Origin of the sequence: Pyrobaculum sp. (assembly GCF_049971835.1) — an archaeon.
Taxonomy (GTDB): domain Archaea; phylum Thermoproteota; class Thermoprotei; order Thermoproteales; family Thermoproteaceae; genus Pyrobaculum.
Genome location: NZ_JBMFKV010000002.1, coordinates 1 through 43,386, shown reverse-complemented (window position 1 = coordinate 43,386; position 43,386 = coordinate 1). Strand labels below are relative to the sequence as shown.

Annotated in this window: 55 protein-coding genes; 32 read left to right on the top strand and 23 right to left on the bottom strand. The window is 50.8% G+C overall.

The window, feature by feature from the left end; translation table 11 throughout:
* From ACP5J3_RS00580 to ACP5J3_RS00555, 6 genes are all read left to right on the top strand, one after another.
* A partial coding sequence (locus ACP5J3_RS00580; protein WP_428493857.1) for an ORC1-type DNA replication protein occupies positions 1 to 1,113 on the top strand: 1,113 nt, incomplete at its 5' end.
* Entirely contained in the window at positions 1,110 to 1,412 is a 303-nt protein-coding gene (locus ACP5J3_RS00575) for an ArsR/SmtB family transcription factor (protein ID WP_263245977.1), read from the top strand. The genes ACP5J3_RS00580 and ACP5J3_RS00575, both read left to right, overlap by 4 nt.
* Before the next feature lie 320 nt (positions 1,413 to 1,732).
* Positions 1,733 to 2,317, top strand: a complete 585-nt coding sequence (locus tag ACP5J3_RS00570; protein WP_263245970.1) for an endonuclease — start codon at positions 1,733 to 1,735, stop codon at positions 2,315 to 2,317.
* Positions 2,318 to 2,353: 36 nt separating this feature from the next.
* Positions 2,354 to 3,454 carry an S-methyl-5-thioribose-1-phosphate isomerase gene (locus tag ACP5J3_RS00565; protein ID WP_428493854.1) on the top strand — a complete coding sequence of 367 codons (1,101 nt, stop codon included), beginning with the start codon at positions 2,354 to 2,356 and terminating at the stop codon, positions 3,452 to 3,454.
* 105 nt (positions 3,455 to 3,559) lie between these two features.
* Entirely contained in the window at positions 3,560 to 3,877 is a 318-nt protein-coding gene (locus ACP5J3_RS00560; protein ID WP_263245967.1) for a hypothetical protein, read from the top strand.
* The gene (locus ACP5J3_RS00555; RefSeq protein WP_428493852.1) at positions 3,878 to 5,017 is read left to right on the top strand and encodes a PUA domain-containing protein; all 1,140 of its coding nucleotides are present in this window, start codon (positions 3,878 to 3,880) and stop codon (positions 5,015 to 5,017) included.
* Here the strand turns inward: ACP5J3_RS00555 and ACP5J3_RS00550 are convergent.
* Entirely contained in the window at positions 5,001 to 5,228 is a 228-nt protein-coding gene (locus tag ACP5J3_RS00550; RefSeq protein ID WP_014289456.1) for a hypothetical protein, read from the bottom strand. The two genes, ACP5J3_RS00555 and ACP5J3_RS00550, sit on opposite strands and share 17 nt — an antisense overlap.
* Positions 5,229 to 5,272: 44 nt before the next feature.
* Here ACP5J3_RS00550 and ACP5J3_RS00545 point away from each other — a divergent pair, with 44 nt between their 5' ends.
* Positions 5,273 to 5,938 (top strand): TIGR00296 family protein, encoded by a 666-nt coding sequence (locus ACP5J3_RS00545; protein WP_428493851.1) that lies wholly within the window; start codon positions 5,273 to 5,275, stop codon positions 5,936 to 5,938.
* Here the strand turns inward: ACP5J3_RS00545 and ACP5J3_RS00540 are convergent.
* The 4 genes from ACP5J3_RS00540 to ACP5J3_RS00525 all read right to left on the bottom strand — a co-directional run bounded on the left by ACP5J3_RS00540 (position 5,898) and on the right by ACP5J3_RS00525 (position 8,817).
* Positions 5,898 to 6,374: a hypothetical protein gene (locus ACP5J3_RS00540; RefSeq protein ID WP_428493850.1), complete on the bottom strand. Its 477-nt coding sequence runs from the start codon at positions 6,372 to 6,374 to the stop codon at positions 5,898 to 5,900. The genes ACP5J3_RS00545 and ACP5J3_RS00540 overlap by 41 nt on opposite strands.
* Positions 6,375 to 6,503: 129 nt before the next feature.
* Positions 6,504 to 6,671: a hypothetical protein gene (locus ACP5J3_RS00535; protein WP_263245955.1), complete on the bottom strand. Its 168-nt coding sequence runs from the start codon at positions 6,669 to 6,671 to the stop codon at positions 6,504 to 6,506.
* 71 nt (positions 6,672 to 6,742) lie between these two features.
* Positions 6,743 to 8,032 carry an NfeD family protein gene (locus tag ACP5J3_RS00530; RefSeq protein WP_428493849.1) on the bottom strand — a complete coding sequence of 430 codons (1,290 nt, stop codon included), beginning with the start codon at positions 8,030 to 8,032 and terminating at the stop codon, positions 6,743 to 6,745.
* Entirely contained in the window at positions 8,029 to 8,817 is a 789-nt protein-coding gene (locus ACP5J3_RS00525; RefSeq protein ID WP_428493848.1) for a slipin family protein, read from the bottom strand. Before ACP5J3_RS00525 ends, ACP5J3_RS00530 begins: the two co-directional genes overlap by 4 nt.
* A 213-nt stretch (positions 8,818 to 9,030) precedes the next feature.
* Here ACP5J3_RS00525 and ACP5J3_RS00520 point away from each other — a divergent pair, with 213 nt between their 5' ends.
* Together ACP5J3_RS00520 and ACP5J3_RS00515 are read left to right on the top strand one after the other, a co-directional pair.
* Positions 9,031 to 9,348, top strand: coding sequence for a hypothetical protein (locus ACP5J3_RS00520; RefSeq protein WP_428493847.1), 318 nt, complete (start codon positions 9,031 to 9,033; stop codon positions 9,346 to 9,348).
* Positions 9,345 to 10,373, top strand: a complete 1,029-nt coding sequence (locus ACP5J3_RS00515) for a V-type ATPase subunit (RefSeq protein WP_428493846.1) — start codon at positions 9,345 to 9,347, stop codon at positions 10,371 to 10,373. Before ACP5J3_RS00520 ends, ACP5J3_RS00515 begins: the two co-directional genes overlap by 4 nt.
* Before the next feature lie 5 nt (positions 10,374 to 10,378).
* On the opposite strand, the gene ACP5J3_RS00510 is transcribed toward ACP5J3_RS00515, so the two are convergent.
* Positions 10,379 to 10,642 (bottom strand): ATP synthase subunit C, encoded by a 264-nt coding sequence (locus ACP5J3_RS00510; RefSeq protein WP_428493845.1) that lies wholly within the window; start codon positions 10,640 to 10,642, stop codon positions 10,379 to 10,381.
* 187 nt (positions 10,643 to 10,829) lie between these two features.
* Positions 10,830 to 11,429 carry a V-type ATP synthase subunit D gene (locus ACP5J3_RS00505; RefSeq protein WP_428493844.1) on the bottom strand — a complete coding sequence of 200 codons (600 nt, stop codon included), beginning with the start codon at positions 11,427 to 11,429 and terminating at the stop codon, positions 10,830 to 10,832.
* Between the two features lie 28 nt (positions 11,430 to 11,457).
* On the opposite strand from ACP5J3_RS00505, the gene ACP5J3_RS00500 reads away from it, so the two are divergent.
* Both ACP5J3_RS00500 and ACP5J3_RS00495 read left to right on the top strand, forming a co-directional pair.
* Complete coding sequence (locus ACP5J3_RS00500) at positions 11,458 to 12,252, top strand: GTPase (RefSeq protein WP_428493858.1); 795 nt, start codon at positions 11,458 to 11,460, stop codon at positions 12,250 to 12,252.
* 22 nt (positions 12,253 to 12,274) lie between these two features.
* Positions 12,275 to 12,748 carry a hypothetical protein gene (locus tag ACP5J3_RS00495; RefSeq protein WP_428493843.1) on the top strand — a complete coding sequence of 158 codons (474 nt, stop codon included), beginning with the start codon at positions 12,275 to 12,277 and terminating at the stop codon, positions 12,746 to 12,748.
* 101 nt (positions 12,749 to 12,849) lie between these two features.
* Here ACP5J3_RS00495 and ACP5J3_RS00490 read toward each other — a convergent pair whose 3' ends face one another.
* Positions 12,850 to 13,401: a restriction endonuclease gene (locus ACP5J3_RS00490; protein WP_428493842.1), complete on the bottom strand. Its 552-nt coding sequence runs from the start codon at positions 13,399 to 13,401 to the stop codon at positions 12,850 to 12,852.
* A gap of 119 nt (positions 13,402 to 13,520) precedes the next feature.
* On the opposite strand from ACP5J3_RS00490, the gene ACP5J3_RS00485 reads away from it, so the two are divergent.
* Positions 13,521 to 14,930: an FAD-dependent oxidoreductase gene (locus ACP5J3_RS00485; RefSeq protein ID WP_428493840.1), complete on the top strand. Its 1,410-nt coding sequence runs from the start codon at positions 13,521 to 13,523 to the stop codon at positions 14,928 to 14,930.
* Here the strand turns inward: ACP5J3_RS00485 and ACP5J3_RS00480 are convergent.
* Entirely contained in the window at positions 14,912 to 16,201 is a 1,290-nt protein-coding gene (locus ACP5J3_RS00480; RefSeq protein ID WP_428493839.1) for a phosphomannomutase/phosphoglucomutase, read from the bottom strand. The genes ACP5J3_RS00485 and ACP5J3_RS00480 overlap by 19 nt on opposite strands.
* Before the next feature lie 110 nt (positions 16,202 to 16,311).
* Here ACP5J3_RS00480 and ACP5J3_RS00475 point away from each other — a divergent pair, with 110 nt between their 5' ends.
* On the top strand, positions 16,312 to 17,424 hold the full coding sequence (locus ACP5J3_RS00475) for a DUF763 domain-containing protein (RefSeq protein WP_428493838.1): 1,113 nt from the start codon (positions 16,312 to 16,314) through the stop codon (positions 17,422 to 17,424).
* Here the strand turns inward: ACP5J3_RS00475 and ACP5J3_RS00470 are convergent.
* Positions 17,421 to 18,020, bottom strand: a complete 600-nt coding sequence (locus ACP5J3_RS00470; RefSeq protein WP_428493837.1) for an orotidine 5'-phosphate decarboxylase / HUMPS family protein — start codon at positions 18,018 to 18,020, stop codon at positions 17,421 to 17,423. The genes ACP5J3_RS00475 and ACP5J3_RS00470 overlap by 4 nt on opposite strands.
* A gap of 41 nt (positions 18,021 to 18,061) precedes the next feature.
* Here ACP5J3_RS00470 and pyrB point away from each other — a divergent pair, with 41 nt between their 5' ends.
* The 6 genes from pyrB to tgtA all read left to right on the top strand — a co-directional run bounded on the left by pyrB (position 18,062) and on the right by tgtA (position 24,780).
* On the top strand, positions 18,062 to 18,979 hold the full coding sequence (pyrB, locus tag ACP5J3_RS00465) for an aspartate carbamoyltransferase (protein WP_263245918.1): 918 nt from the start codon (positions 18,062 to 18,064) through the stop codon (positions 18,977 to 18,979).
* Positions 18,976 to 19,506 (top strand): ribosomal protein S18-alanine N-acetyltransferase, encoded by a 531-nt coding sequence (gene rimI, locus ACP5J3_RS00460; RefSeq protein WP_428493836.1) that lies wholly within the window; start codon positions 18,976 to 18,978, stop codon positions 19,504 to 19,506. The genes pyrB and rimI overlap by 4 nt, the downstream gene beginning before the upstream one ends.
* 44 nt (positions 19,507 to 19,550) lie before the next feature.
* Complete coding sequence (locus ACP5J3_RS00455) at positions 19,551 to 21,074, top strand: type II secretion system F family protein (protein WP_428493835.1); 1,524 nt, start codon at positions 19,551 to 19,553, stop codon at positions 21,072 to 21,074.
* Positions 21,075 to 21,077: 3 nt separating this feature from the next.
* Positions 21,078 to 22,562 (top strand): type II/IV secretion system ATPase subunit, encoded by a 1,485-nt coding sequence (locus ACP5J3_RS00450; RefSeq protein ID WP_428493834.1) that lies wholly within the window; start codon positions 21,078 to 21,080, stop codon positions 22,560 to 22,562.
* Between the two features lie 186 nt (positions 22,563 to 22,748).
* The gene (locus ACP5J3_RS00445; protein WP_428493833.1) at positions 22,749 to 23,258 is read left to right on the top strand and encodes a hypothetical protein; all 510 of its coding nucleotides are present in this window, start codon (positions 22,749 to 22,751) and stop codon (positions 23,256 to 23,258) included.
* A 37-nt stretch (positions 23,259 to 23,295) separates the two neighbouring features.
* Entirely contained in the window at positions 23,296 to 24,780 is a 1,485-nt protein-coding gene (tgtA, locus tag ACP5J3_RS00440) for a tRNA guanosine(15) transglycosylase TgtA (RefSeq protein WP_428493832.1), read from the top strand.
* Here the strand turns inward: tgtA and ACP5J3_RS00435 are convergent.
* From ACP5J3_RS00435 to ACP5J3_RS00420, 4 genes are read right to left on the bottom strand one after another with little or no spacing between them, the layout of a single operon-like run.
* The gene (locus ACP5J3_RS00435; protein ID WP_428493831.1) at positions 24,769 to 25,485 is read right to left on the bottom strand and encodes a proteasome assembly chaperone family protein; all 717 of its coding nucleotides are present in this window, start codon (positions 25,483 to 25,485) and stop codon (positions 24,769 to 24,771) included. The genes tgtA and ACP5J3_RS00435 overlap by 12 nt on opposite strands.
* Positions 25,482 to 25,994: a transcription factor gene (locus ACP5J3_RS00430; protein ID WP_428493830.1), complete on the bottom strand. Its 513-nt coding sequence runs from the start codon at positions 25,992 to 25,994 to the stop codon at positions 25,482 to 25,484. The genes ACP5J3_RS00435 and ACP5J3_RS00430 overlap by 4 nt, the downstream gene beginning before the upstream one ends.
* 41 nt (positions 25,995 to 26,035) lie before the next feature.
* Entirely contained in the window at positions 26,036 to 27,196 is a 1,161-nt protein-coding gene (gene hflX / locus ACP5J3_RS00425; protein ID WP_428493829.1) for a GTPase HflX, read from the bottom strand.
* Entirely contained in the window at positions 27,186 to 27,671 is a 486-nt protein-coding gene (locus ACP5J3_RS00420; protein WP_428493828.1) for a multiprotein bridging factor aMBF1, read from the bottom strand. The genes hflX and ACP5J3_RS00420 overlap by 11 nt, the downstream gene beginning before the upstream one ends.
* A gap of 46 nt (positions 27,672 to 27,717) precedes the next feature.
* On the opposite strand from ACP5J3_RS00420, the gene ACP5J3_RS00415 reads away from it, so the two are divergent.
* Positions 27,718 to 28,176 (top strand): PUA domain-containing protein, encoded by a 459-nt coding sequence (locus ACP5J3_RS00415; RefSeq protein WP_428493827.1) that lies wholly within the window; start codon positions 27,718 to 27,720, stop codon positions 28,174 to 28,176.
* Here ACP5J3_RS00415 and ACP5J3_RS00410 read toward each other — a convergent pair.
* Together ACP5J3_RS00410 and ACP5J3_RS00405 are read right to left on the bottom strand one after the other, a co-directional pair.
* Positions 28,148 to 28,423 carry a hypothetical protein gene (locus ACP5J3_RS00410; protein WP_428493826.1) on the bottom strand — a complete coding sequence of 92 codons (276 nt, stop codon included), beginning with the start codon at positions 28,421 to 28,423 and terminating at the stop codon, positions 28,148 to 28,150. The genes ACP5J3_RS00415 and ACP5J3_RS00410 overlap by 29 nt on opposite strands.
* Positions 28,407 to 28,700 (bottom strand): tRNA-intron endonuclease family protein, encoded by a 294-nt coding sequence (locus ACP5J3_RS00405; protein ID WP_428493825.1) that lies wholly within the window; start codon positions 28,698 to 28,700, stop codon positions 28,407 to 28,409. Before ACP5J3_RS00405 ends, ACP5J3_RS00410 begins: the two co-directional genes overlap by 17 nt.
* Positions 28,701 to 28,778: 78 nt before the next feature.
* Here ACP5J3_RS00405 and ACP5J3_RS00400 point away from each other — a divergent pair, with 78 nt between their 5' ends.
* The 4 genes from ACP5J3_RS00400 (at position 28,779) to ACP5J3_RS00385 (ending at position 30,809) form a co-directional block, all read left to right on the top strand.
* On the top strand, positions 28,779 to 29,021 hold the full coding sequence (locus ACP5J3_RS00400; protein WP_428493824.1) for an LSm family protein: 243 nt from the start codon (positions 28,779 to 28,781) through the stop codon (positions 29,019 to 29,021).
* Positions 29,018 to 29,176, top strand: a complete 159-nt coding sequence (locus ACP5J3_RS00395) for a 50S ribosomal protein L37e (protein WP_148682984.1) — start codon at positions 29,018 to 29,020, stop codon at positions 29,174 to 29,176. Before ACP5J3_RS00400 ends, ACP5J3_RS00395 begins: the two co-directional genes overlap by 4 nt.
* A gap of 82 nt (positions 29,177 to 29,258) precedes the next feature.
* Positions 29,259 to 29,840 (top strand): MarC family protein, encoded by a 582-nt coding sequence (locus ACP5J3_RS00390; RefSeq protein WP_428493823.1) that lies wholly within the window; start codon positions 29,259 to 29,261, stop codon positions 29,838 to 29,840.
* Positions 29,841 to 29,882: 42 nt separating this feature from the next.
* The gene (locus ACP5J3_RS00385; protein WP_428493822.1) at positions 29,883 to 30,809 is read left to right on the top strand and encodes an Mrp/NBP35 family ATP-binding protein; all 927 of its coding nucleotides are present in this window, start codon (positions 29,883 to 29,885) and stop codon (positions 30,807 to 30,809) included.
* On the opposite strand, the gene ACP5J3_RS00380 is transcribed toward ACP5J3_RS00385, so the two are convergent.
* On the bottom strand, positions 30,806 to 31,192 hold the full coding sequence (locus ACP5J3_RS00380; RefSeq protein ID WP_428493821.1) for a cytidine deaminase: 387 nt from the start codon (positions 31,190 to 31,192) through the stop codon (positions 30,806 to 30,808). The two genes, ACP5J3_RS00385 and ACP5J3_RS00380, sit on opposite strands and share 4 nt — an antisense overlap.
* Before the next feature lie 37 nt (positions 31,193 to 31,229).
* On the opposite strand from ACP5J3_RS00380, the gene ACP5J3_RS00375 reads away from it, so the two are divergent.
* Together ACP5J3_RS00375 and ACP5J3_RS00370 are read left to right on the top strand one after the other, a co-directional pair.
* Positions 31,230 to 32,168, top strand: coding sequence for a hypothetical protein (locus tag ACP5J3_RS00375; RefSeq protein ID WP_428493820.1), 939 nt, complete (start codon positions 31,230 to 31,232; stop codon positions 32,166 to 32,168).
* A gap of 26 nt (positions 32,169 to 32,194) precedes the next feature.
* The gene (locus ACP5J3_RS00370; protein WP_428493819.1) at positions 32,195 to 32,977 is read left to right on the top strand and encodes an SDR family oxidoreductase; all 783 of its coding nucleotides are present in this window, start codon (positions 32,195 to 32,197) and stop codon (positions 32,975 to 32,977) included.
* On the opposite strand, the gene glyA is transcribed toward ACP5J3_RS00370, so the two are convergent.
* The 5 genes from glyA to ACP5J3_RS00345 are packed head-to-tail and all read right to left on the bottom strand — an operon-like array spanning position 32,966 to position 37,185.
* On the bottom strand, positions 32,966 to 34,258 hold the full coding sequence (gene glyA, locus ACP5J3_RS00365; RefSeq protein ID WP_428493818.1) for a serine hydroxymethyltransferase: 1,293 nt from the start codon (positions 34,256 to 34,258) through the stop codon (positions 32,966 to 32,968). The two genes, ACP5J3_RS00370 and glyA, sit on opposite strands and share 12 nt — an antisense overlap.
* Before the next feature lie 40 nt (positions 34,259 to 34,298).
* Complete coding sequence (locus tag ACP5J3_RS00360; RefSeq protein WP_428493817.1) at positions 34,299 to 35,030, bottom strand: cyclic pyranopterin monophosphate synthase MoaC; 732 nt, start codon at positions 35,028 to 35,030, stop codon at positions 34,299 to 34,301.
* Positions 35,027 to 35,356, bottom strand: coding sequence for a TFIIB-type zinc ribbon-containing protein (locus tag ACP5J3_RS00355; RefSeq protein WP_428493816.1), 330 nt, complete (start codon positions 35,354 to 35,356; stop codon positions 35,027 to 35,029). The genes ACP5J3_RS00360 and ACP5J3_RS00355 overlap by 4 nt, the downstream gene beginning before the upstream one ends.
* 30 nt (positions 35,357 to 35,386) lie before the next feature.
* On the bottom strand, positions 35,387 to 36,445 hold the full coding sequence (gene fni, locus ACP5J3_RS00350; protein ID WP_428493815.1) for a type 2 isopentenyl-diphosphate Delta-isomerase: 1,059 nt from the start codon (positions 36,443 to 36,445) through the stop codon (positions 35,387 to 35,389).
* Positions 36,445 to 37,185 (bottom strand): 50S ribosomal protein L2, encoded by a 741-nt coding sequence (locus tag ACP5J3_RS00345; protein WP_428493814.1) that lies wholly within the window; start codon positions 37,183 to 37,185, stop codon positions 36,445 to 36,447. Before ACP5J3_RS00345 ends, fni begins: the two co-directional genes overlap by 1 nt.
* A gap of 132 nt (positions 37,186 to 37,317) precedes the next feature.
* On the opposite strand from ACP5J3_RS00345, the gene ACP5J3_RS00340 reads away from it, so the two are divergent.
* From ACP5J3_RS00340 to ACP5J3_RS00320, 5 genes are read left to right on the top strand one after another with little or no spacing between them, the layout of a single operon-like run.
* The gene (locus ACP5J3_RS00340) at positions 37,318 to 37,533 is read left to right on the top strand and encodes a 30S ribosomal protein S17e (RefSeq protein ID WP_148682987.1); all 216 of its coding nucleotides are present in this window, start codon (positions 37,318 to 37,320) and stop codon (positions 37,531 to 37,533) included.
* 2 nt (positions 37,534 to 37,535) lie between these two features.
* Positions 37,536 to 38,225 (top strand): peptidylprolyl isomerase, encoded by a 690-nt coding sequence (locus ACP5J3_RS00335; protein WP_428493813.1) that lies wholly within the window; start codon positions 37,536 to 37,538, stop codon positions 38,223 to 38,225.
* A 36-nt stretch (positions 38,226 to 38,261) separates the two neighbouring features.
* Positions 38,262 to 38,867 (top strand): proteasome subunit beta, encoded by a 606-nt coding sequence (locus tag ACP5J3_RS00330; protein WP_014289499.1) that lies wholly within the window; start codon positions 38,262 to 38,264, stop codon positions 38,865 to 38,867.
* Positions 38,868 to 38,888: 21 nt separating this feature from the next.
* Positions 38,889 to 40,145, top strand: coding sequence for a phosphopyruvate hydratase (eno, locus tag ACP5J3_RS00325; RefSeq protein ID WP_428493812.1), 1,257 nt, complete (start codon positions 38,889 to 38,891; stop codon positions 40,143 to 40,145).
* A 30-nt stretch (positions 40,146 to 40,175) separates the two neighbouring features.
* Positions 40,176 to 40,586, top strand: coding sequence for a winged helix-turn-helix domain-containing protein (locus ACP5J3_RS00320; protein WP_263245864.1), 411 nt, complete (start codon positions 40,176 to 40,178; stop codon positions 40,584 to 40,586).
* Here the strand turns inward: ACP5J3_RS00320 and moaA are convergent.
* Positions 40,571 to 41,503 carry a GTP 3',8-cyclase MoaA gene (gene moaA / locus ACP5J3_RS00315; protein WP_428493810.1) on the bottom strand — a complete coding sequence of 311 codons (933 nt, stop codon included), beginning with the start codon at positions 41,501 to 41,503 and terminating at the stop codon, positions 40,571 to 40,573. The genes ACP5J3_RS00320 and moaA overlap by 16 nt on opposite strands.
* 87 nt (positions 41,504 to 41,590) lie before the next feature.
* On the opposite strand from moaA, the gene ACP5J3_RS00310 reads away from it, so the two are divergent.
* On the top strand, positions 41,591 to 43,048 hold the full coding sequence (locus ACP5J3_RS00310) for a serine/threonine-protein kinase (protein ID WP_428493809.1): 1,458 nt from the start codon (positions 41,591 to 41,593) through the stop codon (positions 43,046 to 43,048).
* Positions 43,049 to 43,386 lie beyond the last annotated feature (338 nt).

Below are 43,386 nucleotides of genomic sequence, written 5' to 3'. Positions count from 1 at the left end.
CCGCACAGAGAGCAACAGCTCAAGAGTATTGATATGTTGCTCAGTAGCTGGCTACAGGAGCCGGGGCATCACTACCCCAGGGCGACTCTATTAGGCAGGCCAGGCACTGGCAAAACTGTTACGATACGAAAACTCTGGGAGATATATAAAGAGAGATCTAAAGCGCGTTTTGTTTACATAAATGGATTTATCTACAGAAACTTCACTACTATAGTAGGCGAGATAGCGAGATCGCTGGAAATTCCGTTTCCGCGCCGTGGCTTAAGTAGAGACGAATTCCTAGCCCTCTTAATTGAACATCTACGTGAACGAGATCTCTACATGTTCCTAGTCCTAGACGACGCCTTTAACCTAGCCCCCGACATATTATCCACATTCATTAGGCTGGGACAGGAGGTTGATAAATTGGGCGCGTTTAGAATAGCTCTCATCGTCGTGGGGCACAACGACACTGTTCTCAACAACCTAGATCCATCGACTCGTGGAATAATGGGGAAGTACGTAATACGCTTCCCCCCATACACTAAGGAACAAATCTTCAGCATATTACTTGACAGAGCCAGGGCGGGTCTCGCAGAGGGTTCCTACAGCGAAGACATCCTCCAGATGATAGCCGACATCACAGGCGCCCAGAGTCCGCTTGATACAAATAGAGGCGACGCCAGACTTGCCATAGACATCCTCTACAGAGCTGCATACGCCGCGCAACAGAACGGAAGGAGACAAATAACACCAGAAGACGTCAGAAGATCGTCGAAAGAGGTGCTCTTTGGCATATCCGAAGAGGTGCTCGTCGGCCTGCCTCTCCATGAAAAACTTTTCCTACTTGCCATAGTTAGGTCGCTAAAAATCTCTCATATGCCATATGTAACATTTGGCGAAGCAGAGGAGGCCTATAAAATAGCCTGCGAGGAATATGGAGAGAAGCCAAGAGTACACAGCCAGCTTTGGACCTACCTCAATGATCTAAGAGAAAAAGGTATAATTGAAACTAGGCAAAATAAGAGGGGAGAGGGCGTGCGGGGGCGCACAACGCTCATATCAATAGGAACCGAGCCGCTCGATACGCTTGAGTCGGTGCTCGCCAAACTAATAAGAGAGGAACTTAGATGATCGAGGAGGTCCTAGGCGCGCCGCTACGCATACGTATACTCCTGGCGCTCTGGAAGTGGGGTGAGGTAAACATGACCGAACTCGCCCACATTCTAAACACCAACTACAACCAGCTAGCCCTCCACTTGAAACTCCTCGTCGACTACGGATTAGTTGAGGAGAAGCGCATCGGACGCGCTAGACTAGTAAAGCTACGAGACGCAGAACCCATCCACTCTCTACTCCAAGCACTGGCATTAGCAGACGAAGAACTCACAAAAAAGACAAATATAGAGAGTTCAGAAAAGCCGCCAAATTGATGGATGTGTCAAGCGATTTACGTTTGGCAAACACGTCGTGAGACATGATACCTCCTCAAGCGTCCCCGGGGCTCGGGGCCCGAGGCGCCTTCGGTCCCACAGGGCAGGTCGCCAGGTGACTTGACATCGCCCTTTCTGCAGATGCGTATTAGGCACAGCAACTGCTCCCAGAGCCCCCGCGGGGGCAAGGGCGCCTGCATAGCCTCCCTTTTCTCTGTTAAGCTTGTATATGTCTTGGTGTTTAGGCTACTCCGCGTAGGCTTTTGGAGGTAGCATACTGAGCACAAAATGTTATATTTGTATTGTGGAGAGAACACGGCGTGGGGGCCCGTTTCGAGCGTTACGTGTTAGATCTACTACCCGCGATTGGGCTGATTCCCAAAGCTACGCGTTTTAAGGTGTATCGAGAGGGGGTGGAGGTAGGCGAGGTGGACATAATCGCCGTCGACGAGAAGGGCAATACCTACGCCATTGAGGTAAAGGCCGGGAGGGTAGACATCAGCGGGATAAGACAGGCGTATGTGAACGCCAAAATACTCGGCGCCAGGCCCTTGGTGATAGCCAGGGGCTACGCAGATGACGGAGCTAGACAGCTAGCAAAAGAACTCGGCGTCGAGGTAGTCCTACTGCCTGACTACATATTTTTATCAATTGACGACTTGTACACAGCCCTCACAAGCGCGTTGGCTAGGTTCATAGCGACAATCCTGGCGGTGTACATAACCCTAGGGGAGAAGGAAATCGAAGCCATTAAAGAGTGTAGAGATCTACAATGTATATGCGAAAAAGTAGACTGCGAATCTCTATTTCAGAAACTGCCCAGAGAGGCTAAGAACGCCGAGGTGATTTTGCTGGCTATTGAGCTTCGTAGGTGGCTACCAATTCTATGCTCGGCACCCAAATAAAGAGGAATAGATATTTAGGAGACGCGACACACGTCCATGGAGCCGCTAGTGTCAGAAATTAGACAAAAATTCCAGCCTAGGCTAAAGCCAATTGAATGGAGGGGGGATAGGCTGGTGCTCCTAGACCAGAGAATACTACCCTTCGAGACTAGGTACATAGAGGCAAAGACCGTGGAGGATGTAGCTCACGCGATCCGCGACATGGCTGTTAGAGGCGCGCCGGCCATTGGCATAACAGCGGCCTTCGGCATGGTCTTAGCCCTGGTAGAGAAGACACCCAGTAATACGCAAGAGGCGTTAAAGATCTTGGCGGCGGCTAGGGAAATCTTATCTAAAACCAGGCCCACCGCGGTGAACCTCTTCTGGGCACTTGACAGGATGTATAACAAGGCTGTGGAACTCACATCGTCCACGTCCTCGGTTAGGGAGCTCAGAGATGGGCTAGAAAAAGAGGCTGTGAAGATATTTGAAGAAGAGCTTGAGGCCGAGATAAGAATGGGGTTGTACGGAGCCGAGCTCTTAGAAGACGGCGACACAGTCTTGACTATATGTAACGCAGGGGGCCTCGCGACGGGCACAGGCCTAGGCACGGCGACGGCGCCTATATACATCGCGTCGATGCTTGGGAAGAGGGTATCTGTCATCGCCCCCGAGACAAGGCCGTGGCAACAAGGCGCGAGGCTGACAGTGTACGAACTCACGCAGAACGGGATACGCACCACCTTAATTGCAGATACAGCGGTGGGGCTTGTGATGTATAGACGACTAGTGGACATAGTAATGGTGGGCGCAGATCGGATACTACTAGATGGCCACGTGTTTAACAAAATAGGCACACTTAACGAGGCTGTCCTTGCTCACGAATTCGGCATCCCCTTCTACGTCTTAGCGCCGACCAGCACAATAGATACACGGAGCAGAGTTGAGGATGTTAAGATAGAGGAGAGGAGCCCCGACGAAGTCCGCACCGTAAGGACCGCTCAAGGCAGTGTATATGTCACTCTAAAAGAGGTCGCAGTCTACAACCCCGTGTTTGACGTCACGCCCCCAAAATACATAACTGGAATAATCACCGAGAAGGGCGTAGCGACACACCCACTGTCCATAAACTTACGCAAATTGCTAAACAAGACATAGCCAGTAGACTTAACTATACGTCTAATATATTTATAAGTAGAATGTCCCATAAGTGTTCTAGACAAAGATGAAAAATTTAAAAAACATGTGATTTCAAGATTTCGGATGCGGTTAGAAATCATAGAAAGAAAACTTGTCGAAGCTTTAATTATACTATTAATAAATGCAAAAGGAAAAGTAGTCAGTATAAGGGCGACATCGCTGGCAAAAATAGCTGGTTTTGGGAACGACCACAGTGCCATACTAAAAGCCGCGAGGTTTCTACAAAAACTTTCAAAATACCAATTCATCAGAGTCGCTACTGAAACTAAGCGCAACAAGACCTACCGCTACTTAGTTAAAACAGACGACGAGCTGTGGCAACTAGTGCGCAAAGATCCCGAAAGAGCAAAAGAGATCATAATAAAACTCATTTCAAAATAGATGAATTTTTATGGAATTGAAATTGACGAACTTTTATATAAACACTTCCTAGAATTCCTCAGCGACTCTGAAATAGATGCGCTCTTCCGCTCTATTACAACTCCACCACCACGCTACTATATACGTGTAAACACGCATATAACCACTCCCCAAGAACTGATAAAGAGACTTAACTCACGTGGGCTCGTCGCCTATAGAGACGAGCACTTCCACGACGCAATCTGGCTCCCGGTAGAGGGGCCCTTTAAGATCCCCCCAGCGAGGAAGATTGTAGTAGTCGACAAGAAAGCCGCGGAGAGCATTATGCTAGGCGCAGATCTCTACGCCCCGGCCATAGTAAAAACAGACCGCGTACTAAAAGGAGACGAGGTGAATATAGTCTCCGACAACGGCGTTGTGGTAGCCTTTGGCTCCGCAGTAGTTGACAGCGACGAAGCGCTGAGGACAAGGAGGGGGCTCTACATCAAGGTGGAGAAATCGCTGTACCGCACGCCGAAGCTTAGAAATCTCCCCGAATACGACGGCGGGCTTTTCTACAGCCAGAGCCTTCCTGCCATAGCTGTTGGCCACGTGGCACGCAGATTTGCCCGCCTAGACGCCGCTGATCTAAACGCGGCCCCCGGCGGAAAAGCAACACACCTAGCACAGAGCGGTCTCAGAGTGGTGGCTGTAGATAGATCTCAACCAAAGATAGCTAGGTTAAAAAACGAGATATCGAGATTGAAACTAGATTTCTTTATCGACGTAGTGATGCACGATAGTAGGTACCTAGATAGAGACTTTCCAAGACTTAAGACAAGCATAGCGTTGGTAGATCCGCCTTGTAGCGACATAGGTGTACGCCCAAAAATATACCACAGAGTTACCTACAGCGCTGTGAAAAACCTGGCTAGGTACCAGATACAGTTCTTGAAAACAGCGTTGAAAATCGCCCCCTTTGTAATATACTCAACATGCACACTAACCTACCTAGAAAATGAGGGGGTGGTTATGAGGGCAGGCGGCGAAGTTGTAGACGCTGAGCTTAATATAGGCGCCCCGGGGTGGGGTTGCCCCAGTTGCCGTCGATTTCTACCGCATATACACAACACGCCCGGGTTCTTCATAGCGCTACTGAAAAGCCCTAGGAGAGAGCCTTAAGCGTCTTTGACACATAGACATCGCACTGCTTCTTAAAAGAGCAGAAGTTACACGCAGAGGGGCTTTCCCCCCTCAGTCTCTTCTCAACAACCTTACATAAATTCTTTACATAATACTGAGGAAAGCAGTCTTTGCATATAAATATATTTCCATATATGTATGCAATATTTTTAAAATTAACTTCTCGCCCACATACAGTACAGAACGGCATGGAGATACCTAATCAAGCATTTAAAAGCATGATCTAGTGTATTAGTGTTCCGCCCCTACTCCATATACGAAGGCACATACCTAGTTAAACTAGCCAGAAAGGCCGTAGACACGTTTCTCACAACTGGTAGAGTCGAAATACCAAATGACCCCCCGCCTAAGCTTCTCGGCGACAACTATGGAGTATTCACAACAATAGAAACTATCCATGGCGAGAAATATGAACTCCGGGGCTGTATAGGCTATCCAGAGGGGTATAGAAACACGCTGTACGCCACGATATACAGCGCCATCGGAGCCTGTTGCCAAGATCCTAGATTCCCAGCCATGAAGAGAGAAGAGCTTGGCTCTGTAATTTTCGAGATTAGTATTCTAAGCCCATTGACGTACGTCGAGGCGGATCCCCGGAAACTACCTGAAGTGGTGCAGGTGGGGCGCCACGGCCTAGTAGTGAAGAGAGGCCCCTACTCAGGCCTCCTACTCCCACAAGTGGCGGTAGAGGAGTGCTGGAGCCCGGAGGAGTTTTTGATACACACATGCATCAAGGCTTGGCTCTCCGGCGACTGCTGGCTCGACAGAAAGACAAAACTCTACATATACGAGGCACAGATATTCCGCGAGAGAGCCCCCGGCGGAGAGGTTTATGAACGTGACTTAGTGGCCGAGGCGGCTAGGTGTAGTCAAGAAACTCGCCCAGGAAACGTAACGTGAGATAGTCCAGATGCTGGGTCCCAGCCGCCACTAGCTTTTTCCCGCCCCTCTTCACTACATATATATACAAATCGCCATGTTTTGCCTGCAGAAGCTCCACGTCCAGATCCTCATACCTATTGACAAACACAGGCTTCTCTCCCAGCTCCTTTTCACCAAGCTTTACATAGGTAAACCCCAACAAGTCCTTAAGCTCCTCAAGTGAGGACGGAATATATCCAACTCTGCCATATGGAGGTATCACCTTATCCAGCCTCTCCTTCAACTCCCCCAACTGCTTAACTATCTCCTGTTCGCCCGGGGTGAACCTCATCCCCTCGTACCTCACCCCCTCTGGAGGGGGCGGGGGCTGTCTTCTAGCCAGGAAGAATATAATAAACGCAAGCACACCTACCGCCGCAACCAGAAGTGAAACTTCTACCAACTGGAGGTACATACCACATTGGTGTCTGCAGATATATAATAGTTACAATTATTTTTGCCGCGATCCGTAAGGGCATCTCTTCACACGTCAGAAGACCCTTAGCTCTTCACCCGGCTCAACTCAAGCAACCCCTTATTTATTTTACGTCTCTAAAGAGTGTTTCTTTGTCTTAATAATAGCCCTACCAAGTCTGTGCAAGTTACCTAGGAAGATCATAACTAGTCCAAGAGCCACTAGCTCAGGCTCGTTGCCTACGACCCCCATCGCTAGGACAAAACCGCCATATATCGCCAGCATCAATATAAACATAACCTACGCTTTACACAACAATATAAAACCTATAAATAGGCTTGCGCATTTACGTACACGTCTAGGATCTTTTAGCACTGAACCGGCTCCACCTTCAGAGTATCTCCTAGAATCTCGACAACACGTATCCGGCACCCTCTTCTCACTGGTACGCCGGAGACGGCCTTCCAATATTCGCCAAAAACCTTCACAAACCCGGGGCTGTCAGGTCCCAAGTCGTCAATAGCGACGCCCTCGACTCCTTTAAGACTAGTTAAAATTTCGGAAGGAGGTCTCTGTCTATGCACAGCTACAACCTTATAAACTATAAACACTATAAATCCAACAAGTATTGCTATGTTTATGTAGAGGCCTATCTGGATAAGCCACCAATCTCTAATATGGATTAACTCGCCGCTGAATAAATTAGCTGGATACGCCGAGAGAAAGCCAATTATTAGGAGCACGGCGCCTACCCCAGCCACCGCCCCGTGTGCCGACATACCCATCAACACCTCCGCCATTATCAATACCGCGCCCATGATAATCAAGGCTAGGCCCAGCCAGGCGGTGGGGAGGAAGGAAAACATAGAGATCACAAGTAGAATAATTGCAGCCGCCACCGCTATTGGGTGGCCTGTCAAGAAGGCGGCTAGCAACAACAGGAACGCCAGTAGAGACAAGACGCTGGACACAACGGGGTCGCTAATCCACATCTGCAGGGACTCCGTAAGCGTGGGTTTGACATACCTCAATTCGGCGCCAGCTATCACCAGCTCGGTTTTTTGATTCCGCAGAAGCACCGCGCTTCCATTAATCTTCTTCAGCAAGTCGCCTATATCCACTGCCACTACGTCAATTACCCTGTATTTCAAAGCATCCTCAGCGCCTAGATTCACGTTCCGAGTTATGCACAACCTGGCGAAAGTCCCATTTCTGCCATATGACTTAGACACAGTCTCTAGATATCCTATCAAGGCGTTGAGAGTCTTCGACTCGTTAATAGGCGTGCCGCCGGCTATAGGCTGACAAGATCCAATAACGGTGTGGGGCGCCATGGCGGCTATATGCGTCGACATAAGGATGTAGGTCCCCGCAGACCAGGCATAGCTGTAATCTGGATATACATAGCCAACGACGGGGACAGGGGAGTTCCCAATCTCCTTCATAATCTGAAGCGTGGGATCCGCCAAGCCGCCCGGCGTAGATAATAGGAGAAGCACCAGCCCGTTGTGTTGCGTCGCTAGGGATATCGCCCTCTGTATCTGCGAAAGAGTATAGGGCCCTATGACGTTGTTAATCTCAACTACATATACGGACGACGCCACGTAGGCCTGCGAGAAGACAACTAGTAAGAGGAGGAAGAGGGCCCCTTTCCTCATTTCTGTTCTTTTTTACCAAGCGCAAGCGGCAGGGCGACGTACTCCATAGTCGGCGGCGTTACAATTATCAGGTTGTGCTCCCGGGCTATTTCGATTAGCGCATCTATCATCCTTAGTTGCACGGCCGTGGGGTTTTGAGAGTATCTCTCGGCGGCTTCTAGGTATATCTTGCTCGCCTCATACTCGGCAGATGCAAGCGTAATTTTCGCACGCCTCACCCTCTCCGCCTCCGCCTGGCTTGCCATTGCACGGAGCAACACCTCGGGCAACTTAATGTCCTTAATAGCGACAGCCGTCACTTTAATACCCCACGGAGTGACGTGTTCATCTACAATAGACGCTATTCTCTTGGCGATCTCGTCTCTATGCGTGAGAAGTGTGTCGAGATCCACCATACCCACGACGTCGCGTAGAGTCGACGCGGCGAAGATAGCCACTGCAGGTATGTGATTTCGCACTGTTAGGGCTGTTTTTAACGCGTCGATGACCCTGAGATATATTGCGGCGTCTATAGTAACCTCTACGTTATCTTTCGTCAAGGCTTTCTGCGAAGGGACATCAACTACCTCAATTCTCAAATCGTAACGTATAATATTTTCAATTATGGGAATTATGAAGACGAGACCGGGCCCCACCACCCCCACCACGCGGCCAAGTCTAAACTTCACCGCCCTTTGGTATTCCGGGATTATTCTAATAGCAGATGAGAGAATGGCGACCAGGACTATAATAGCAAAGAGGACTAGTATTGCAAAAGCAACTTGTTCCACAACTTGAAGTATCATAGTCATGCATACGAACCGAGTATAAAAGTTTAGGTCTAATCAATAAAACTTTTTAAACCACTCTCCCATCTGGTGTTTGATGAGGTGTTAACGGGGACGGGCTGAGTATGATGTCAATTCCGCGCTACCGAATTCAGATGCGAGAAGTCTCTTCATCAAATCCGCCAGTCCTGGAGTCATCAACTTTATATAAGATCCTATACAGAGGATTTTATGCTAAAATTCGACGAGATTTTAAAAAAGCTCGAAGAAGTAGATAGGGTTATAAAAGATGTAGATAATATAAAAAAAGAAATACTACAAAGTATAGATATAATCTCCAGAAAATATTCTGAGGAAGTAACAAAAAAAATCGAGGGAATTGTTACAAATACAGTATCAGAGTATAGGGCGAGGGCACTTGACGAGGCGAAAAAAGAGGCGGAGAAAATAAATCGCGAAGCCGAGGAGAAGGCTAGAATTGTTGAGTCTAGATATAGGGATAGAAAAGAGATTATAGTCAAACGCGCTCTTGAAATTCTCAATATATGAGTGAGGTCATTAGGAGACCCTACCTGGGGCCTAGGGTACGGGGGTTGCGTACAAGAGAGCTTCCAAGAGACAAACTTATTTCATTGATCTATGCAAATACCTTAGATGAATTTCTAAATATACTAAAAACAACTACGTATAATATAACACTAGATAAGCTTAGTCGTGATAACTTAATCGATTTTCGGAGAGCTTTAGTAAGGACATATCTAGAGAAGGTGAAGTCGATCTTTTTAGGATCTGGAAGCGATGCCAAGTCTGTTATTCTCTCCTCGTTGAAGTTTTTCGAATACGAGAACATTAGAAACCTTGCCATCGCTGTGAAGGCCGGAAAGAATCCCGAAGACTTCATACTCTGGGAACCACTGGAATTTACTAGGAGACGTTACGTAGTTGCTAGTCTTCTTGGCGCCAGAGGCATAGAAGAAATTGGGGAGAGGTTAAGGCAGATAAGACACCCGGCTTATAAAGCTTTTGAATTGGCGGCGAAATACGGCGAGGATAAGCTAAGTATTTTCCTAGATAGGCAGTGGGTTGAGGATTTCTCAACATCTCACATAGCAGAGAAAGACAAAACGTTAAACGCATTTACGACGGATTTAAAAGAGTACATCAATACACTAATAGCGTTGAGAGCCAGGCTGTGGGGGCTGACAGAGGAGTTAGGCGAATTACTGATAGGGAAGCCGTCTCCCATAGTTCAATCAGCTGTAAGAGATCCACCTACACGTTTCCTAGATATTGCAAATACAGCGCCCTGGGGGAAGATACTAGTCGACATGGTGGCCGAGGCGCCCACACTTGAGAACATCGTGATAGCAATGGACAATATATACCCCGCTTATGTCAAGCAACTGTCGAATATATACACTGCAAAGTTCTCTGAGTTTTCTCTAGGCGCCCTCGCGGCGCATATTGAATACTTGAGAGCAGAAGTTATGACATTGATTAGAGTAGCGTCTTTATTGGCTGAGGGGGTACCCGCAGAAAAAAGACGAAAAATTTTTGAGCCATTAACAAGATAGTTAACTTATACTAGCAGTAAGCTAATCAATAGCCCGTAGATCGCTATTGCCTCTGCCAGCGCCACGAATATCAGATACCATACCCTCTCCTGTGGCCTCTCTACTAAAGCAGAAATGGCAGCGGCGCCGGCAATGCCCACTCCTATACCAGCGCCAAGCCCCGCCAGTCCAACGGCAATGCCTGCTCCTATGTACCTCTCACCACCTGTAGCTTGTGCAGATACCAACGTTGCGATTAACATAAGCGCTATAGCCGCTTTGGGTTTCATAGGCGATTAACTTTTTAGGTTTTTAAATATTGATGTAACTCCTCTATCTTTTTATCGATGGTAAGTATTAGATCTTTCGTATCTTCCTTTACTCTATTAATAATAATCTCTATTTCTTTATCTATAAGTTCTCTAATAATAACATTGAGATCTTTTATGGACATGATGTTTCTAAACTAACGGGTTTTTAAGTATATGCTACAATTATCTTTCTCCTTATGAACTCCTCTCTCTCTCCCTCTTCCAAGGCTAGCCGTATGTATTGCATATTGTCCTTAATCCGCGGAATTATTACATAATCAATAGCATTAATCATTCTTTGATACTCTCTAACTCTGTTTAAAAGAGTGTAGAAGAGAGTTTCTTTTTCTGCAAATTCTATTAATTTCTGTAAAAGTTCGCGCATATTGACTAAAGCAACGTCCAGCTCGGCGGCTTCTGTTGCTATGCTGTACGTTGGGTAGGCTACATAGTCGCTGACCTGTAGCCCTATGTGCGTGCCTCTGTTCACCAACTCGACCTTCACAGTCTTGGGAGTTAACTCGGCGATGCTCTCTATTCTGTCAATCCCAGACTTCGCCACGGCGATTTTAAAATTATCCGCAACCTCGACAAACGCCTCAGCTATCTCGCGCCTAAGTCTCTCGAGGTCAAGCACAAGTGCCCTAATTCTCTGGACAGTGGAATTCCTCGCGTCTTCTAGCGTCTTTTTCATGCGCTGAAATAGGGCGAGTTGCCTCCTCAACCTTATCAACTCGAGTCTTGAGGGGGGAGGCCTAAACGACACGTCACGTTGCCTGTTACGTTTTTTAAGTATTGTAGCGCCGCCAGGTGTGAAAGAGACGTGGCGGCTGGTAAGGAGGGTAATTGAGGATGGAGATGTGGTGTTGGAAGTTGTAGATGCCAGAGATCCCGAGGCTACTAGGAGCAAAGAGGCTGAGGCGTTGGCGGAGAGGCTCGGCAAGAGGCTGTTGGTAGTGTTGAACAAGGCAGATCTTGTAAGTAGGGAGTTTTTGGAAAAGTGGAAGGCTTTTTTTGAGAATGCGGGGATGCGTGTTGTCTACATCAGTGCCAAATATAGGCGCGGCACACGAAAGCTGTTGGTAGCCATAAGAGAGCTGGCTCCTAGAATACCTGTCACGGTGGTTGTCGTCGGTTATCCCAACGTGGGTAAATCCACAATTATAAACTACCTAAAGGGGCGCTACGTGGCTCCCACTAGCCCCAAGCCTGGGTGGACCAGAGGCGAGCAGTTGGTCAGGGCAAAGAGTTGGCTGGTTGTGCTTGATACGCCCGGTATTGTAAAGACGCCGTCAACTGGCGACTTGGCGCTGGACGTAATTAGGGGGCTTGTTGACCCGGGCACAGTGGACGACCCAGTCCCCTACGCCTACGCCTTGCTTAAACGGGTATTGACGTACAACCCAAATGCTCTTAGGGAGACCTACGGCGTTGTCAGCGACGTAGAAAACGCGCTCGAGGAAATTGGGAGGGCGAAACACAAGTTGCTTAAAGGCGGGAGGGTGAATATAGACGAGGTAGCTCGTATAGTGCTGAGGGACTGGGTCACGGGGAAGCTGAGGTACTCACATCCGCCTCCTAATGTATAAATAGGGGGAGGTGGGGCGGAATGTGTTATTGATACTCGTCGCCGTTATCCTCAGCGCGCTGGTCGTGTTTTTAGAACCGGGGGCAACTCCTATCTACGCCACAGCCCCAGTAGATGTGAAAGACTATACGATTATAGTAAATAACATACCTGACAGATTTATTCAATTACCCCAATTATTATATATAATTATTTCGCTTATTTTATTATTAGTAACTTTTTATCTTGAATTTTTACTAAAAATATATATCGGTAGGTTGCCGAAAATAGTCGCAGTACTCTCGTTGCTGTATGCTATTCCTATTCCCTATATATACCTTGTGGGCTTTAAAGATGTGGTAATCGTGGTGAGTAACTACGCAAAGACCTTCTCGCTTCCAACTTATGGACTGGCCCTGCTCATAGCCGCGACGGAAAATTTGACAACTCCGAGAAAAAGGGCTAGAGTAATTGCGGATCTCTCGGTAACTGAAGAAAAGACTGAGAGGGGGGCGTGATTTACTGCTTCTTCTGTGGGAGGCCTCTGAATGTCTACAACATAGTTAAGATAAGGAGCGAATTATCGCTGGATTTATACGTCTACGCATGTGATGAGTGTCTATCTAAATACAGCGACTTGATCCTTGAAGTCGTTAAAAGAGGCGAGAAAACTCCCTATCTTCCAGGCGGGAATAACCGCTACGCCGCTAGAAATAAGACTGGCGTCGGTCGAGGTAACTACAATAGGCACGATAGATGGAGAAAAAGCAAGTAGCTTGTCTACGCATTTCGCAACTTTATTCAAGTGTCTCTGGGCCACCTCGGCCCATCTGCCGCCCCATTTCCACTTCTTCGCCTCTATGACAAAAGCCACTTCCCTACTCCACGCAATAATGTCGAACTCCGCGCCGCCGTCGCACTCCAGTCTCACATTTGAAGACGTGTTAAAGCCATATTCCGAGAAGACGTACCTTATGTATTCCTCGAATTCGTACCAGTTAAGCTTCTTGATGTAGCTAGACACAGGTATTCCCATTTTCAACGCCTTGTACAGTACATAGCTTCTGGTAAGTGGCTCGCCTCTGTCTAGGATGCCAAGCGCGGTTAGGCACTCGGCAGATGACTTGTCTCCTTCAAGAAAGCTCTTGACGGCGATCTCGCGTATACACATATATTAAGACAATGCGTTTGGTTAAAAAGTGATGAGGAGCGTCTATTGACGCCGGATGAAAGAGGTCCAAAGCGCTGATCTCGGCGCCATAATTTATATAGTGTCTTCGTGACGTAGCTGTGAACTGCCCCTCTGTACTCTACTGTGAACCCGAGGCAACGCGCGAGGAGGAGTTAAGCACAGATATCTTGGTGGTGGGCGGCGGCCTGGGCGGCTTGGCGGTTGCCCTCGAGTTAAAAAAGTACGGATACGAGCCTAGGGTAGTCTACGTAGGGCGCCTCGGCGGTCACCACATCCTAGGCGACGCCCCGCGTTTCTCAGATGACGTAGACGTAGAGACCTTCATAAACAAAGCCGGCAGTCTCGACGTATCCCAGGGGTTTTTCGATGGGATGTATCTATACAGCGGAGGGGTTAGGTACAGAATACGATATAGGCATCTAGTACTAGCCACCGGGGGCGTAGACGTGCCCATCACCTTTCCCGGTGGCCATAAGGCTCCTCAAAAAACTGCAGAGGAAGTCCTCACAGAGCCTCCCACTGGGCGTAGAATAGTTGTGTGGGGAACCACCGAGTGGGGGCTACGCACGGCCTTGACTCTGCGAAACCGTGGAAACGACGTAGTGGTGCTAGACAACTCGGCGACGCTGAGAGATACAAAATATTTTGAGAAGGTGAGGGGGAAGATAGATTTTCCAATAATAACGGCTGTAAAGGTCAGGGAGTTTCAGAAAGGCGCCTTGGTGCTTGAGGTGGTGACTGGGAAGAAGGAGAACGAGGTGAAGCGTCTAGAGGCGGACCTGATAGTTTCCGCGGTGAGGTTAGTGAACCCCTATGTCCCGGTTAAGCTGGGGTTCAAGGTTTACTACAGCTTTGAGCTGAGCTCTCTCGTGCCGAGGCGTAGTAACTACGGCGAGTTGTTAATAGTGGACGACAGAGGCAAGGCGGTGGGCGGTAGCAACGTATACGCCACGGGGCACCTCTACGGCGCCGTTCGGGAGCGCCACATCGTAGAGCATGCAAAACTTTTGGCCAAGTACATAGTTGCCAAGGACGGGGTGGAGTCGTTGGACAATGTTAAAGACGCGCTTGATAAGTTTCTCGTGATGTTGACAGTGGAGGCAAACTGGCTTTATAACCTCAGCAACAGGCTGGAGCGCGGCACCGATGGGACTGGGCGTTACGTCGAGCCTAATGTAATAGATGTGCCGTTCTGGGCCTCCTACTGGCCCCAGATAGAAGAAGCCGGGGAGGTGATCGTTTGCCCATGCGACAATACTCCTATAGAGAGGGTGTTGAGAGAGATAAAGCAATTAAACAAGCTGAAAGAGTTGAAGGTCAAGATTACTCACGAGGAGACGGATTTGTTGCGTCAAATGAAGCTCCCGAGGCTTTCTTTTGGAGAGGGCGTCTGCGCCGAGAGTGTGTGTCTGACATATGCGTCGATTATGTTGGGGGCTTTGCTGAGCCAAAAGCCGTCGTACTTCCTCTATGGAAAGCCGGAGATGCTCTACGGCGAGGTGAGCTGAGAGAGGAGCGACTTGAGCTTTTCAAGCCCCTCCTTTGACTCTGACTCTACCTTGACTCTAACCACAGGCTCCGTGTTGCTGGGCCTTATGAGCAGTCTCCCCTCCTTGGTTCTTATGTCGAGCCCGTCGATTTCGTAATACTCCATGTTGGCCACCCTCCGCTTAACATCCCCAACGACTTTCCTTGGGTCGGCCGCCTTTATATCAAGACGCTCTTCGTATATCTTTGGCGCTGTGTCAAGAACCTTGTCTAGAGATACCCCAGCCTCGCCGAGGGTCGACAGAAGCTTTAATGCAGCGTAGATCCCGTCGTCGAAGTAGTTGTGGTCTCTGAAGCCTACGTGGCCGCTGTATTCGGCCCAGAACAGCGCGTTGTGCCTCACCGCGGTCGGCTTCTGGAAGCTGTGCCCCACCCTCTGTCTAACTATTTTAACCCCGCGTTCCTCAGCCACCTTCTCCAGGTAGAGCGGCATCGTGACGTCCAGCACAACCACGTCCCCCGGCTTTGCGTAGTAGTTCAACAGGGCGTACACCATCTTCTCGGGTCTGAAAATCTCCCCCCTACCTGTGACTATCCCCACTCTGTCGCAGTCTCCATCAAGCGCGATGCCCACATCCAGCTTATTACTCACCACCAAGCTACGTAGCTGCTGTAGGTTCTCTGCCTTCTCCGGATCTGGGAGATGCGCCGGGAAGCGCCCATCGGGGAAGTCGTTTATCGCCACGAGCCTGTGGAAGACTTGGCTAAGTAGCGGCTTTAGTATAACACCAGCTGCGTTAGCTGGGTCAAAACCCACCGCCAGATTTAACCTACCAAATTTCCTTGCTATGTATTCCGAGTACCTAGCCAACGCGTCGTATGTGTAAACTACTCCACGCCTAGCGGCGGGGGGAGTCTCTAGCAGATTTGCCAGTTGCTGAATTTCATGGCTTTCTAGATCTAGACCCCCGCTCTTCATGATCTTAAACCCGTTGTACTCAGGCGGGTTGTGGGAGGCCGTTATCATGACGGCGGGCTTCTGGAGAACGTAGGATGCGAAGTGGGTTATCGGCGTGGTCGATGTTCCGATAAACACAATACTGCCACCAGCCAGGAGGCCTCTCGACAGAGCCTCTGCAATTCTAAAAGAATGCGTCCGCACGTCCATCCCCACCACGACGTCCTCCCCGTTGAAAAACTTCGATATAGCGTAGCCAATTTTCTCAACGAGTTCGGTCGTCAACTCGCTATCCACTAACCCCCTTATATCATAGGCCTTGAACACGGTCATGACTCGCCAGTTTTCTGTAGAATATATATTTCATTGCGTCCACGTCGCGGTTCAAAACCTCCGGTTGCCACGTAGCAATTAGGTATATAACCTAACCCACGAGTTTAGATGTGAGGCTTTCGGGCGTGGCTGACCTCCCGCTTCACGGAGGCCACGTGCCGTATTGGCTACTCGCTCGTATGAGGAAGCTCTCCTTCCTTATTCTACAAGTGATGAATGATTTATATGGGCCAGATGGCGTCGTAGAGAGGTTCGCCAACCCCCTCTTTTTCCAAGCCTTTAACAACATAATAGGTATGGACTGGGACAGCTCGGGTAGCACCACCGTCACGACGGCCGTGGTTAAAGAGGCGTTGAGGAGCTCACACATACCCGTCAGGGTGGCTGGCGGCAAGGGGAGACATGCTTTGAATACGCCTAACGAGCTCAGCGAAATATCGCGGCTCTTCGGCCTAGACGCCGATGTTTTAATAACTGCGTCGAGGCTGGTGGCAAAGGTGGACAACGCGTTGGTGCAGGACGGATACGAGCTGTACCACCACGCCTTCTTCGTCTCCGAGACGGGGAAGTGGGGCGTGGTCCAGCAGGGGCTAAGCCAAGAGTTGAGAATGGCCCGGCGATATCACTGGATTGCGACGGTAGACTTCTTCAACAGTCCTCACGCCGGCGTCGTGGGGGTCCGCCACGACGGCGTCCTCAACCTAGCTTCTAGAAACAGCAGAGAGAACAGGGGAGTTATATTAGAACTTGTTAACGAGGGGCCGTCTAGGGTGGCTAGATATCTAAACCTCCTGCGTGGACAGGCGACTTTGTTCGACGTCCCGCGCTACCACCCCTACGCCAAGGTGGACTTTGATGTCAATGCGGTTGTGAAGAATCTGCCGCCGCCTAAGTCTGTCGCCGACTTTAAAGAGCTTCTCCTAAGACACCGCGTAGGCCCGAAAACCCTCCGCGCCTTGTCGCTTGTGGCGGAGCTCGTATTTAAGGCGCCTGCCGACTGGAGCGATCCAGCAGTCGACCCGTTTAAATTCGCCTTCGCCGTCGGCGGAAAAGACGGCGTCCCGTATCCAGTCGATAGGAGAGTTTACGACGAGCTGATCGCGTTGCTAGACGCGGTGGTTAACAAAGCGAGGGGCGATCCAGGCCTTTATAGATACCTCTCGCACCTAGCCCGTAAGGCCGAGGCATGGAGCTATCCCAAGGATAGGAAGAGGCCCACCTAGGGAGTCTCAAAACATCGAGGCTTGAAGCCAGTCCACTCCCTAACCCTCTCCTGATCCTCTATGACGTATCTCCCAACTATTTCGAAGTCGGCACCCGTCCTGAGGGCTCCCCCAGGTCGGCCGCCTTGGGCTCCTATACCTGGCGATATTATCCTATAGCTACACCCAACCATCTTCCTCGCGCGTGCTACTAATTCAGGCTGGTTTCCAGGCAGGACGAAGCCTCTGACGTTGCTAACCTTCTCGATTAGTTTTTCCCAGATCTCGTCATATAGAGTGGGGACCGTCATCTTAACAAGCACGTAGATTTTATCCCCTCTTGGTAGAGATGGGTGTAGAAAGCCGTGTACAATTACGCAACACGCGCCGCGCTCGATTACCTTGTTTATCACTTTCTCCGCTATGTGGGGCACATCGGCGATCTTTAAATCAACGATGACGTTTCCATAACGTGAGACCTCGCCTATTATCGATACGCCGCCCTCGAATACTAGATCCCACCCAATCTTGAACCCGGCTACCTTATCCCTCAGCGTCTTTACCAGATCCAGCGCCCTGAGGACGTCCACGTCTAGGGCGACGATTAGCGGGTTCATGCGCTCATTTTTTATAAAGATATATAAGTAGTGGACCCAATATGTGGAGGGGGAGAGACGTCGTTTCAGCCCGCGATTTTGACAGGCGAGATCTCGAGGAGCTGTTTGAAACTGCTAAATACATGGAGAAGTATGCAAAGAGCCGCGTCGAGTTCCTAAAAGGCAGAGTAATGGCTGTGGCCTTTTTCGAACCCTCTACGCGGACTAGGCTTAGTTTCGAAACCGCCATGAAGAGGCTCGGCGGGGAGGTGGTGGGCTTCTGGGGCGCCGAGGGCACAAGCGTAGAGAAGGGAGAGACGCTTGCAGACACCGTCAGAATGCTGGATGCGTACTCCGACCTCATAGTTATTAGACATAGGTACGAGGGCGCGGCGAAGCTAGCAGCCGAGGTTGCAGAAAACCCCGTCGTCAACGGCGGCGACGGGGCCTCCAACCACCCCACACAGGCAATGCTAGATCTCTACACCATCTGGAGGGAATTCGGCCACATAGACGGGCTGAATATAGGCGTCGTAGGCGATCTGCGCCACGCGAGGACTGTAAACAGCCTCCTCGAGGCACTTGCAAATTTTAATGTAAAGGTATTCCTAATTTCGCCGGAGTATCTACGCCCCAGATCGGAGACCGTCGACTACATACGCTCAAGAGGTTTAAGACACAGCTTCCACACCAGCTTAGAGGAGGTGTTACGTGAACTGGATGTGTTGTATGTGGTGAGGATACAAAAGGAGAGGTTTCTAGACCCGCTGGAGTACGAGAGGGTGAGGGGTAGCTACAGGATTTCTCTAGATATGTTGAAAAACGCCAAGAGGCACCTGGCTATCCTACACCCACTTCCACGAGTTGACGAAATTGACCACAAGGTAGACTCGACTCCCCACGCCAAATACTTCAAACAGGCGGCGCTCGGCGTGCCCCTGAGAATGGCTCTTATATACCTAATCCTTATGGGGCCATGACTCTAGACGTAAGTACTGAGGGGCCGCAGAGGATGCTGGGCAAAGATGGGAAGACCGAGTTTGTAATCCGCGAAGCCACGTACAGGGATCTCAACGATGTAATAGCTATTAATCGCAAGGTCCTGCCTGAAAACTACCCCAACTGGTTTTTCGTGGAGCACTTGGAGCAGTTCCCCAAGGCGTTTATAGTGGCTGAGGTGGGGGGAAGAGTGGTTGGGTACGTCATGTCGCGTGTAGAATACGGGTGGAGCAATGTGAGCAAGGGCAAGGCCGTGAGGAAGGGCCACATAGTATCTGTCGGCGTGTTGCCAGAGGCTAGGAGGCTTGGCATCGCCACGGCAATGATGTTGAGAGCCATGAAGGCTCTGAAGATATACTACGGCGCGTCTGAGGTCTACCTAGAGGTGCGTGTGTCCAACACGCCCGCCATTTCTCTGTATGAAAAGCTCGGCTACAGAGTAGTGGGGAGGATACCGCGGTACTACAGCGACGGCGAGGATGCCTTCTTAATGGCTTGTCCATTATAGAGGGCACAAAGCAAAATTTTTAAGGCGCTATCACGTAGGGTGTTGTGTTTGGCGCTATAGCTAAGTGGCAGTTAAAGGGGATAGAGAAGACGGACATCGATCCTCTGAAGTTTAGGAACACGGCGAGGTTGTTCGGCATTTTGGGCCTTGGCGTGTTGGCGGCGGGTGCGGCGTTCTCAGCGCTGGGTCTCTTTCCTCTTGGTCCTGTGTTTCTGGGAGTCGGCGGCTTGGTGTTTTTCCTCCCCAAGCTCTTGGTGTCTATACGCGCCGGCTCTATACGTGAGATGCTGTCGACGGAGATGGTGTTTTTCACGGCGCTGGTCCAAATGGCGTTTGCGACGAAGGCTCATCTCAACCTGCTTATTGAGCGCATGACGCGCTACAGAGAGCTCCCGGGCGTGAGGACCCTCGCCATAGCCGCCTGGAACAACGCCAGGATGGTGGGGCTTGAGCCGCTGGACGCAATGAAGCGCGCCGTGGAGAAGCTAGCCCCGCAGAAGCTGGTTTACCGCTTCAACTCCCTGTACACATCCCTCAGAATTGGAGAAGATATAGTGGCGAAGCTCTCCCTCTACATGGATATGGACATCGTGGAGTTCTCCTCGGCAATGCAGAGACGTATGGATAGAATGACCTCGCTCATCTCATCCCTCGTTGTAGGTCTGGCGATGCTTTCCGTAACCGCCGTGGTGATAGGAAGAGGCAACCCCGCCATGTTAGTAATAATGGGTGGGCTCCTCCCCGCTGTTTTAGGCGTCGTGATGGCTCTCTTCATCAACGTACCCCTTATGAAAATGGAGTTTAGAAAAGTCCCTTTAATCTTTGGAGTCGCGTCATCCATTGCTATGATAGTATTAGGTTTTACGCCAGCAGCTTTCTACGCGCCTCTAATGGCCTTTGCCGTGGCCCTAGCTGGGTGGATATTCACAAGGGAGAGGATAGATGCAAAGTCTTTCGAGAGGGGGTTTATGGATTTTGTATATACAGTTTTTGACGAGCTTAAAAGAGCGCCGTCTGTTTTCCGCGCCGTTGAAAACGCAATTACCTTTGGAGACTACGGACCCTTCAATAACAAAGCCGCCGCGGTGTTGCAGACTATGAAGGTGGGCGACAGCCGGCTAGAGGATGTTGTTTTAAAAGACATGCAACCAGTTATGTCTGTGATCTTAAGAATGTTATTCGACATCTACCGCCTGGGTACTCTGCCCCGCGCGACAATTGATCAACTACAGAACTTTGTTATGAAACTCTTTGAATACAGGACAGAAATTGGGAAGACTTTAAACATAACGCGTTTCTTGGCCCTCGCCGGCGCCGCCATGGTGGCTTTTGTGAACACCTCTATGATAAAGCTGACGGAGGCCATGTCTAAAATCTCAGGTGGGGCACAGCTAGGCGGCGTTGGAATGAGCATGCTGTACATGGCGCTGGGCATAATGGCTGTGGGCTACTACTTCCTCTTCGCCCGCATCAGCTTCTCCACGAGGGGGGGTTTGCTGTACCTCGCCATGCTCTACCTGGCAATTTTCGTGGCTTCATTCTCAGTTGGACTATTCCTACGCGCATAGGCTATGCTGGACTTTCGGCTTGACTCCTGCCAGGGCGCCATTGTTGAGGAATACCTGTCCGAGGGGGCGAGGATTCAGATTTACCAATCGGAAGATGGCTACTGCTATAACGTGGCCTATGCGTTTCCCTACTCAGAGAGGGTGGGCGAATATGCATATAAGGTAGTGGAGTACTTAACTGCCAACCAGATAATTAGACCCAACATCTCACGAGAGGAGCTTGGCAAACTAATAGAGATGGCAATGACGGACATCGGGGTACCTAAGCAACTACGCGCCGCGGTTAGGTACTACGTCCAGCTCGAGGCGGCGGACTACTCCTACCTAACGCCTATATTGTATGACATCAGACTTGAAAATGTCAACATAAATGGAACCGACAACCCGATCTTTGTAGATCACCGCGATTATGGATACAACGTAAAGACAAATGTCATACCAACTAATAGGGAGTCATTGATAAAAATCGTGGGGAGAGTCTATGCGGAGACCGGAAGGCCACTAAACGAGCAGTACCCAATTCAAGACACTTATATTAGACTAAGGAACGGGGCGTTGCTACGTTTTGCAACTGCGATGTCTACCCGCGTATCGAGAAACCCGCCGTACGTCTCCGTGCGTATCCAGCCGCCCTTCCCAATATCCCCCACTGAGCTCATTAAGAAGCGTACCATCTCCGCGCTTGCGATGGCCTACCTCTGGTACCTCTTTGAGCACCATAAATCTGTTATGGTTATCGGAGGCACGGGCACCGGCAAGACTACATTACTAAACGCACTGCTTGTCCTCCTGCCTCATAAACGCCTCGCCATCGCCGAGGAGACTCCGGAGATAAGAGTCCCCCCGAGCTACCAGAACGTGGTAATGCTCTTCACATCGCCCATGTACGACTACATGAAGCACCTGCCCGGATCTGAGTCCGCCATATATCTAATAGACTTGGTTAAGTACCTCCTACGCGCCAGGCCCGACATAATTATAATCGGCGAGAGCCGCGGCCGCGAGATACACGAGCTGATACAAGGCGTGTTGACAGGCCACGGAGGCGCCACCACGTTCCACGCGGAAGACATCATGGAGGTCTTCATGCGTCTCACTGGCGAGGCTATGGGCGTCTCGGCGGAGCACCTTTCCGCTTTCCACGTGTTGGCCACTATCAGAAGATTCGAATTCGGTAGGAGGGTCACGTCTCTGACGGAGGTGGTGTGGCTGAGGGCGTATCCATACGCGGCTCCAGGCAAGATAAAGATTAAAGAGGAGGAGTTCGGCTTAATAAACGTGGGTTGGTACGACCAGCGTACAGACACCGTGGAGGTGGATCTAAGGAGGTCCTACTGGCTGCAGAAAGTAGGGGGTTACGATGAGATCCTCGAAAGAGCTAAGTTCTTGACGGCTCTTGTGGAGAGGGGGATTTACGATGCTGAAAAAGTTGGGGAGGCCGTGAGGGAGTACTACAAAGCGAAACATGCTCTGCTACGGAAGGCCTGAAGAGCTGACTAGAATAATTCAAAGAGAAATTGAGCTACTATCTTCATTAATCAATATTGATAAGAAGCTTGATAGCTTTATAAAGAAGAAGTTAGAATTACTTAATGTATGTATGAATCAGATAAAGAAGCTACCTAGCGGCGAGTATCAAATAGTCGCTGTGGAGAGCTGTGAAATAATACCACTATGATAGATACACTCATAGCGCTTGTGGTGGGGCTCCTGGCCGCCCTCGGCGGGATATTCATAAAAGACGCCAAGGCGCTCGCCGTATTCACGGTCTTAATCGCGGTAGCCGCCTTCCTCCTGGCAGTCATAACAAATATGAGTACGATATCTCTAGGGCTTTTGGGGCTCGCGGTGGCTACTGTGAGAATAGGCATAGCTGGAAAGCGGGTTGTTGAACACAGAATCAAGACATATAGATCTAGAAGGAGGCTTAGTAAGCTTGAAGAATCTGTGAGAACTACCCCAGAAAACATAGTAGATGTAATACCGGCGGGCTCCGTGAGGAGCATCCACCCATGGATAGTCAACCTCGTGACTCTCGTGAACAACGCCTATGCGAGGGGATACGCCGTAGAGGAGCCGAGCTGGTTCAGAATTGTAAGGCAGTATCTAGCCACTGTAGGGCCCCAGTTTTCTGCCGATAGGACAAAAGTGCTTTCGGAATACGAAATTACAGAGCTGGAATAGCCTAGTAGCCGATATATAGCTTGGTTTTTAGCGACTTGTGATATTTGAACTAGTTGCCAAGGATCTCGCTGGCAGGATCGGGAAACTTTACACGAAGAGCGGCGTTGTTGAGACGCCGGCTCTGTTCCCCGTGGTTGATCCTAGAAAACAGGAGCTTCCACTAGATGTGATTAGGCGCTATTTTGGACAGGTGATTACAAACTCCTACTTTGTATACAAACTCGCAGGCGGCAGGGCGGTAGACGTTAAGAAAGTGCTGGGCTGGGATGGCGTGGTCATGACCGACTCGGGCGCCTACCAAATAATGAGGTACGGGAGTATCGAGGTGGATCCCGACGAGATTTTGCTTTACCAGGCCAGCATCGGAAGCGATATCGGCGTAATACTAGACCTACCCTTTGACTACGAGGAGCCGTACGAAAGCGCCTTGCTAAAGGTAGAGGAGACTATCAGGAGAGCAAAAAGAGCCGCGGCTATGCTGGAGAGGCTAGATATGTTGGTTGTGGGCCCTATACAAGGCGGTCTGCATCTAGATCTCCTGACTAGATCCGCGCGTGAGATCTCTAAGCTCGGCTTCCACATCTTCGCTATTGGTAGCCCCACGACGTTGCTTGAGGAGTATAAATTTGACTTGTTGCTTGAAGCCGTACTGCACGTCAAGGCAAATATCGTGAGAGAGGCGCCTCTACACCTCTTCGGCGCTGGTCACCCACTAATCCTCCCGTTTGCAGTTGCTCTAGGCGTCGACCTCTTTGACAGCGCCTCCTACGTGTTATACGCAAGAGACGGCAGGATAATGCTTAGAGATAGGACCCTCCGCCTCGACGATGTGAAGACAGATTACCTCCCCTGTAGCACGAAGCTGTGCTACACGCCAGTAAAAGAAATACGGGAGATGACCAGAGAAGAGCGCACTCAACTAATCGCCGAGCACAACCTAGCAGTTCTGAGAGAGGAGCTCCTCGAGGTAAAACAGAGAATACACGAGGGGACGCTGTGGGAGTACCTCGAGATAAAAGCCAGGGCACACCCATCGCTGTACAGGTTTCTAAGAGGCCTTGCAAAGTTTAGGAAGCTTATAGAGGAGTACGACCCCGAGACTCACCCAAAGCCGCACGGACTCTTTTTCTACCAAGACACCGCCGACTCCCGGCCAGAGCCACTTAGACACTGGACTAGGATGGCGAATCTGTACACGCCCTCTAGAACCGCCGTGGTGATTAGGGTAGACGAAAAACCCTACAGCAGAACTTGGGAATACCGCTACGTCAAGAAGTTAACCGGAGGAAGGGCCCACATCCTCTTCTACGACCCCGTGTTTGGCATTGTGCCGGAGGAGGTGGCCGAGGTGTACCCCCTCTCCCAGAACGAGGCCGAGGGCGAGGGCGAGGGGGCACGTGCCCATGCATACGAGTGGCTAAGTCAATACGACGTCGTCTTGACGTACAACGTCGATTTGCCTATTATTGGCAAAAGAGTCGTGAAGCTAAGGACTCTTGACGAGGTGTCTCTATATATATAGCCTAGACGCCTCCTCGCGCTTGCTCTGCTCCTCCATCCGCCTCCGAACCTCCTCAATCTCCCTCTCAAGCTCCTCTGCCATCTGCCTAAGCCCACTGGTGTCCACCGGGAAGTCGAACAATTTAGAAAAGTAGTCAACGGCGACGCTGGCGGCGTAGGGATCTGCAGGTCTTGTCACGTCGGCGTACGGCAGTATCACCAGCGTGGGGAAGTCAAGCTCCTCTAGAAACGAGGTCAGGTACGCCAGGGGCCCCACTATCTGGAGACCTTGCTCTAATATCTTTGCATCTCCCGTGGGGAGCCCCGCCCTTCTGTATGCCGATGTGTAGACAATACGTAGCTTATCCTCGCCTCTCTGTAACCTCCCGTCTAAGCCACCGAAAAGCACAGCCAGCTTAAACTCATTTGCAACCACCCACGTGGCGAGGGCTTTAGTATAGTCATAAACCGCAGCCTCATGAATCCCGTAGTTGTTCACAACCCCCACCACCCGGCCGCATGAAAAAATCTCGTTCTGCAACAACAGCCTGTCCCCCTCCATAGACACTATGGGCGGTTCCCCTCTGTACCTCACGACGCCCACCGCGTCACAGTTCCGCGCTATATACTTAGTCGCCAGGTGGCCAACAATGCCGATACCAGCGAAGCCGGTGATAAAAATCTCGTGGTTCTCGACAGGCTTGAAAATTCTAAACTCCACTTTCATAGTTTTTCAAGTTTTTCAAATGTCTTAGTCAGTTTGTTTATCCCTTCTACACTTTCTACGTATTCTAACTGAGCTCCACATATAGGGCATAAACCACCTCTATTAACCGCCTCGTCTAGCGTATACATAGTAAAACAGTTTGGACATATGTAATATGCCCCCTCTGTCAGTGATCTTATCAGCATAGAGATCTTCTCCCTGGCAACCCTAGCCCTGCTACTAATTGCTTGTCTTATAATCTCGTCATCAACGTACCAGGTATATTCAATGCGGTAATCCTCCGTCGTTTTCTTCCTCACGCCAACCAAACCCAGCCGCATTAAATATTGTAAAATCCTCCTTGTCTCAGCAGTAGATATGTTAAGGAGGATTGCAATTCGGTCATCTGAGAGATCCTCCTTCCTCTCGTAGAGCATATCCACAACCTTCCGCGCAAGCCTCCCATACTCAGGACTGTCGAACTCCCACGCTACGCTCTTCTCAACAATATACATATACACATCTCTCATCCCCCAGCCCCCCGCACGCCTATATAAGCATTGCCCCCCACCTAGCGAGTCGGCCCGTTACTGCGGAGCGGTACAAATACAACATCGCCAACACGAAGCCCCCTCGCGCCGTCGTCACTACTCGTTCTAACTATACTATACCCCGGCACCTGGAAGAACAACACCACTTTAAGAGCCTCGATGCCGAAGCCTGTCAACGCAGAGACTGGGACAAACCAGCTAAAATACCTTCCCAACACCCCGCGCAACTTCTTCACATCCTCAAGTCTAATTTTGTCAACTTTATTCACCACAGGAATTATTTTCTCGAGATCTACCCCGACCTCCCCCAGCGTCTCTATAGAAGTCTCGAGTTTCCTAGCGATCTCCTCGGGCGGCTCAGACCCGTCTACGACTAGGAGTATCCTGTCGGCGTCTATAATTTCTTGCAGAGTAGAGTGAAAGGACTCTATTAGCAACGGCGGTAGGTCGTCTATGAAGCCTATTGTATCTGTCAACACGATTTTCTTTCCCCATAGGTCGAGCGCCCTGCTGTATGTCTCAAGCGTGGCGAAGGGTCTCCCATCGACAGGTTTATTCTCATTCACCAGCCTATTGAAGAGAGTAGTCTTGCCTGCGCTTGTGTAACCTGTCAGCACAACTTCAGGTATGCCGGCCTCTCTCCTCTTTGCGATATGCATTACCCTTCCCCTCTTGGCGTCTTCCAGCCTCCTCCTAATAGTGGAAATGCGTTTCACAATGTGGCGGTAGTAGGCGTCAATTGCATACTCGCCGGCGCCCATGAAGCCCAGTTGCTCGCCCATCTTAGCCCTTCTTAGGTATTCCTTTACCTTTGGCAATTCGTATCTCAGCCTCGCCAGTTCTATTTGCAACTTAGACTCTAGACTCCCCGCTCTCTTTTCAAATATTGAGAGTATCACATATATTCTATCAATAACCTTTCGTTTAAAAAGTCTTTCTAAATTAAATATTTGTAAAGGAGTCAAGCCGTGGTACGCTATAAACATATCGAAGTCCTTCTCGGCGATCTCTCTCGCCTTGCCTGCCCCGAGATAAAACCGAGTATCTGTCTTTGCAAACTGCGTCACTAACTCAGCTACCTCAAACCCGGCTACCTCTACAAGCGATACAAACTCCTCCAGCTTGTAGCCTAGATTAGGCGTCCTTGGACCCACATAGGCGAGAAGCGCTCTACTCCTCACCGTCCTCTCTAATTTCCGCCACCTCGCCCAGCGTTAGACCCCTCTCCACCCTGCCCCCGCCCTTGACGCCTCCCTCGTCCTGCGCTTCTACTAGTAGCTTAACGCCGAGCGTCTTCTCCAACTTCTTAGCCAGTGAGATGTCAGGCTGTAGCTGGCCTGCCTCTATCCTCCTCAATACTGTCTCCTTGATACCCAGCATGACTGCCAACGTCTCTCTCGCGAGGCCGAGGTTCTCCCTCGCCCTCCTAATCACCTCGCCATAATTTTCAACAAGCTCCAGCTCCACCGGCGGAGGACGCGGCGCCGGCGCACGCCTAGGCCTCGGCGGAGGTGCCCCTCTCTGTTGCGGAACTTGGGAAAACACCTTTTTGCCGTAGCGGGCTGCGCAACTTCTACAGACGTACAACACGGCTTTGTCCACCTCTACGGGTACGGGCTCGCCCTCTATAGGCCTTCCACAGATTTCGCAATACACATACCCACAGTGGCAACTTTATTTAAAAGGTTAGCTACCTAGCCACGTGGCGCTCGACGCCTTACAGATAATCGCGTACCTATATGGTAGAGAGGTGGCGGAGAGGCTCAGGAGCCGCGGTATTAAGATCGAGCGCAATAAGGCCGGCCGCATTAGATACGTCTATGTAGATGGCAAGCTGGCGTTCGTGTTGAGAAACAACGACGGCTACTTGTTGCCTACGATCTACGGCGCGCAGTTTTTAGACAGGGGGGTCGTCATTAGTGGTGAGGTTTCCGAATATATAAAACAGGGCCGCAACGTCCCAGCTAAGTATGTACGAGACGTATCAGGTCAGGCAAGGCCCAACGGCGAGGTTGCCGTCACCGATCCAGCAGGCGCCGTCATAGCCGTCGGGAGACTGCTATACAGCAGAAAAGAGCTCACGCTGGGGAGGGGATACGCCGTCAAGGTGAGGGAATCTCTAAAAGGCGCTACTACACTGCGGACAGAGCCTCCTCAATAGAATTGTATACTCCTAGAAGCTCCGAGCCTCTGTACACCTCTACCTTCCTGAGGACACATTGTTGTAGTATATTCTGAGGAGTTACTCCAGGGAAAATACGTGACCAAGGTGCCGGCCTGCCCTCTTCATCAAGGGCCTTCACCTCTCTGTCGATGCCGACCTTCCCCCGACACTTGGCGAAGTGCAGGACAAAGCGCACACCGCGACTTCTCGACGCCTCCACCAACCGCTCAAATAGCTTCAGCATAGACGTTCCGAGGCAATCTGATTTTCCTCACGAAGTAGTACGTCGCTGTGCCGTCGTTGCTCACCAGCGCCAGTACAGCCGGCATGGATAGGGTCTCGCCCATATTTATAACACTTAACAAAGTCTGTATTGTGATTTCCACACCCTCCACCATTACGTAGAAGAGGTACTTGTCCTTCTTCTCCGCCACGAACATACTGTCGCTGAGCCTCTCAACTATCTTAAACCCCCTCGACTGGAGATCTCTAAACACCTGCTCCAGCAACACGTCGCTCACGGCGGTTGCTACGCCGTCTTTTTTAAGTTTAGCTCTGTCACGTCAATAAATTTTATAAACCGCACCCACTTCACGGCCATGGCTTCGGATCTATCTAAGTGCTTTGCCACGCTGGGAGCCACGCTACAAGACTCAATTGGAAAACAGGTGCTGGTAAAGCTAAGAGACAGCCACGAAATAAGGGGGATACTCCGCTCCTTTGACCAACATGTAAATCTGCTACTTGAAGACGCTGAGGAGATAATTGACGGAAATGTTTACAAACGCGGCACTGTGGTTGTAAGGGGAGAAAATGTGTTGTTCATATCGCCGGTGCCATGAAGGGCACGCCCTCAATGGGTAAGCACAGCAAGGGAAAGACCCATATTAGATGTCCGCGTTGTGGCAGACATTCATATAACGTCACGAAGGGGTACTGCGCCTCCTGTGGATGGGGCAGATCTAAAAGATTAAGGAAGTACAGCTGGGCGAAGTAAAGATATAAATTAAGTGGTATTGCTGAGGGGGTGGAGAGGGCCCGTCATCGCTGAGAAGTGATAGAGAAATCTGGGTTCTGACATGTTGACAGATCTCCTAGCTTCTATAGTGGTGTTATACGTGGTGGTGGACCCAATAGGCAATATCCCCCTCTTCATGGCTGTCACTTCTAAACTAGACGCGGCACGCAGACAAAAGGTGTTGATGACCTCAGTCGCCGTCGCAACTACGATTCTTGCGCTCTTCGCGGTGTTTGGCATTGGCTTTCTTAGTTATTTTGGGGTTGGTATTGGCGACTTTATGGTTGCAAGCGGTCTTGTTCTCACCGCGTTTTCCCTATACTACCTTCTGAGGCCTTATGAACAAAGCACAGTTTCTGAAGGCGTGGAGATTGCCGTGGTGCCTCTGGCGGTGCCGTTCCTGGCCGGGCCTGCCTCAATTTCGTATGTCTTGGTAGTTTCAAGCCATGTAGGCCCCTTACTTGCCCTTGTGGTGGTGGCCGCGGCGTCTTTTCTTACGTTAATTACTCTAATGGCTTCTAGCTTCTTAACAAGATTATTGGGAGTTCTTGGAATTAGGGTGCTTGAAAAGATTATGTTAATTCTGAGCGTCGCCATAGGCATCTCACTTGTACGTAGAGGCATATTGACGTGGATGGGGTAACGTCGTGTATCAGTATAAATATTCCTAACATTAAGAGTGGCAATGTCAGTTGGGGTCAACATACGTGGCCAAGCCCCGGCGCCTGGCTCCCTCGCCGATGCGCTGAAAAATGTTAAGCTAAAACTAGTCACAATCTCCGGTAAGGGTGGTGTTGGGAAATCTCTTGTGACCACGTCAATTGCGGTGGGGTTCGCCATGAGGGGGTACAAGGTAGGTATCCTAGACGGCGACGTCTACGGGCCAACAGTTCCAAAGATGTTAGGCCTCTCCGACAGCACTTTATATGTTGACCAGAAGACTAATAAGATTATTCCAGTAGTCGGCCCCCTTGGGATAAAGGTTGTGTCTATAGAATTCGCTTTACCGGGCGACGACACGGCGGTGATTTGGAGAGCCCCACTCGTAAACCAGGCGTTGAGGGACTTTATAGCACAGGTCGAGTGGGGGCCTCTCGACGTTTTAGTAGTTGATCTGCCCCCCGGCACTGGAGACGCCCCGTTGACAATTGCCCAGAGCTTGCAAGGCGGACTCGACGGAAGCGTTGTTGTGACAATACCTACGGAAATATCCCGGAGAATTGTACTTAAGGCGATCGACTTCTCCAGAAAGCTCAATATTAGGGTAGCTGGCGTCGTTGAGAATATGTGTTGCTTTAAATGTCCAGATAACGGAAAGGTATACTACATCTTTGGCAGAGGCGCTGGGCTGAAAATAGCCGAGGCCGCCGGCGTGCCCTTCCTGGGGGGCATCCCAATAGATCCAGAGTTTTCGCAGTACCTAGACTCTGGGAGACTACACGAATTTCTAGCTCAAGACAACGAAACTGCCAAGGCTATATTAACTATTTCTGATAAGCTAATAGAAATGTATAAAGAGAAGCTAAGCCAGCAGACCGCCCCCAGGGAGGAGAAGCCGAAAAGAATCTCCTTGTTGAAGCTACCAGGCGAGGAGGAAGAGGAGGAGAGTTAAGTGCGTAGTTTTTCTCCAGTAAACGCGTTTGGCAACAGCTGGGAGAGGTTGCTCTCTACCACCTTCTTCCTACTCGCCATTATTATCAACGCATTTGGATTAAACTCCGCAATTACTTGTCTACAAGCTCCGCATGGGGGAGTGGGCTCCTCAGTGTCTGTATACACCACGACAGCCTCGATGTCTCTATCCCCCTCGGAAACTGCCTTAAACACAGCGACGCGCTCGGCGCAGACGGTCAGCCCATAAGATGCGTTTTCTATGTTTACCCCCGTATAAATCTTGCCACTCTTGGTCTTCACTACTGCGGCTACTCTAAACTTGGAATATGGAGCGTAGGCATTTCCTATCACCTCCTTAGCTCTCTCTATGAGCTCCTCCATGGCATAGCTTTATATATGGATTTTAAGGAATGGGCGCGTGCCCACCGCCGATGATATTAGAAAGAGAATTGTGGAACACGGCATGTCGATAAGCGATAGGGTAATCGCCACTCTCCCGCCGAGATACGGCTTAATGGTGGAGCAGATCAGATCTATTTCACGAGCCTACAAGAACGACTTAGATACCTTTTTAGCAAATCTATCCACGGTGAAGGGTTTAGACATCTTAGTGATATACCTAGCGCTTCTTGCGGTACTGTACAAACACAAAGCCCTAAGTGACGGCGAGTTGAGAAAACTTGGCGAGGCCTTTGAGAGATATGTATATGACGTCTTCTCAGCCTCAAGAGCCCGCAGGGCGCTTGAGGAGGCTGGAGTGGAGAGGGAAGTGGCAGACGACGCTATTTCCAACGTCGCGAGAGCGCTTAACGTAATAGGTAGCAAGTACAAGTCAGCCTACCTGTGGGTAGCTAAACAACGCAAGATATCTCATTTCGAAAATAGTATTAGATCGCTACTTTTTCGCGGCGAGGGCGGTAGCAGAGTTGGTAGAGGGGTGAAGCTCTTCCTTCGCCTATTTATACACGACGCCAACATACCCCTGGCGATTAAAATAGCCTATACCCACGAATACAAGAAGTACATACTACATGGCGATATCTATACCGCCCTAGTAACGTTGAGATCTGGGGCTTTCGAGGACGTTGCGTCTCTCACAGCCGAGAAGGTGAAGGCGAGGGTGGCGAGGCGTCTCCTATGCGAAGCTAGAGAGGGGCGGCAGAGATGCGGGGATGTGGTAATTAGACTGGAAAGCGTACGCGGACTCGTCAGACATGTAGGTAAGATAAGCGGGGATCCCCTCCTATATGAGCGCGGGGCTTACGACATCGGTGTTAACTACTGTAGAGATCTCAAGTGTGATATCTGCCCTATTAGAGATGTGTGCAGACGCTACATCTTTGTAAAATTGAAATAGATATATACAACACTCTTTGAAGACTCATGTTGCTTAAAAACCGCGTCAGTATCGTGACAGCTGCCAGCAGAGGCATTGGGGCAGGTGTCGCAAGCGTTCTCGCGAGGGAGGGGTCGAATTTAGTAATCGCCGCGAGGAGTATCGGCAGACTAGAAGAGTTGGCAAAAAATTTGGAGAATCAATATGGAGTCTCTGTGGTACCTGTACAAGCCGACTTGACAATTAGAGAGGATATCAAAAAGATTGTAAACACTGCGATTCAAAACTTTGGCAAGGTAGACGTATTGGTTTACAACACTGGGCCGCCTAAGCCCGGCGCCTTTCTTGAGCTGACTGAGGAGGACTGGGACTACGGCGTGAGGCTACTTTTAATAAGCGCCGTCTGGATAACCAGAGACGTCCTACCGTATATGATAGAGAGGAAGTGGGGGCGACTTATCTACATCACCTCCTCTACGCTTAAGCAGCCTATCCCCACGCTTACGCTATCTAACGTTATTAGAATTTCGCTGGCTGGCCTTATCAAGACACTGGCATACCAAGTCGGGAGGTACAATATCTTAGTTAATGGAATTATGCAGGGTTATATCGATACCGAGCGCGTGAGGGAGGTTGCCATGGCGAGGGCCCAGAGAGAGGGGCGGCGCGTCGAGGAGATACTGGGTGAGCTTGAGAGGGAGATCCCGCTTGGCCGGATAGGAAAGCCGGAGGAAATAGGGGAGCTGGTCGCCTTTCTGGCCTCGGAAAAGGCTAATTACATTACGGGATCTCTTATTCTCATAGACGGCGGGAGGACGCTATGTATATAGATTAAGCGAACCAAGGAATTTATCTACGAGCTCCCTATCAATCTTAAAGCCGTACTTTATCTCTAGATACATCTTTCTGAACTCAACCACGTCGCGCCTCACCGCCTCAGTATCCTCGCCTTTGACAACCCTGGCTATGAATCTAGCTATTTCTCGCATCTCGGAACGCCCCATGCCGAAGCGCGTCATCTCCTGCACACCGATTCTAATGCCGCTGGGCTTCAACACGCTCTTGTCCCACGGCAACGCGTTTTTATTAACGATGATGTTCGCCTCCTCAAGCCTTTGCGCGATTTTGTCTCCCCCGCCGAATTTAGAAACATCGACGGCGACTTGATGCGTCTTTGTGAATCCCTGGCGCTCGGCGACAGGCGTTATGCCCTCCTCAGCCAAGGCCTCCGCCAAGGCTCTGGCATTTTCTTGAATTCTATACGCATACTCCGCGCCAAACAGCTCCATCTCTACCAGGGTTACGTAAGTCGCGGCGTAGCGATGAAGGTGGTAATTAGACGTAAAGACGGGGAACACCGCCCTTTGAATTGAGCTGTTTACCTCATCATCTGAAACCGTTGCGATGAGCCCGCCTTGGGGACCTGGAAACGTCTTGTGAGTAGACGAGGTAATTACGTTGGCGCCCTCCCTTAAAGGATTTGGGAAGACCCCGCCGATAATTAGACCCAAGACGTGGGCCGAGTCGTGGAGCACATAGGCGCCAACTGTTTCTGCAATTTCTGCAATTTCCTTCACGGGGTGTGGGAAGAGGTATAGAGACGCCCCTGTGATTATGAGGTTTGGCCTCTTCTCTTCTATAACTTTGCGGGCGCCGTCGACATCTATATTAAAGTTGTCTAGATCCCACGGCAACTCGACAGCCTTTACCCTCAATGCCTTAAGCCCCCCTACGTTGTTGTGGCTTATATGTCCGCCGTATTTAACAGGTAGCGAGGCGACGGTGCCGCCCTCGGGAACTAGCGCAAAGTAAGTGGCCAGATTAGCGACGGTGCCCGAGACGGGTCTCACATCTACAAACTTGGCCCCCAAGACGTTTGCAAAACGTCTAGAGAGGGCGTCTTCCAACGCGTCGACGTATTTAGTGCCTTGGTAGTACCTACTGCCTACGGTGCCCTCGGCGTATCTCCCCGACAGATCATTTAAATAGACTAGTTCAGCTAGAGGAGACATTACGTTTTCGCTTGCTATTAGGTTTATGGTCTCCCTTCTCCTCCACGTGTTGTGCGTCAGCGTTATGTTTAGCACCTCTTCAAGATCTCGCGGAAGCATTGAGGTGACAACAACCGAGTATTAATAACTTCCCGGCGCCCTAGTCTAGACGTAGCAACTTGATGTATGTGTGGGGATATTGACCACTCTCGTCTTTTTCATACTTCTTCGCCATGTCCCATATCGTGAGGAGGGCCACGCCGGTTGCAAACAACGCCTCAGGCGCGGGCGTGAAGTCCCGCGCCTTTATAGACACGCCAACTTCGACGCTCTCTCTGACGTCTATATCTATCTTGAGATGTTGTATAGAGGGACAGGGCCCTCCTATAAGTTCACACAGTCTTTTGGCGTTGAGAGCCGCCGCCGTCTGCGCGGCGTAGATGGGGTGGCCCTTCTCCACGGGGCTCTTCACCACGTTGTAATTCTTCATCTTCATCACCCCGTAGGCGGAAGCCGTTAAACCCCCTTCTCTCACAAGGGCCATCTCTGTAAGCGCCGCCTCGCTCAGCGCCTGCGCCAAGTTTTTTAGCTTTATCTCTACTGCCAAGTCCTCTATCTTCACAGCCCCCGACCCGATTAAGCCTACTAGGGCGCCAAAGAGGACGTCCATCTCGACGCCTGTCTGCCACTCGGTAAGCCCCTCTACGTATAGCCTACCGTCTTTACACCACGCCGACGCTGTGAGGGGGAGGGGGTGCAGAAACGGGAGGTATCTACTAGCCACAACGGCGGCTCTCACCGCGGCGGCTGTATTGCATATCTGCACTGAGGCGCTTGCGGAAGCTCTCGCGTATCTAGAGACGTCTGGTTTTTTAGAAACGTCAACAATCATTGAAAACACCTCTCTGCATCGTCATACAGTTTTTTCAGCTCTGCCGGCGTCGTCTTACGCCTCTCGGCTCTCTGCAGTAGGATTTTAGCGGCCAGCAACCTCGCGTTTTTCTCGTCAAGCTCTTTTAGAAGCTGGGATACCAACTCCTCACAGCTATCTACAGGCGCGTCGATATACTTTTCGAAAAGCTTCGCTTTTTTTATCTCCACCTCTATCCACGTATAATCTGGCTGCGGCATTGGCCACCTATGGCCACATTTCTTACACACATATTCGTTGGAGGGGAGCAACATCACGTCTTTAGAGCCGCACTTGGGACAAGACACGGAGAATACAAACCCCCGGGCTATAAATTCTTAACAAGATAGGCGCCTCTGCTCAATCCAATTTCTAAGCCTTGGCCCATATACACGCGGCACCATCGCCAAATCCCGCACAGTGCGGGCGCCTGTTAGAAACATGGCGGTTCTCAACTCGGCAATCACAGCCTCAATTTCGCCCCGCAACCGACCCTCAAGCGCCGCCTTTAATAGAGGCTGGGACATCGTGAAGAAGTGGGCACCCATTGCCAAGGCCTTCGCGCCATCTAAGCCGCTTCTAATCCCGCCAGACGCAATTATGTATCCCGCGTATGCCGACCTCACTTCGCATATAGAAGCCGCCGTGGGTATCCCCCACAGCCTAAACGTCTCGGCAAGTCTCCTCTGTAGCGACGACTCTCCAGACCTGGCGCCCTCTATCGCAACGAAAGAGGTCCCGCCGAACCCCCCGACGTCTATAGCATCGGCGATTCCCGACAGCCGCGCCGCCACCTCCTTCGAAATGCCGTTGCCGGTCTCCTTTACGATAAGAGGCCTACCTGCAACCTTCTTGACAATCTTCAACTTCTCCAACACCCCCCTGAAATTCGGCTCACCCTCTGGTTGCACCACCTCTTGAGCCGCGTTTAGATGCACGGCGATTGCATATGCATCTATCATATCCACGGCCTCCACAACCCACGCCTCAAGCTCTTTTTCTGAAAGCTCGGCTAGTTGTGGAGCGCCGAGATTTGCCACCTTAGGCACCGACGGGGCGTTTTGCTTAACTACTTCAAACGTCCACCTAACCTCCCTCTTCACCAGCGCCACCCTCTGGGAACCCACGTAGATAGGTATGCCGAACTCCTCCGCGGCTTTCGCCAACTCGGCGTTTATCTTCCCCGCAAGCTCCGTCCCCCCAGTCATCGCCCCTATTCCAAACGGAGCCTTTACTGGAGCGCCTAGAAAACGAGCGCTTAGCTCCACCTCGGAAATGTCCATCTCTGGAAGGGCGTTATGTATCAAAACAACCTCCTCAAACCACGCAGAGCCGACTTGTGAAATTTCCGAAGAGGCGATGTAGATGTGGTCGTCCTTTCTCTTCTCTATGCCCATTACTGTTTCTGCTGCGCCCTAGCTCTCACACAGCCGCGGCCGGTGCAGTTCGAACCAATAAAGCCGACTTTCTGGCCCGGCGGCGCCGTCCTCGGCACAGGCGTGCCGCCCTTCTGGTGCGAACCTCCGCCGTGCGGATGCGCGTATGGAGACATCGCCTTGCCCCTGACAGTGGGGTACTTCCACGCCTTCGCTCTAGCCCTGTGGTACTTCTTCCCCGCTTTTAGAAACGGTTTCTCAATCCTGCCGCCGCCTGCCACAATGCCCACGGTGGCCCTACCTCTGGAGTCCACCTCCACAGTCCTCCCGCTGGGCAACCGAATTATGGTCTTATTCTCCTCCGGCTTCTGCCCCACCACCACTGCGTAGGTGCCGCCCGACCTCGCGAACTTGCCCCCATCCCCCGCCCTCTTCTCAACATTGAATATCATGGTGCCCTCTGGAATTTCGCCGAGGATCATTATGTTGCCGGTTTTTGGAGACGCCCCCCTGCCTATTTCAATTACCTGCCCCACGTAGAGTCCCTCCGCCGCGTAGTTTAGAAACTCAACGCCGTTTTCAGTTTTTATCCTCGCCGCGGGGGCGTTGAGCCCCGGCTCGTGCACTATATCAACTACATACCCCCTCCCGGACAAGGCCTCCAGAGGCGGATACCTCACTGGGCCGTCTCTCTTCCAGCTCGGCGACCTGAACTGAGACCCTCCTCTTCCACGCCTCTGTACTAAAATCCTCTTACCCATCGCGCCTTGTGGTTTAGACACTTTATAAATATTAACCACACGGCTTTAGTGTGAAGAAATGCACCTCACCTGATCCGTGATGAGCTACACGGCGCACTGAATATTTAAATATATAACTCACGTGAAGGCGCCATGGGTCGCGTCAGACCTCGATATATTAAATCGCTGGGTGAAAAACTCCTTGAAATGTACCCAGATAAATTTACCGATAAATTTGATGAAAATAAAAAGGCGGTAGCCGAGCTCGCCGAGATCCCAAGTAAGACGGTGAGAAACCGCGTCGCTGGTTACATAACTAGACTTGTCAAGAGACGCAAAGCGCAGGAAAAGGCTGAATCCTCGGCTTAAATATGACCCTGGCGAAGGGCGACTACATCCTCCTTGACTACGCGGTTGTTTCAAAAGACGACGGGAAGGTGGTGGAGACTAGCCAGGAGGCGGTAGCCAAGGAGGCTGGTATATACCGACCTGAGGAGGTATACGGGCCGCGGCTTATTATTCTCGGCGAGACGCCGCTGTGGGAGCCCGTGGAGAACGCCCTGCTTAGCCTAGACGAAGGTCAAGAATTCGAGGTTGAGGTGCCCCCCGAGAAGGCCTACGGAGTTAGAGATCCTAACAAGGTCAAGGTTGTTTCTATTAGGGAGTTTCACCGCCACGGCGTGATTCCCAGCGTGGGCGACGTCGTGGACTTCGAGGGGCAACGAGCGAGGGTGGTGTCTATCTCAGGTGGGCGGGTGGTGCTAGATTTCAACCACCCCCTGGCCGGGAAGACGTTTATAGTCAAGGGACGTGTAGTGAAGAAGTTAAACACCGTAGAGGAGCGGGCCGTGGCTTTGCTGAGGCTCTACCTGCCGAGGGTCTCCGAGGAGAAGATCAAGATATCGCTAGATGGAGACGTCATGACGGTAATCCTCCCAGCCGAGGTTCTGCTGTACGAGCGCATAGGCGGAATTCTGTTGCAGTACACCTCAGAGGTTTCTAGCAAGTTCCAGGGGGTGAAAAAGGTGAGATTTGTAGAAGAGGTGGAGCTTAAGTCCTAGCCAGAACACTTAAAAGGAGTTTCCAACACCCTTCCGATGACGACAACCGTCGGCATTGTGGTAAGAGATGGGGTGATCCTGGCGACAGACAAACGAGTAACTGCTGGATACTACATCGCCCACAAGAGGGGAGAGAAAATCTGGAAAATAGACGACCACGTGGCGGCTACGATGTCCGGCGGCGTTGCAGATCTGCAGTCCGTGTTGTCGTTTCTTACTCTACGCGCCCGCGAGTACAGGATGGAGCACAAAAAGCCTATCCCGATAAGCGCCTTGGTGAACTACATGTCGCTAATCCTATTCTATTCACGTCCCTACGTCTACATCGTACATTCAATTATCGGCGGTGTCGACGAGGGGGGAGCCGCTCTCTACATGATAGACTGGCTGGGGACCGTCACCAGGGAGAGGTACATAGCCACCGGTAGCGGCTCGCCGTACGCCAAAGGCGCCCTGGAGGTGGGGTATAGAGAAGACATGTCGCTGGAAGAGGCCATAGACCTCGCTATAAAATCTGTCAAGGCGGCGATTAGAAACGACCCGGGCTCCGGGGAGGGGATTGATGTAGTTGTAATAACTAAGAAGGAGGGATTTAGGAGGGTGTTTACAACACAGCAAAAAATAGTACTACCAGAGATATAAACTAGATACTTTACGCCTCATATGCAGATTAGCGACGTCTGGATACGGAAGGTATTTACCGGCAGAGGGGACGTCACAGTAGAAGTCGAGCTAACAGTCGAGAATCCAGCTACCGGTGAGGTGTTGACAACCAGAGCCGCGGCGCCTGCGGGGGCCTCTAGAGGCCTCCACGAGGTTGCGTATTTCCCCGAGGGGGGCATCGACGCGGCTCTGGCCGCTTTCGAGAAGCTAGTAGCGCCTGAAATCGTCGGCCTGGACGTGACGGAGCCATACTCTGTTGACGGGAAGCTGGAGGAGATAGACGGCACCTACAGGTTTGAGAAAATCGGGGGGGCCGTGGCCATAGCCACATCATTTGCAACCGCAGAGGCGGGCGCCGCCTCGCTGGGCATCCCCCTATTTGCCTTTATAGGCGGAGCTTACGCAAGGCGGCTCCCGTTGCCTCTAGGCAACGTCATCGGCGGGGGCAAGCACAGCAGGGGGCTGGGCCCCGATATACAAGAGTTCCTCGTCGTGCCGCTTAGCCCCCCTGATATATACACGGCGGTGTACGCCAACGCCGAGGTACATAAACGCGTCCTCAAGCAGATACTCAAAGTAGATACCTCGTTTACCGGTGGGAAAAACGATGAGGGGGCCTGGACCCCCCGTATATCGTCGACAACTGCCTTGAAAATTTTGAAAGAGGTGGCGAGGGAGGTGGGTAGTGAGGTGGGCGTAGAAATCGGCCTCGGCGTTGACATGGCTGCCTCTAGTCTGTGGAGCGGCGAAAAATACATCTACAAAAACGAGGGCGTGGAGCGGAGTCCACATGAGCAACTACAATTTGTGTCTAGGCTAATTGAGGAGTTCGATCTCATATATGTGGAGGACCCCTTCCACGAGGAAGATTTCCAATCCTTCGCTGAGTTGACGGAGAAGTTTAGAGACCGCCTTATAGTTGGGGATGACCTCTTCGTGACCAACCCCGAGCGTATAAGAGAGGGCGGGAAGGCAGGGGCCGCCACTGGCGTGATTATAAAGCCGGATCAAATAGGCACGTTGCTCAGAGCGCACCAAGCGGTGCAGACAGCCAGGCATTTCGGCATGCGCATCATCGTGTCGCACAGGTCGGGCGACACCGAGTACAGGACTCTTTCACACATAGCCGTTGGGTTCGGCGCAGAGATCATCAAGACGGGGATAATGGGAGGGGAGAGAACCGCCAAGTTGAACGAGTTGATCAGAATCGGCGAGTACCTAGGCAAGTGGGGCGTGACTTCTAGACTCCATTTATGAATCTATTTTAACTCTCTTAAACAGAGCTCTGTGGTTGTTAAGATAAAGATGCGCATATGGATAGACAAAGACGGACAGGAGATAATGGGGCCCGGTATATACAACATTCTTAAAGCTCTGGAGGAGACAGGCTCCATAGCCTCAGCCGCTAGGAGGCTCGGCTACTCCTACAAGTTTATCTGGACCTACATCAAGAAGCTTGAGGAAGCCCTAGGCGTCCCCCTTGTGGAGTCGAGGCGGGGGGGCAAAGAGAGGGGCGTGTCGGAGCTCACAGAAGTGGGCAAGCTACTCCTGAGCTACTACGAAGCTATGAGCAAGGAGGCCGAGCAGGTGGCGGCGGCTTGGGAAAGGCGGTTCTCGGAGCTGTTGTCTAATCTTGAGCAATATGTTGCTAAGCCCAGCAGAGACGAGGAGGAGATCCCATACTACGAGGAGGAGTAGAGCTTGAATTTGGGCTCTCTCTTTGCAAGCGCTTGGCGTACGGCGTAAACCAAGCCTTCGACGTCGCGCGTCTTTATATATGGCAACAGATCGACGGCTGGCTCGGCGTATATACACGTCTTTAACTTGCCGTCGCTTGTCAACCTCATAGTAGTGCACCCGCTACAGAAAGTGGGGTTATTGAAGTTCTTAATTAACTCTATGGTCACCCCGGCCACGACGTATAGAGGTCTATTATGGAGTTCTCTCCTCATTCCAACAGGCCTACCTCCCAGCTCGTTAATGATAGATACCACCGTCTCTATGGGCTCGTAGTAATTGTCGAAGATCTTGACACCTGATCCGTTTGGCATTAGTTCAATAAATTGGAGAGAGGCCCCAAGCGACGCGGCAAGTCTAATTAGACCCTTTACGCTTTCTCTATCTGTATTTACTCCGCGCATCACCACTGCATTTAGCTTAAGCGAAATACCCCTGTTTCTAGTCTCGACAAGACCTCTTAAAACCTCGCGAAAAGCACTGGGCGGCACACCGGCGATTTTTGAGTATTTCTCAGGATCTGCGACATGCACCGACACATTGATTCTCCTCAGCCCCGCCGCCTGTAACTTATCAATCCACCTTCTCAACAAGTAGCCATTTGTAGTCAACGTAACCACCGCGCCGCTCTTAGCAATACTTGAAATTACTAGATCTATGTCGCTTCTCAGAAGAGGCTCGCCGCCGGTGATCTTGAAGTCGGAGACCCCCAGCGATTTGAACACCGACGTAACAAAACCATAGTCCTCAGCCGTTAAGCCTCTACCTTGGCGCCTCAACTGACCCTCAAAGTGGCAAAAGACACAGTTATAGTTACATTCGTCATTAACCACGTACCTAAGCTTCTGGAAAGGTCTGCCATATCTATCAAAAAGCACAGACCAGACACGATTGGTAGGTTAAATACATTAAACAGTTTACGTCTACTACACGTATACTTATATCTCTTCTTCTTTCTAGCAGTGGTGGATAGCTGGCTAGCGGCAACTCCGGCTGTTGTGTCCTCACTTGCCAGCTGGTTTGTATACAGACACTACGCTGTGCTAGGTTGGATTATCCTGTCAGCCCTTTTGCTAATCCTCTCAGGTAACGGCGCCGTCTTACTCCTAAATACTACATTGATAACGTTGGTAATCTTTAGGGCTATCTACGATAGATATAGAATTGCAACAATGATTTTATTTACAATAGTTACTTTTATAAAAATATTAATTCTTATTGAATACTACTTGAATGAAATATTAATCTATATATATTACTTAGTTGATGAAGTATTTACAGGATACTCAATTGCATTAATGTACCTATACAACTTCAAGCCAAGCCAGCTCGGCAAATCCCTATGGTTGCTATTACCGGCGTCTGCCTTAGTCTCTACGTCCACGCTACCGCTTTCGGTCTTAGCTGGGAGCACGGCGGCTTTAGCCGACGTGTCGCCTATGTTAGTGATAGCTCTGGCGGCTTTCAACGTTTACTACCTCACATCTCTAGGCGAATTCCTAAGCATTTTGCCTGCGTTAATGCTTCTACTATCTTATGTACTCACTTATAAGAGGGTTCTCTACCTCTCCACACAGCCACCTCTGGGCTGGCTATATTCTTGGCTAGGCGGGCGGTATAAGGTGGTCCGCCTCCTAGGGATAGGCGGATTTAGCTATGTACTAATGGTGAGGCAGAAGGGGAGTGTCTACGCCGCGAAGATACTACGTTACCTTGACGACTACGGGGCGCCGTTGGCTGGAGACGAGAATATCTTACGCCATTTTGGACAGGAGATGAACCGATACCTCGAAATAAGGTCGGACTACGTAGTAAAGGCTTTTGAGGTATACCTACCAGCGGTGGGGTACAACGACATGCGTCAATACATGAAAAACCCGCCCTACATATTGCTAGAGTATATGGAGGGGGGGACGTTGAGAGATCTGTTGAGGGCTCGGAAGAGGCTCCCGCCGGGCCAGGTGGCGGAGTTGTTTAAACAGCTGGCCCAGGGGCTGTACGAAATCCACAAACACAACATCGTCCACCTGGACATAAAGCCTGAGAACATAATGTTCACAAAAGACTGGAAGACGGCGAAAATAGGCGACATGGGAATAGCCAAGGTGGTAACTGGCGGCTATGTGCACAGTAGCTTCATGTCGCCCGCATACGCAGCGCCTGAGGTTAAGAAAGGCACCGCGTCGTTCGCCTCTGATATATACTCGCTGGGGTGCGTCCTCTACGAGGCGCTGACCGGCATAAACCCCAATGTTTTTATTGAAAACGGCTACCAGATACCGCCCCCAAGTACTTATGCCGCTGACGTACCTGCATGGATGGACGATCTTATCCTGAGAATGCTGAGCATAGATCCGTCGAAGAGGCCGAGCGCCGCCGAGCTAGTTAACTTTATATCGAACATTTTAGAGAGTCGGCGATGACGTGGAGATGCCCCGTCTGCGGCACCGAGAGGGTTGCGTCTGCGGCTTCGCCGTTTGGCATTGTGTAGTTTTCACATGCGCGTCTACCCCCGGATCGGCATAGGAGCTAGATAGGTTTCGGCCCCCGCCGCGCCCAGCCACGTCGCTGGCTTAGGCGCGCCGTCTCCGCCCGCCGCCTCTCAGCCGCCTCCCGGCGTTACACATCTTTATATGGGGGGTTTAGCTCTCCTCTCCCCTCTCCTCTTGACTCCCAGCTTCCCTCCTCCCTCCACCACTGCCTTGTACATCAGGGTTGCGGCTTTTAGAGCTGGCTGGTATTAGCCAGCCGCTGGCCAGCT

What these genes read in the sequence shown, in the direction of transcription:
- ACP5J3_RS00575 (WP_263245977.1), top strand. Translation starts at nt 1,110, where the DNA reads ATGATCGAGGAGGTCCTAGGCGCGCCGCTACGCATACGTATACTCCTG.
- ACP5J3_RS00565 (WP_428493854.1), top strand. Translation starts at nt 2,354, where the DNA reads ATGGAGCCGCTAGTGTCAGAAATTAGACAAAAATTCCAGCCTAGGCTA.
- ACP5J3_RS00560 (WP_263245967.1), top strand. Translation starts at nt 3,560, where the DNA reads ATGCGGTTAGAAATCATAGAAAGAAAACTTGTCGAAGCTTTAATTATA.
- ACP5J3_RS00555 (WP_428493852.1), top strand. Translation starts at nt 3,878, where the DNA reads ATGAATTTTTATGGAATTGAAATTGACGAACTTTTATATAAACACTTC.
- ACP5J3_RS00550 (WP_014289456.1), bottom strand. Translation starts at nt 5,228, where the DNA reads ATGCCGTTCTGTACTGTATGTGGGCGAGAAGTTAATTTTAAAAATATT.
- ACP5J3_RS00540 (WP_428493850.1), bottom strand. Translation starts at nt 6,374, where the DNA reads ATGTACCTCCAGTTGGTAGAAGTTTCACTTCTGGTTGCGGCGGTAGGT.
- ACP5J3_RS00535 (WP_263245955.1), bottom strand. Translation starts at nt 6,671, where the DNA reads ATGTTTATATTGATGCTGGCGATATATGGCGGTTTTGTCCTAGCGATG.
- ACP5J3_RS00530 (WP_428493849.1), bottom strand. Translation starts at nt 8,032, where the DNA reads ATGAGGAAAGGGGCCCTCTTCCTCCTCTTACTAGTTGTCTTCTCGCAG.
- ACP5J3_RS00525 (WP_428493848.1), bottom strand. Translation starts at nt 8,817, where the DNA reads ATGATACTTCAAGTTGTGGAACAAGTTGCTTTTGCAATACTAGTCCTC.
- ACP5J3_RS00520 (WP_428493847.1), top strand. Translation starts at nt 9,031, where the DNA reads ATGCTAAAATTCGACGAGATTTTAAAAAAGCTCGAAGAAGTAGATAGG.
- ACP5J3_RS00515 (WP_428493846.1), top strand. Translation starts at nt 9,345, where the DNA reads ATGAGTGAGGTCATTAGGAGACCCTACCTGGGGCCTAGGGTACGGGGG.
- ACP5J3_RS00510 (WP_428493845.1), bottom strand. Translation starts at nt 10,642, where the DNA reads ATGAAACCCAAAGCGGCTATAGCGCTTATGTTAATCGCAACGTTGGTA.
- ACP5J3_RS00490 (WP_428493842.1), bottom strand. Translation starts at nt 13,401, where the DNA reads ATGTGTATACGCGAGATCGCCGTCAAGAGCTTTCTTGAAGGAGACAAG.
- ACP5J3_RS00480 (WP_428493839.1), bottom strand. Translation starts at nt 16,201, where the DNA reads ATGACCGTGTTCAAGGCCTATGATATAAGGGGGTTAGTGGATAGCGAG.
- ACP5J3_RS00470 (WP_428493837.1), bottom strand. Translation starts at nt 18,020, where the DNA reads ATGAACCCGCTAATCGTCGCCCTAGACGTGGACGTCCTCAGGGCGCTG.
- pyrB (WP_263245918.1), top strand. Translation starts at nt 18,062, where the DNA reads ATGTGGAGGGGGAGAGACGTCGTTTCAGCCCGCGATTTTGACAGGCGA.
- rimI (WP_428493836.1), top strand. Translation starts at nt 18,976, where the DNA reads ATGACTCTAGACGTAAGTACTGAGGGGCCGCAGAGGATGCTGGGCAAA.
- ACP5J3_RS00450 (WP_428493834.1), top strand. Translation starts at nt 21,078, where the DNA reads ATGCTGGACTTTCGGCTTGACTCCTGCCAGGGCGCCATTGTTGAGGAA.
- ACP5J3_RS00445 (WP_428493833.1), top strand. Translation starts at nt 22,749, where the DNA reads ATGATAGATACACTCATAGCGCTTGTGGTGGGGCTCCTGGCCGCCCTC.
- ACP5J3_RS00435 (WP_428493831.1), bottom strand. Translation starts at nt 25,485, where the DNA reads ATGAAAGTGGAGTTTAGAATTTTCAAGCCTGTCGAGAACCACGAGATT.
- ACP5J3_RS00430 (WP_428493830.1), bottom strand. Translation starts at nt 25,994, where the DNA reads ATGAGAGATGTGTATATGTATATTGTTGAGAAGAGCGTAGCGTGGGAG.
- ACP5J3_RS00410 (WP_428493826.1), bottom strand. Translation starts at nt 28,423, where the DNA reads ATGCTGAAGCTATTTGAGCGGTTGGTGGAGGCGTCGAGAAGTCGCGGT.
- ACP5J3_RS00400 (WP_428493824.1), top strand. Translation starts at nt 28,779, where the DNA reads ATGGCTTCGGATCTATCTAAGTGCTTTGCCACGCTGGGAGCCACGCTA.
- ACP5J3_RS00395 (WP_148682984.1), top strand. Translation starts at nt 29,018, where the DNA reads ATGAAGGGCACGCCCTCAATGGGTAAGCACAGCAAGGGAAAGACCCAT.
- ACP5J3_RS00390 (WP_428493823.1), top strand. Translation starts at nt 29,259, where the DNA reads ATGTTGACAGATCTCCTAGCTTCTATAGTGGTGTTATACGTGGTGGTG.
- ACP5J3_RS00385 (WP_428493822.1), top strand. Translation starts at nt 29,883, where the DNA reads ATGTCAGTTGGGGTCAACATACGTGGCCAAGCCCCGGCGCCTGGCTCC.
- ACP5J3_RS00380 (WP_428493821.1), bottom strand. Translation starts at nt 31,192, where the DNA reads ATGGAGGAGCTCATAGAGAGAGCTAAGGAGGTGATAGGAAATGCCTAC.
- ACP5J3_RS00370 (WP_428493819.1), top strand. Translation starts at nt 32,195, where the DNA reads ATGTTGCTTAAAAACCGCGTCAGTATCGTGACAGCTGCCAGCAGAGGC.
- glyA (WP_428493818.1), bottom strand. Translation starts at nt 34,258, where the DNA reads ATGCTTCCGCGAGATCTTGAAGAGGTGCTAAACATAACGCTGACGCAC.
- ACP5J3_RS00360 (WP_428493817.1), bottom strand. Translation starts at nt 35,030, where the DNA reads ATGATTGTTGACGTTTCTAAAAAACCAGACGTCTCTAGATACGCGAGA.
- fni (WP_428493815.1), bottom strand. Translation starts at nt 36,445, where the DNA reads ATGGGCATAGAGAAGAGAAAGGACGACCACATCTACATCGCCTCTTCG.
- ACP5J3_RS00345 (WP_428493814.1), bottom strand. Translation starts at nt 37,185, where the DNA reads ATGGGTAAGAGGATTTTAGTACAGAGGCGTGGAAGAGGAGGGTCTCAG.
- ACP5J3_RS00340 (WP_148682987.1), top strand. Translation starts at nt 37,318, where the DNA reads ATGGGTCGCGTCAGACCTCGATATATTAAATCGCTGGGTGAAAAACTC.
- ACP5J3_RS00335 (WP_428493813.1), top strand. Translation starts at nt 37,536, where the DNA reads ATGACCCTGGCGAAGGGCGACTACATCCTCCTTGACTACGCGGTTGTT.
- ACP5J3_RS00330 (WP_014289499.1), top strand. Translation starts at nt 38,262, where the DNA reads ATGACGACAACCGTCGGCATTGTGGTAAGAGATGGGGTGATCCTGGCG.
- eno (WP_428493812.1), top strand. Translation starts at nt 38,889, where the DNA reads ATGCAGATTAGCGACGTCTGGATACGGAAGGTATTTACCGGCAGAGGG.